The sequence below is a fragment of the Acinetobacter pittii ATCC 19004 = CIP 70.29 genome (genome assembly GCF_000369045.1).
Lineage (GTDB): Bacteria > Pseudomonadota > Gammaproteobacteria > Pseudomonadales > Moraxellaceae > Acinetobacter > Acinetobacter pittii.
In genome coordinates this window covers 729779-787449 of record NZ_KB849790.1, presented here as the reverse complement: position 1 = coordinate 787449, position 57671 = coordinate 729779, and the positions used below count along the sequence as shown (strand labels likewise).

Annotated in this window: 52 protein-coding genes (2 of these 52 running past the window's edge); 25 read left to right on the top strand and 27 right to left on the bottom strand. The window is 39.7% G+C overall.

Annotated features, from left to right (window positions below):
- Positions 1–798, bottom strand: partial view of an aldehyde dehydrogenase gene (gene hcaB, locus F928_RS16230; protein ID WP_005077050.1) — the 5' portion only. It extends 654 nt beyond the left edge of the window; 798 of the gene's 1452 nt are visible here — the first part of the coding sequence; the start codon lies at positions 796–798; the stop codon falls past the left edge of the window.
- A 37-nt stretch (positions 799–835) separates the two neighbouring features.
- Positions 836–1675: a p-hydroxycinnamoyl CoA hydratase/lyase gene (gene hcaA, locus F928_RS16225; RefSeq protein ID WP_171057726.1), complete on the bottom strand. Its 840-nt coding sequence runs from the start codon at positions 1673–1675 to the stop codon at positions 836–838.
- Positions 1676–1923: 248 nt separating this feature from the next.
- Here hcaA and mhpT point away from each other — a divergent pair, with 248 nt between their 5' ends.
- The 3 genes from mhpT (at position 1924) to vanR (ending at position 4497) form a co-directional block, all read left to right on the top strand.
- Positions 1924–3156 carry a 3-(3-hydroxy-phenyl)propionate transporter MhpT gene (gene mhpT / locus F928_RS16220; protein WP_005077049.1) on the top strand — a complete coding sequence of 411 codons (1233 nt, stop codon included), beginning with the start codon at positions 1924–1926 and terminating at the stop codon, positions 3154–3156.
- A gap of 69 nt (positions 3157–3225) precedes the next feature.
- Positions 3226–3681, top strand: coding sequence for a MarR family winged helix-turn-helix transcriptional regulator (locus tag F928_RS16215; protein WP_005077045.1), 456 nt, complete (start codon positions 3226–3228; stop codon positions 3679–3681).
- 123 nt (positions 3682–3804) lie between these two features.
- Positions 3805–4497 carry a GntR family transcriptional regulator gene (vanR, locus tag F928_RS16210; RefSeq protein WP_077162611.1) on the top strand — a complete coding sequence of 231 codons (693 nt, stop codon included), beginning with the start codon at positions 3805–3807 and terminating at the stop codon, positions 4495–4497.
- A 43-nt stretch (positions 4498–4540) separates the two neighbouring features.
- On the opposite strand, the gene F928_RS16205 is transcribed toward vanR, so the two are convergent.
- From F928_RS16205 to atsA, 5 genes are all read right to left on the bottom strand, one after another.
- Complete coding sequence (locus F928_RS16205) at positions 4541–5485, bottom strand: PDR/VanB family oxidoreductase (protein WP_005077039.1); 945 nt, start codon at positions 5483–5485, stop codon at positions 4541–4543.
- 12 nt (positions 5486–5497) lie between these two features.
- Positions 5498–6574 (bottom strand): aromatic ring-hydroxylating dioxygenase subunit alpha, encoded by a 1077-nt coding sequence (locus F928_RS16200; RefSeq protein WP_005077038.1) that lies wholly within the window; start codon positions 6572–6574, stop codon positions 5498–5500.
- A gap of 233 nt (positions 6575–6807) precedes the next feature.
- Positions 6808–7995 carry an OprD family outer membrane porin gene (locus F928_RS16195; RefSeq protein WP_005077037.1) on the bottom strand — a complete coding sequence of 396 codons (1188 nt, stop codon included), beginning with the start codon at positions 7993–7995 and terminating at the stop codon, positions 6808–6810.
- A 12-nt stretch (positions 7996–8007) separates the two neighbouring features.
- Positions 8008–8961 carry a formylglycine-generating enzyme family protein gene (locus F928_RS16190; RefSeq protein WP_080632739.1) on the bottom strand — a complete coding sequence of 318 codons (954 nt, stop codon included), beginning with the start codon at positions 8959–8961 and terminating at the stop codon, positions 8008–8010.
- A 25-nt stretch (positions 8962–8986) separates the two neighbouring features.
- Positions 8987–10672: an arylsulfatase gene (gene atsA / locus F928_RS16185; protein WP_005077035.1), complete on the bottom strand. Its 1686-nt coding sequence runs from the start codon at positions 10670–10672 to the stop codon at positions 8987–8989.
- 372 nt (positions 10673–11044) lie between these two features.
- Here atsA and vanK point away from each other — a divergent pair, with 372 nt between their 5' ends.
- From vanK to F928_RS16170, 3 genes are all read left to right on the top strand, one after another.
- Positions 11045–12391 carry an MFS transporter gene (gene vanK / locus F928_RS16180; protein WP_005077034.1) on the top strand — a complete coding sequence of 449 codons (1347 nt, stop codon included), beginning with the start codon at positions 11045–11047 and terminating at the stop codon, positions 12389–12391.
- Positions 12392–12422: 31 nt separating this feature from the next.
- The gene (gene vanP / locus F928_RS16175) at positions 12423–13703 is read left to right on the top strand and encodes an OprD family outer membrane porin (RefSeq protein WP_005077033.1); all 1281 of its coding nucleotides are present in this window, start codon (positions 12423–12425) and stop codon (positions 13701–13703) included.
- Between the two features lie 251 nt (positions 13704–13954).
- Positions 13955–16153, top strand: coding sequence for an OsmC domain/YcaO domain-containing protein (locus F928_RS16170; RefSeq protein WP_005077032.1), 2199 nt, complete (start codon positions 13955–13957; stop codon positions 16151–16153).
- Positions 16154–16217: 64 nt separating this feature from the next.
- Here F928_RS16170 and choB read toward each other — a convergent pair whose 3' ends face one another.
- The 4 genes from choB to F928_RS16150 form a co-directional block, all read right to left on the bottom strand.
- Positions 16218–17888: a GMC family oxidoreductase gene (gene choB / locus F928_RS16165; protein WP_005077030.1), complete on the bottom strand. Its 1671-nt coding sequence runs from the start codon at positions 17886–17888 to the stop codon at positions 16218–16220.
- 27 nt (positions 17889–17915) lie between these two features.
- Positions 17916–18809, bottom strand: coding sequence for an alpha/beta hydrolase (gene bah, locus F928_RS16160; RefSeq protein ID WP_005077028.1), 894 nt, complete (start codon positions 18807–18809; stop codon positions 17916–17918).
- A gap of 72 nt (positions 18810–18881) precedes the next feature.
- Complete coding sequence (locus tag F928_RS16155; RefSeq protein ID WP_004702834.1) at positions 18882–19736, bottom strand: SDR family NAD(P)-dependent oxidoreductase; 855 nt, start codon at positions 19734–19736, stop codon at positions 18882–18884.
- A gap of 44 nt (positions 19737–19780) precedes the next feature.
- Positions 19781–21268, bottom strand: a complete 1488-nt coding sequence (locus F928_RS16150) for a flavin-containing monooxygenase (protein WP_005077026.1) — start codon at positions 21266–21268, stop codon at positions 19781–19783.
- Between the two features lie 135 nt (positions 21269–21403).
- Here F928_RS16150 and F928_RS16145 point away from each other — a divergent pair, with 135 nt between their 5' ends.
- Positions 21404–22417, top strand: a complete 1014-nt coding sequence (locus F928_RS16145) for an AraC family transcriptional regulator (protein WP_005077023.1) — start codon at positions 21404–21406, stop codon at positions 22415–22417.
- Positions 22418–22460: 43 nt separating this feature from the next.
- Here the strand turns inward: F928_RS16145 and ttdB are convergent, their stop codons facing one another.
- From ttdB to ttuB, 3 genes are read right to left on the bottom strand one after another with little or no spacing between them, the layout of a single operon-like run.
- Positions 22461–23069 (bottom strand): L(+)-tartrate dehydratase subunit beta, encoded by a 609-nt coding sequence (ttdB, locus tag F928_RS16140; RefSeq protein WP_005077020.1) that lies wholly within the window; start codon positions 23067–23069, stop codon positions 22461–22463.
- On the bottom strand, positions 23066–23965 hold the full coding sequence (gene ttdA, locus F928_RS16135) for a L(+)-tartrate dehydratase subunit alpha (RefSeq protein WP_002163154.1): 900 nt from the start codon (positions 23963–23965) through the stop codon (positions 23066–23068). Before ttdA ends, ttdB begins: the two co-directional genes overlap by 4 nt.
- A 49-nt stretch (positions 23966–24014) precedes the next feature.
- Complete coding sequence (ttuB, locus tag F928_RS16130; protein ID WP_005077019.1) at positions 24015–25313, bottom strand: MFS transporter; 1299 nt, start codon at positions 25311–25313, stop codon at positions 24015–24017.
- 237 nt (positions 25314–25550) lie between these two features.
- On the opposite strand from ttuB, the gene F928_RS16125 reads away from it, so the two are divergent.
- Positions 25551–26471 (top strand): LysR family transcriptional regulator, encoded by a 921-nt coding sequence (locus F928_RS16125; RefSeq protein WP_005077017.1) that lies wholly within the window; start codon positions 25551–25553, stop codon positions 26469–26471.
- A gap of 57 nt (positions 26472–26528) precedes the next feature.
- Here the strand turns inward: F928_RS16125 and F928_RS16120 are convergent, their stop codons facing one another.
- The 4 genes from F928_RS16120 to F928_RS16105 form a co-directional block, all read right to left on the bottom strand.
- Positions 26529–27407 (bottom strand): class I SAM-dependent methyltransferase, encoded by an 879-nt coding sequence (locus F928_RS16120; RefSeq protein WP_005077015.1) that lies wholly within the window; start codon positions 27405–27407, stop codon positions 26529–26531.
- Between the two features lie 113 nt (positions 27408–27520).
- Positions 27521–29044, bottom strand: coding sequence for a flavin-containing monooxygenase (locus F928_RS16115; RefSeq protein WP_005077014.1), 1524 nt, complete (start codon positions 29042–29044; stop codon positions 27521–27523).
- A 22-nt stretch (positions 29045–29066) separates the two neighbouring features.
- Complete coding sequence (locus F928_RS16110) at positions 29067–29900, bottom strand: SDR family NAD(P)-dependent oxidoreductase (RefSeq protein WP_005077012.1); 834 nt, start codon at positions 29898–29900, stop codon at positions 29067–29069.
- Between the two features lie 65 nt (positions 29901–29965).
- Positions 29966–30925 carry a metal-dependent hydrolase gene (locus tag F928_RS16105; RefSeq protein ID WP_005070390.1) on the bottom strand — a complete coding sequence of 320 codons (960 nt, stop codon included), beginning with the start codon at positions 30923–30925 and terminating at the stop codon, positions 29966–29968.
- Between the two features lie 524 nt (positions 30926–31449).
- On the opposite strand from F928_RS16105, the gene F928_RS16100 reads away from it, so the two are divergent.
- Complete coding sequence (locus tag F928_RS16100) at positions 31450–32070, top strand: TetR/AcrR family transcriptional regulator (protein ID WP_002163161.1); 621 nt, start codon at positions 31450–31452, stop codon at positions 32068–32070.
- A gap of 77 nt (positions 32071–32147) precedes the next feature.
- Here F928_RS16100 and F928_RS16095 read toward each other — a convergent pair whose 3' ends face one another.
- Positions 32148–32870 carry a pirin family protein gene (locus tag F928_RS16095; RefSeq protein ID WP_005077002.1) on the bottom strand — a complete coding sequence of 241 codons (723 nt, stop codon included), beginning with the start codon at positions 32868–32870 and terminating at the stop codon, positions 32148–32150.
- A gap of 605 nt (positions 32871–33475) precedes the next feature.
- On the opposite strand from F928_RS16095, the gene F928_RS16090 reads away from it, so the two are divergent.
- The 3 genes from F928_RS16090 (at position 33476) to add (ending at position 36460) form a co-directional block, all read left to right on the top strand.
- Complete coding sequence (locus F928_RS16090) at positions 33476–33703, top strand: hypothetical protein (protein ID WP_002163179.1); 228 nt, start codon at positions 33476–33478, stop codon at positions 33701–33703.
- Positions 33704–34025: 322 nt separating this feature from the next.
- Entirely contained in the window at positions 34026–35345 is a 1320-nt protein-coding gene (locus F928_RS16085; protein ID WP_005070381.1) for an NCS2 family permease, read from the top strand.
- Positions 35346–35461: 116 nt separating this feature from the next.
- The gene (gene add, locus F928_RS16080) at positions 35462–36460 is read left to right on the top strand and encodes an adenosine deaminase (protein ID WP_005077001.1); all 999 of its coding nucleotides are present in this window, start codon (positions 35462–35464) and stop codon (positions 36458–36460) included.
- 43 nt (positions 36461–36503) lie between these two features.
- On the opposite strand, the gene yceJ is transcribed toward add, so the two are convergent.
- A complete protein-coding gene (gene yceJ / locus F928_RS16075; RefSeq protein ID WP_005076999.1) occupies positions 36504–37061 on the bottom strand; it encodes a cytochrome b in 558 nt (185 codons plus the stop codon).
- Positions 37062–37300: 239 nt separating this feature from the next.
- Here yceJ and F928_RS16070 point away from each other — a divergent pair, with 239 nt between their 5' ends.
- Positions 37301–37690, top strand: coding sequence for a hypothetical protein (locus tag F928_RS16070; protein WP_005076998.1), 390 nt, complete (start codon positions 37301–37303; stop codon positions 37688–37690).
- Between the two features lie 70 nt (positions 37691–37760).
- Positions 37761–38327 carry a ribonuclease HII gene (gene rnhB / locus F928_RS16065; protein ID WP_002163155.1) on the top strand — a complete coding sequence of 189 codons (567 nt, stop codon included), beginning with the start codon at positions 37761–37763 and terminating at the stop codon, positions 38325–38327.
- A gap of 67 nt (positions 38328–38394) precedes the next feature.
- Here rnhB and csrA read toward each other — a convergent pair whose 3' ends face one another.
- The 3 genes from csrA to alaS form a co-directional block, all read right to left on the bottom strand.
- The gene (csrA, locus tag F928_RS16060; RefSeq protein ID WP_000906487.1) at positions 38395–38649 is read right to left on the bottom strand and encodes a carbon storage regulator CsrA; all 255 of its coding nucleotides are present in this window, start codon (positions 38647–38649) and stop codon (positions 38395–38397) included.
- A gap of 246 nt (positions 38650–38895) precedes the next feature.
- Positions 38896–40176 carry an aspartate kinase gene (gene lysC / locus F928_RS16055; RefSeq protein WP_002115333.1) on the bottom strand — a complete coding sequence of 427 codons (1281 nt, stop codon included), beginning with the start codon at positions 40174–40176 and terminating at the stop codon, positions 38896–38898.
- 65 nt (positions 40177–40241) lie between these two features.
- Positions 40242–42878 carry an alanine--tRNA ligase gene (gene alaS, locus F928_RS16050; RefSeq protein ID WP_005076996.1) on the bottom strand — a complete coding sequence of 879 codons (2637 nt, stop codon included), beginning with the start codon at positions 42876–42878 and terminating at the stop codon, positions 40242–40244.
- Positions 42879–43147: 269 nt separating this feature from the next.
- Here alaS and epD point away from each other — a divergent pair, with 269 nt between their 5' ends.
- The 6 genes from epD (at position 43148) to F928_RS16020 (ending at position 49493) form a co-directional block, all read left to right on the top strand.
- Positions 43148–44167, top strand: coding sequence for a type I glyceraldehyde-3-phosphate dehydrogenase (gene epD, locus F928_RS16045; RefSeq protein ID WP_005076995.1), 1020 nt, complete (start codon positions 43148–43150; stop codon positions 44165–44167).
- Between the two features lie 165 nt (positions 44168–44332).
- Positions 44333–45418, top strand: coding sequence for a hypothetical protein (locus F928_RS16040; RefSeq protein WP_005076993.1), 1086 nt, complete (start codon positions 44333–44335; stop codon positions 45416–45418).
- 189 nt (positions 45419–45607) lie between these two features.
- Complete coding sequence (hisZ, locus tag F928_RS16035) at positions 45608–46774, top strand: ATP phosphoribosyltransferase regulatory subunit (RefSeq protein ID WP_005076991.1); 1167 nt, start codon at positions 45608–45610, stop codon at positions 46772–46774.
- A 64-nt stretch (positions 46775–46838) separates the two neighbouring features.
- Positions 46839–48158: an adenylosuccinate synthase gene (gene purA / locus F928_RS16030; RefSeq protein ID WP_002121613.1), complete on the top strand. Its 1320-nt coding sequence runs from the start codon at positions 46839–46841 to the stop codon at positions 48156–48158.
- A gap of 122 nt (positions 48159–48280) precedes the next feature.
- Entirely contained in the window at positions 48281–48598 is a 318-nt protein-coding gene (locus tag F928_RS16025; RefSeq protein ID WP_002121533.1) for a hypothetical protein, read from the top strand.
- 115 nt (positions 48599–48713) lie between these two features.
- Entirely contained in the window at positions 48714–49493 is a 780-nt protein-coding gene (locus F928_RS16020; protein WP_002121572.1) for a M48 family metallopeptidase, read from the top strand.
- 54 nt (positions 49494–49547) lie between these two features.
- On the opposite strand, the gene tas is transcribed toward F928_RS16020, so the two are convergent.
- Together tas and crp are read right to left on the bottom strand one after the other, a co-directional pair.
- Positions 49548–50597, bottom strand: a complete 1050-nt coding sequence (tas, locus tag F928_RS16015; protein WP_005076988.1) for an NADP(H)-dependent aldo-keto reductase — start codon at positions 50595–50597, stop codon at positions 49548–49550.
- A gap of 159 nt (positions 50598–50756) precedes the next feature.
- Positions 50757–51464, bottom strand: coding sequence for a cAMP-activated global transcriptional regulator CRP (gene crp / locus F928_RS16010; RefSeq protein WP_005070320.1), 708 nt, complete (start codon positions 51462–51464; stop codon positions 50757–50759).
- A 240-nt stretch (positions 51465–51704) separates the two neighbouring features.
- Here crp and F928_RS22165 point away from each other — a divergent pair, with 240 nt between their 5' ends.
- The 3 genes from F928_RS22165 (at position 51705) to phnO (ending at position 52847) form a co-directional block, all read left to right on the top strand.
- Positions 51705–51824 (top strand): hypothetical protein, encoded by a 120-nt coding sequence (locus F928_RS22165; protein WP_002121587.1) that lies wholly within the window; start codon positions 51705–51707, stop codon positions 51822–51824.
- 78 nt (positions 51825–51902) lie between these two features.
- Positions 51903–52325, top strand: a complete 423-nt coding sequence (locus F928_RS16005; RefSeq protein WP_002121528.1) for an OsmC family protein — start codon at positions 51903–51905, stop codon at positions 52323–52325.
- 96 nt (positions 52326–52421) lie between these two features.
- A complete protein-coding gene (phnO, locus tag F928_RS16000; protein ID WP_005076986.1) occupies positions 52422–52847 on the top strand; it encodes a GNAT family N-acetyltransferase in 426 nt (141 codons plus the stop codon).
- Here phnO and F928_RS15995 read toward each other — a convergent pair.
- Positions 52844–53653, bottom strand: coding sequence for a M23 family metallopeptidase (locus F928_RS15995; RefSeq protein ID WP_016806429.1), 810 nt, complete (start codon positions 53651–53653; stop codon positions 52844–52846). The two genes, phnO and F928_RS15995, sit on opposite strands and share 4 nt — an antisense overlap.
- A gap of 299 nt (positions 53654–53952) precedes the next feature.
- On the opposite strand from F928_RS15995, the gene clpB reads away from it, so the two are divergent.
- Positions 53953–56532, top strand: a complete 2580-nt coding sequence (gene clpB, locus F928_RS15990; RefSeq protein ID WP_005070314.1) for an ATP-dependent chaperone ClpB — start codon at positions 53953–53955, stop codon at positions 56530–56532.
- A gap of 51 nt (positions 56533–56583) precedes the next feature.
- On the opposite strand, the gene F928_RS15985 is transcribed toward clpB, so the two are convergent.
- Positions 56584–57078, bottom strand: a complete 495-nt coding sequence (locus tag F928_RS15985) for a CinA family protein (RefSeq protein WP_005076982.1) — start codon at positions 57076–57078, stop codon at positions 56584–56586.
- A gap of 268 nt (positions 57079–57346) precedes the next feature.
- Here F928_RS15985 and F928_RS15980 point away from each other — a divergent pair, with 268 nt between their 5' ends.
- Positions 57347–57671: the 5' portion of a hypothetical protein gene (locus F928_RS15980; RefSeq protein ID WP_005076979.1), read on the top strand. It continues 92 nt past the right edge of the window; the window shows 325 of its 417 coding nt (coding positions 1–325); its start codon is at positions 57347–57349; the stop codon falls past the right edge of the window.

Genomic DNA, 57671 nt, shown 5'->3' with positions numbered 1-57671 from the left:
AATGTCAGCTTCATTTAAAACCACAACAGGGGCTTTACCACCGAGTTCGAGTAAAACTGGTTTTAAATATTTAGCAGCAGTCTCGGCAATAATTTTTCCAACTTTGGTTGAACCGGTAAAATTAATGCGTTTCACAGCTGGATGAGACACTAAACGCTCCACGATTTGTGGTGCATCTTCGGCGGCATGCGTAATCACATTGACCACACCTTCACCTATACCTGCCTCATGTAACACTTCACCAATGAGACGATGTGTTGCTGGGCAGGCTTCTGAGGCTTTTAACACTACCGTGTTACCACAAGCCAAAGGCATGGCAAGTGCACGTGTTGCCAAAATCACAGGCGCATTCCAAGGTGCAATCCCTACAATCACACCACAAGGAACTCGGACACCCATCGCAAGATTGCCCGGCACATCTGACGGAATCAGGCTTCCGTCAATTTGTGTAGTCATTGCTGCTGCTTCACGTAACATGTTGGCAGCAAGGTGAACGTTAAACCCATACCATGTCGCAGTTGAACCTGTTTCTTGCATTCCAGTTTCAATGAATTGCTCGGTTTTTTGGTCCATTAAATCGGCTGCTTTTAATAAACGTAAGCGACGTTCGGTAGGCGAGAGTTTCGACCATACTTTAAAAGCTTGTTGTGCCGAATCGATTGCACGATCAACATCTTCCAACGTTGCAGCAGCAGCTTTAGTTGCTACCGATCCATCAATTGGACTGATACGCTCAAAAGTTGCCTGATTTGATGCATCAACGGATTGACCGTGAATAAGTAACTGTACATTTTGCATGGGTTGTGTCCTTACATTGCCATTAAAGAATCAAAAGTTAACCAGTACGTTTATAGCTCTGTAAACCCGGTTTAATTGATTTTTCATCTAAGAATTGTTTCAAACCTTCTTGGCGACCATTTTCTGTATCGCGGTGGATACATTGATCAAGCTTGGCATATAAGTAGTCTTCGTTTTGGTCCCAAGTGAGTTCACGACAACGCTTAAATCCATTTTTAGCTGTACGAAGAACTACTGGGTTTTTCTCAAGTAAGCAATTTGCAAGCTCAGTCACTTCTGCTTTTAATTGGGCAAGCGGTACGCTTTTATTCACAAGACCCATGGTTTCAGCTTCTTTACCACTAAAGGTTTTACCCGTCATGATGTAGTACAAAGATGCACGATGACCTACGGTATCTGCCATTGCTTTACTTACAAGGTTGCCCGGTGGGATTCCCCAGTTAATTTCAGATAAACCGAAAGTTGCTTCATCTGCTGCAATTGCGAGGTCACAAGCCACTAAAGGTGAGAAACCGCCTCCAAAGCACCAGCCGTTGACCATAGCAATGGTTGGTTTTGAATACATACGAAGAAGTTGCCACTGCCAGCGACAAGAGTCACGGCGAATACGTTCTTGGAAAATTTCAGGCTGAGTGTCGACTTCACGGAAATATTCCTTCAAATCCATACCCGCTGTCCAAGAGTCACCAGCACCCGTCAAAACTAAAACACGCGCATCTTGATCAAGCTCAAGAGTTTCGAGCACATCAATCATTTCGCGATTGAGTGTAGGGCTCATGGCATTTTTCTTTTCCGGACGGTTTAGGGTGACCCATGCAATTCCATCTTCAACTTTAACATCTACTGTTTCCCAGCGGTTTTCATAACTCATCTCCATACTCCTTGAATGATTTTTTGCTGTTCTGGGATTTAATCTAATATCAGTTAAACTTACATTCAAGTCTTTTTTATAAAATTTCATAAATATTTTTTAATTCATTGTATTTTAAATATTAATTATTTTTTTAATTAATTTAATATAAAAATATGTTGATTTTTTAGTAAGTTTAACTGATATTTTTGGTGTGTTTAAACAACAATACACAAAGGGCTAAATGGAACGACTAGTCAATAAAGGACAACACAATGGAAAAAATATCAGGACAGCCTTCAAGGGCAAAAATCACGTTGCTACTGTGCTTTGCCATAGCAATTTTTGAAGGGTTTGATCTTCAATCAATGGGGGTAGCCGCTCCACGAATGCGGGCTGAGTTTATGTTAGACAATGCCCAGATGGCGTGGGCATTTAGTGCTGCAATTTTAGGGACGTTACCAGGTGCGATATTAGGCGGTCGGTTTGCCGATATCGTCGGGCGTAAGAAAATTCTGATTTTTAGTATCTTACTTTTTGGAATTATGTCTTTACTAACAGCTTATGCAGCTAACTTCAGTTTGCTATTACTCATTCGTTTTTGTACAGGTTTAGGAATGGGTGGGGCATTACCAATGATGATTACACTTGCCTCTGAAGCTGTACCTGACCAGCACAAAGGCACCGCAGTGAGCATTATGTATAGCGGCATTCCTTTTGGCGGATTACTCACTTCTGTAGTTGCTATGTCATTGGCCGGCGATGCAGAGTGGCGTCATATTTTCTATATTGGTGGGATTGCACCTATTTTACTCATTCCACTGATTATGCGCTTTTTACCAGAGTCAAATGACTACTTGCAACGAAAAGTTCAAGCGCAAAAAACCACGCCATTTTTGGAAGTTTTATTTGCGAAAGAACGTCGTATGTCAACCATTCAGCTTTGGATAAGTTTTTTCTGTACGCTCGTTGTACTGTATTTCTTGTTGAACTGGTTGCCGTTACTGATGGGCGCGCAAGGCTTATCGAAACTTCAGGCAAACTATGTACAGATGGGCTACAACGTTGGTGGAATTTTAGGTTCAATTCTCATGGGTGTATTGCTTGATAAATTACGCATGAGTTTTGTGATTAAACTGATTTATCTCGGCATTTTATTTTCGCTTTGTTGTTTAGCAATTTCTCCGACCGTGGCTTTACTTGCACTTTCGGCAGTGGGTTGTGGCTTATTCATTGTGGGTGGACAATCGGCGTTGTATGGCCTGGCAGCCATGTATTATCCAACCGAAATGCGTGGAACTGGAGTAGGTGCAGCAGTTGCAATTGGCCGTATTGGTTCTTTTGCAGGGCCTTTAATGGCTGGTTTTTTACTCTCGCTTGGGCAAAGCTCGACCATCGTGATTGGTTCAAGCATTCCAGTGATTTTAATTGCAGCGATCTCTGCATTACTTCTTGTCAAAAAACCTAAACAGCCTGTACATTTAGTACAAAGCTCAGGTGCTCGCTAAGTTTTAACGAAAGTATGGGGTAGATCCTCATACTTTCACTACAGTTTTTCTTATGATGATTGAAAGGTTATGGTACGTTCGAATTTAGTTCCAAAAAAAGTAGAAGATGAGCCTAAGTTAAGTTATATGATTGCTCGTGTTGACCGAATTATTAGTAAATATTTAACAGAACATTTAAAAGAGCTTGAAATTACCTTACCGCAATTTACTGCACTTTCTGTTTTAGCTTCAAAAAATAATTTATCCAATGCCAAGCTTGCTGAGCGCTCTTTCATTAAGCCGCAATCTGCCAACAAAATTTTGCAAGATTTACTGGTGAATGGCTGGATTGAGAAAAAACCTGACCCAACACATGGCCGCCGTATTTTAATTACCCTGACCGAAAGCGGTGTTGAAAAGCTAAATAAATGCAATGAAGTGGTTTTAAAAGTTGAAGAAAAAATGCTTGAAGGTATTGATATTAACTTGGCTTATTTAATCCGTAATAATCTCGATATTATGGTCAATAATCTTAAAAATCTTTAATTGAATGTGGTTTGTAAATTAATTTTTTAAAATCTACAGAAATGCTTAAGCACTGATTCACACAGAAAATTTATTTCATTTTGCAAATGAACTTGCTAGCATCGAAGTGACGTTTTTGGTGATGTGTGGCAGCGAATGTCTTCAGGACAACAAGTTTTACTTAAACTAAGAAAAATGATTATTTCAGGGGAACTTGAAGGCGGTGCTAGAATTGCCGAAATTCCGACTGCCGAGTTACTTGGTGTTTCAAGGCAGCCTGTTCGTATTGCCTTTCGGTTGCTCGAGCAAGAAGGCCTCCTCATTAAAAACCCAACTCGTGGTTACACGGTTCGTGAAATTTCAGAGCAACTTGTTCATGATGCGCTCGAAGTACGCGGTGTGCTGGAAGGGTTGGCTGCGAAAACTTTGGCAGAACAAGGCTTAAGCGAAGAGCAGAAAAAGACGCTGCAACATTGCATTCAAGAAACTGAAAAACTATTTAATGATAAAGACGAGTTTGGCGACGCTGAATTAGAACGTTATCACCATTTCAACGTCATTTTTCATGACACGATTATTGAAGGCGCGCAAAACGTCGCACTCATCCAAGCCTTAGCGAAAAACAATCAATTGCCGATGGCGTCTGCCCAAGCTATTACCTATGACCAGAATCAAGCTTTGTCAGAATATCGCCGTTTGCACTATGCGCATTTACAGCATTGTTCGATTTTTGATGCGTTGGTACATCGTCAAGCAGGGCGTGCTGAAACCTTAATGCGTGAACACAGTAGTGTGGTGATTTTAGGTGAAACGCTCAGAAATGTTCTAAGTGCTTAAGCCGAAATAAGTTCCTTTATTTTCGAATAAAGGAACTTGAGTATTAAAGTTCAATCACAAGATTTTTAGTTTTTGCACGAGAACAGCAAGGCGTAAATTGGTTATTTAGTGCATGTTCCTCATCGGTCATAAATAGATCTCGATGATCTGGAGTGCCTTCTACCACACGGGTAATACAGGTACCACAAATACCTTGTTCACACGAAACAGGAATATCAAAACCATTTGCAATTAATGCTTCAGTAGCAGTCTGCTCTGGTAATACTTCAATTCTGCGGCCTGTACCTTTTACTTCAATGGTAAAAGCTTCATCATTAGACGTATCTACTTTTTGGGCGACAAAATGCTCTTGATGTAACTGTTCGCTATGCCACCCAGCTTGTTCAGCCGAGCTCATGACAAACTGCATAAACCCTGTAGGCCCACACACATATAAGTGTTTATCAGATGAAGCTTGGTCCAAAACCTCTGCCATATTACATTCAGTGTCTGGCTGATCTTGAATATGAAAATGGACTTGGTTACCAAAGTGCTCGGTTAAGTTGCCATAGAAGGCAATCATTTCATGACTACGAACGAAGTAGTGCAATTCAAAAGGAATATTGGCCGACTTAAGCCGATATGCCATCGACAAAATCGGGGTAATACCAATACCCCCCGCAAATAAAACTGCCTGTTTAGTTTGTGGGTGAATCTCAAATAAATTACGCGGTTCACCAATTTTTAAATGATCGCCTTCACGATATTCTGTGTGGATGCAACGTGAGCCACCGCGTGAATTGGCATCATGTAAAACTCCAATTACGTAACGATGTTTTTCAGTGCAGCAGTTTGAAAGTGAATACTGACGGGTGAGGCCATTTTTCAGATGCACATCAATATGTGCACCTGCCTCAAAATTCGGCAGCTCCGTACCATTTGCTGCAACCAATTCAAATGCACGAATAGTCGGGGTAAGCTGGTAAATTTTTTGAATAATAACGTCCATGTTCATGCTCCTTTAAATAATCCGAATGTTTGGAAACTTTTGTGCGGACGTTTCAGGAGGTGTTTTATTTTCTTCGGCAAGCAGTCGCTCAATCACCTTACGAGACTGTACACCGCCTGCGTCGATGTTGAGCATGAGTAACTTGCGATGAGGATTGTTTAAAATATTTTGCTGCTGTTGCTCAAGCATTTCTAAATCTTCAGTAAAGATTTTGCCTTGGCCTTCACGAATTTGATCGGTGAGTTCAGCATTATCTGGTTGGAAGTTACGTGCCATTCCCCAGAAATACCAGTGAGAGGTCTCGGTTTCCGGTGTAATAAAATCGACCACGATTGAGGACACTTTTTTGTCTTTCGGTGCGTGATAACCGCCATGTCCAGCATGCGCTACACCCACTTCAATATGAACATTACTTGGAGCAAAGAAGTGGCAACGTTGCCAACGGTCAACAGGTACATCATCTGCTAAGTGGTTACCACGAAGGGCCATTTGCCAAAATGGAGGTGCGATCACATTTTCCATGTAGCGTTCGGTAATGACATGATCACCATCAACTTTAGTGACTGGTAATGATTCATCAATCTCTTTTTGTCCGATGCTGCTTGAATGAACATAGGTCTCGTGGGTTAAATCCATCAGGTTATCGACCATCAAGCGATAGTCACACTGAATGTGAAACAGGCCTCCGCCATAGCTCCATTCAGGATGATCTGCCCATTCTAAAGTTGGCAGTTTCGCTTCATCTGCTAAAGCTTTCTCGCCTGGCCATACCCAAATAAAACCGAACTTTTCGACAACCGCATATGATTTATTGCAAGGGAAACCATTTACACGTTGGGCTGGCATTGAAACCGTCTTTCCGTCACAACCCATAACTAGTCCATGATAACCACATACAAGGTTGCCATCTTCGACATAGCCAAGTGAAAGTGGGGCACCGCGATGGGGACAAAAATCTTCAACGGCTGCAACTTGGTTTTCTTTACCACGATAAAAAACAATTTTTTCACCACAAATAGTGCGACCTAGTGGTTTGTCTTGGATTTCTTCTGGACGGCAGGCAACATACCAAGCATTTTTAATAAACATTGTGACGACTCCTTATCACTTATTGGATCCAATTTATAACAAATAAAAATATTGGTCAATTGATAAGCAGTATATTTATTCAAAAATATTGTTCTTTAAAGTTGGTTAATTTGTATATTTTTGAATATTGTTAAGGACTTTTGCTATTCTTTGGAATTTTAGAGTGAAATTTTTATTAGTTTTTATTTGGATCCATAATGACTTCAGTTAAGCCATTATGGGAGTGTAGAGATTTAGAAATTAACCGTGTAGTGAAGCATCATGCGCTGTTCATCCAGACTTTTGCCGTGTTTGGTGTCGTAATTTATATTTAAGAAAAGAAACTTAAGATTTTTAACCCAAGCATTTAGATCGTACTGAATCAACACATCACTTTCTTGCTCAAAATCATTTTGATTCATGGTCTGAAATGAATCGCCATAAATATATTTATAGGTGATTTTTAAACCCTTGATATAGTCTTTAAAGTCATACGAGGCAACGAAATGATAAGACTTTTCATCTGCTTTGGTAAATGCGCCTAAGGTCCAGTTCACCATGTGAGGAATGGGCATATTGTCGAGTTTTGGAATACCATCTTTGCCAAAGTTTTCTTGGTAGCCAATTCCGGTTGTAAAGTTGCCATGTTTGATAAAATGCATAGCGCCTACAGATGTATTGTCATATTCACCAAGCTTTGATTTGCCGACATCGTCGTGGCGAAACACACGTAATTTTGTGGTGTGCTGCTTTGTCCATTGATAATCAAAAGCAAAGTAACTTTGATTGATGAGGTCGGTTAAGTAACCATTGTAAAATTTCCAATGATATCTAGGCGTTTTCCCATCCCATTGAAAAAAGTAAAGCCCATCAGAATCATGTTTTGAGATGGCAAGTTTGTGGTAGTCCTCCTCATTTTTTGGCGAATAACGATTAATCAAACCTAGCTCGAAGTTTTGTTTCGGCGTCTTATATTTTAATTCCAAACCTTTATAGTTTACGCGTAATTGATGTGTATCCACTTGTGGCGTAAGTGGTGAATCGGGAGTGATTTCACCGATATTCATGCGAAAGTTTTGATATTCAACTCCAGCACCTAAGCCATATTTAACATAGTCTTGCGCTTGTTTTTTTGTGTTAGGGTCAAAAGGTATGACCATATCATTGGTATGTTGGTCGTTACTTAGGCGATATGCATATTGGATGCTTGGATTGAGGTGGAGCTGAACCTCATTAAGTTTGGTTGACCAGTCACCACGATAGATCACGCCTTGACTCAAGCTATGAGTATCGGGGCTAGTACCATTTTCATATTGTCTGTCGAAGTTGAATGTTTTTAGTGTGAGTGTATTTTGAAAGTTAACATCTACTGCACTGTGAGCTAAACAGCAGGCAAGGGCTGTCCCTGAGAAGAAAATCCCATAAATAAAAATATGCTTCATTTTTAAATCCGTTTAAAAGCGTTTTACTGTTCTAAATCCGACATGGCTAGTTGCAAGGTCGAGCTCCTGTGGATGCCTCGCGGCAGCACGATAACGCGCGCAATAGTTGGTAGCGCATAAATAAGATCCACCTTTAATTGTGTATTGCAAAATCTGTTCGTGACTTTGCCGATATTTCGATGGATCCCCCATATGATGATCTCGTGATCCTGTGTAGGGTGTTTGGGTCCATTCCCATACATTGCCAATCAAGTCATATAAACCAAATGGGTTTTTACTAAAACAACCCACAGGGGCAACATCCTTAAAACCATCTTCCCTAACATTTTTATAAGGAAATTCGCCTTGCCAGAAATTGGCTACAATATGGCCTTCGTGGGTAGGGCCAATATCGGAATTTTGCTGAAAACCTTTGGCTGCATATTCCCACTCAAGCTCAGACGGTAAGTCATGGCCCAACCAGTTCGCATAAGCGTAAGCATCATTCCATGTCACCATGCGAACAGGCTCATGAGGTGCTGGTTGTTTAGGGTTGTTTGGGCCCCATGGGTGTTTCCAATTGGCGCCTTTTTCAAATTTCCACCATTGTAGCTCTTCAATTGGATGCTCAGGTTGTACAAACATAGCCGCACCACCTTGCTTCTCTGCATCGGTGACATAACCCGTTTGTTTAACAAACTCTTGAAATTGAGCATTGGTGACTTCAGTTGCATCAATTAAAAAAGCGGGAACGGAAGTTGTCTGTAAATTTAATGGGCGTTCATCTTCATAACCTTGTGTAGTGCCTAAAACAATTTTTCCTCGCGGAAGCTTGACCATGCCTGCTTCTTTATTTTTAGGCCATCCCGAAGGAAGGCCTGAATAAGAAGTACATTTAGCTTTGCTGCCTAAGTTGGGCAAGGTGGTCTGTTCTAGTTGAGGTGTATTTTTTTGGCATGCACAAAGTAAGAGAAACGATGAAAGCATTATGATCTGTTTCATCTGGTTTTCTCTACTTTTTGTTGTATTGCTCAAAATCCACAACACCATTTTCATCAGCATATCTTAAATATTTGTCATTTAAGACTTTGACAATCTCAGGATGTTCTGCATAAACATTACGTTGCTCATTAAAATCTGTTTTTAAATTGTAGAGTTCCCAACCGTGGCTTTTAAATTTAGAAGGTGAGTTTTCAATAAGTTTCCATTCGTCAGTTTTTGCGTAGCGGCTGCCATGCAATTCTTTAAAGTCATAATAATTAACAGGACGAATACGGGCAGTATTATCTTTAAACGCAGGAATTAGGCTAAAGCCCGACGGTTTAATTTTGGTGCTTGAAGTTGGATAAACCTGATTATTTTGAATACCCGCTAGTTCCATCACAGTTGGGAATATATCTCTGACTGTCGCAAAGTTATTGTTAATTCCACGTTGTTTAGAAATCTGAGTTGGTGATTTAACAATAAATGGAACTCGTACTCCACCTTCTGAAGCAGCTGACTTCCAGTGGGTAAATGGTGTGCTGCTCACTTCGGCCCAGCGTGGACCCATATAAACATATGAACTGGCGTTGCCTATATTTTCATAGCGATTGTCGGCATCACCCATTGGGAAATTGTGATCACCACCTTCAGCGCCGTTATCTGACATAAACACAATTAAAGTGTTGTCATATAAATGATGCTTTTTAAGATATTGAATGACATCACCCACGCGGTCGTCTAACTGGGTAACCATGCCCGCATAAACTTCCATTTTACGTGCTTCGTATTTGCGCTCTTGGGGGGGGAGTTCATTCCAGTTTTTGGTGCCTAAAGCTTGGTTGCCACGCTCGACTGGGTATTCTGCGTTTGCTGGAATTAATCCTAATTGCTTTTGTCTAAGAAAGCGTTGTTTGCGAATCGCATCATAGCCTTGATCGTATTTACCTTTATATAAGTCTCTATAATGAGCGGGCGCTTGTAGTGGCCAGTGTGGAGCGGTATAGGCTAGGTAGGCAAAAAATGGTTTTTGCGCTTTATTTTTGTCTAAGTACTCAAAAGCTTTTTGTGTAAAAAAGTCGGTCGAGTAGTAGTTGTCAGGCAAAGTGGTCTTTTGACCATTTTCTGTGTATTGAGTATTGCGCGGATAGTTTTTAGGTTGGTCTTTAAAGTGTAAATCGAAGCCATCGAGTAGAGCAAAAGATTGATCAAAACCACGGGCTTTAGGGTTTTGGTCGGGAGCATAGCCTAAGTGCCATTTACCGACCATGAAGGTGTAATAATCTTTTGTCTTTAAAATCTCTGCGAGTGTATACGCATTTTGCGTTAAGTGACCTGAATACCCATCAATTTTGAGGAGTGCGCGTGGGCTATCTGCTCCAACCAATTGTTCTTGTCGTTTTGAAGTTTCATACATCGCACCTAAACCTACCAAGTGGTTATCGGCACCTGTCATAAGCTGTGCACGAGTAGGTGAACACATTGATGAAGCATGAAAATTAAAAAGCATTTTTCCTTGCTTTAACAGGCTATCAATATGAGGAGTTTTAATTTCGCCACCATAAGCACCAATATCTGAAAATCCAAGATCATCGGCCAAAATAATCATGATATTAGGTGGTTGTTGATTTTTTGGAGGTGCTGCTTGCGCTGTGTAAAACAATTGGCTGGCAAAAAAAAGTCCCAATGTAAGCTGACTTACTCTTTTGAGTTTCATAACAACAATCCTTTGATGTTTTTAAAATGCATCTTGCATTTCCTAGAAATAAACTGAGCTTTTTTGGCTAAAAAATGCTCTGGAATCGATCATAATGGATTTTTTAATATGGATCCATAAAAATATTCAAGCATTCTAATTTTATGTTTTTAATAATTTTATACTTATATAATTTATGTGTTTATATACTTTTTTATAATCCATTTATAATTTTAGTTGATTTTTTGGATCCAAATATTCAGTATAGAAAAAGAGCAGGATGCTCAAAAAACAAATATTCCTCTAGGTCATTATGGATACGGATGTGCATAACCACCCAATCGCTCATATTAGCAATGTCGTGTGTATGTCTTATCCAAGGGAGATACACAAATGGAAAGAGATGTTCTAAGTGAGATCAATCAAAGCAACATGAGCCGCTACCAATGGTTCGTCATTTTGATCTGTATTTGTCTCAATATTATTGATGGCTTTGACGTGATGGTAATGGCATTTACCGCTCCATCCGTGTCAGCAGAATGGTCACTTTCAGGAGCACAAATTGGTTTATTGCTGAGTTCAGGCCTTTTTGGAATGGCTGCCGGTTCCATTTTTCTCGCGCCTTTAGCCGATAAAATCGGTCGCCGTTTACTCATCTTAGTTTGTCTTGTCATTGCAGGTCTGAGCATGCTGGGCTGTGCTTTTGTACAAAGTCACGGCATGTTAGCAGCACTTCGGTTTATTACTGGAATTGGGGTGGGCGGCATTCTTGCCAGCAGTAATGTACTGGCAAGTGAATATGCCAATGCACGTTGGCGCAGTCTTGCTGTGAGCTTAATGTCTACCGGTTACGGAATTGGCGCGACGCTTGGTGGAGTATTATCACTGGCATTGATTGAGCATTTAGGTTGGCGTTCAATCTTTTTAGCAGGTGGTGTTACAACCATTGCAATGCTACTGATCAGTGCGTGGTTACTACCAGAGTCTTTAGATTACTTACTCGCGAAACGACCAAAACAGGCACTCGAACGCATTAATACAACGGTAAGACGTATGGGGCTTAACCAGCTGCCAGTTATGCCGCGTTATGAAAAAATCAGTACACAAAATGGTAGTGAACTGGGCAAACTATTTGCTGGACAACTTGGATTTCAAACACTTTGTTTGTGGTTTGCATTCTTTTTAGTGATGTTTGGCTTTTACTTCGTGATGAGCTGGACACCAAAAATTCTTATTTCAATGGGGATGTCACCAGAGCAAGGCGTAAGTACCGGCATTTTAATTAGTATTGGCGGGATTTTCGGGGCAGCCATTATCGGTTTATTGGCATCACGTATGAAAATCTTCTATGCCTTAAGCCTGTTTTTAGGTCTAACGTCTGCATGTGTTTTTCTATTTGTTGCCGTTTCATCTCAAGTGAGCATTGCACTCATGGTGGGTTTATTACTTGGCACACTTATTAATGGCTGTGTAGCAGGTTTATATTCGATTTCTCCAACAATTTACGATGCCGAAATTCGTAGTCGTGGCGTGGGGTATGCAATTGGTTTTGGACGAATTGGGGCAATTTTATCGCCAACGGTCGCAGGCATTTTTCTGGATAAAGGTATAGCACCCGCAACGCTATATGCTTATTACGGTGTGGTGTTTATTTTGGCTATTTTCCTGATTTTAAGTTTGGGTAGTGCTTTTTACCGCAGTCAAAAAGAGCAAAACTACTCTCTTAAAACAGCACCTTAATCCATTAAAAATTAAATAGTTGAGATAAAAAATGAAAAAGACACCATTATGGGTGGGGGTATGCTTGTGCCCATTATTTAGTCAAGTTGTGCATGCCGAGTTTATTGCAGATAGTAAAGCTGAGCTGACACTACGTAATTTTTACTTTGACCGAGACTATAAAAAAGACCCATATCCCTATACAGCAGCCAGAGATTGGGCACAGGGTCTCATTTTTAAAGGACAGTCTGGTTATACCGAAGGGACAGTTGGGTTTGGTGTAGATGTACTGGCAATGGCAGGTTTTAACCTGATGGGAAGCCGTGCTGATGACTATGCACGGAGTGGCTTATTACCAGTGAATACCGATAACTCGCGTGATGATTATTATGGAAAAATAGGTATTACAGGAAAGGCTAAATTTAGAAAAAATGAGCTTTTTGTGGGCGATTTAGTTCCACAATTACCGACCATTTTTTCATCGCCAGCGCGTTTGTTCCCTCAGACTTACCGTGGTATCCGTTTTGTTTCAAATGAAATTCCAAATCTTCAATTAGAGGGGTTTTATGTCGACGAAGTACGTCAGCGCGACTCAATTCGTTATACCGACGTTGGAACACACAATATCAATCATCGTTTTGACAAAGCGGCAACTACCGATTCTTTTTATACATTAGGTGGAAGCTATCAGTTAAAGGATTACCGTTTACGTGCTTATCATGCTGAACTCAAAGACATTTACCAGCAACAATTTTTAGGTTTTAACGGCAAACAACCTTTAAATGATCAACTTAATTTTTTAAGCGACGTGCGTTTTTTTAATAGCGAAGAAACTGGAAGTAAAAAAATAGGAGAGGTCGACAACCGACATATTAGTGGCTTATTTGGTTTGAACTATCAAAATCATACGGTTTCTTTGGGCTACATGCAGTCGTTTGGCTCGACTGGTCTGCCATTTTTGTCGGGAACTGAAAGTCCAGTCGTACTTGATTTTATGAGTTCGGACTATTCAAATAAAGATGAAAAAGTCTATTCGATTCGTTATGAATATGACTTTAAAAATGCGCGGGTAGGTGATGTTTCATTAAACGGACTGCGTTTTATGACTCGCTATGCAAAAGGCGAAGACATTGATTTACTGCAGTATGGCGATCAGCGTTTTAAAGAAGAGTCGATGGAATTTGATTTAGGCTATAAAATTCCTGAAGGTAAGTTAAAAGGTTTGGGAGTGCGAGCTCGTTTTTCTCACTATCGCAACGATATGCCAAGTAATATGACATTTCATTCGACAAATGAAACGCGGTTAAATGTCGATTACACCTTTAAGTTTTAACGTTCAATATTTATTAAATTAAAGACAAGTTAAAACATTGTGAGCAGCAATGTTTTAACTTTAGTTATCAACTTCACAAAATCCCTCTATAATACCGCCAATCTTATTAAAGCCACTTGAGTCTCTCATTAAACACATGGCTTTAATCTCTCATTTTTTTAAGTCAATTTCTTCGCTGTGATTCGGCTTATTTTTCAATATTTAGAATTTTATGTGTCTGTGCTGACACATAAAAATATTTAGGTGCCAGCATGGAAATCAAGGTTAATTATCTCGACAATCTTCGACAGGAAGCTAAGTTCGATGACTTTACGGTAATTGCCGATCAACCAATTCGCTACAAGGGTGACGGTTCGGCACCGGGCCCATTTGACTATTTTTTAGCATCGTCAGCATTGTGCGCAGCATACTTTGTAAAAGTGTATTGTGCAGCTCGAGATATCCCAACCGATAATATTCGTTTATCGCAAAATAATATTGTTGATCCTGAAAACCGTTACAAGCAAACCTTTAAAATTCAAATTGAATTACCAGCCGATATTTCAGAGAAAGATCGCCAAGGGATTTTACGTTCGATTGACCGTTGTACTGTTAAAAAAGTGATTCAAACGGGTCCCGAATTTATTATCGAAGAAGTTGAAAGCATCGACGCAGATGCGCAAGCACTGTTATTGCCAAGCTTAACTTCAGAAAGTCATACCTATATTCAAGGTAAAGACCTGCCATTAGAAGAAACCATTGCCAATATGTCAGCTATTTTGGCAAATTTGGGCATGAAGATTGAAATCGCATCTTGGCGTAATATCGTGCCAAATGTATGGTCATTACACATTCGTGATGCCCAGTCTCCAATGTGCTTTACCAATGGTAAAGGTGCAACTAAAGAAAGTGCTTTGGCATCTGCACTGGGCGAGTTTATTGAGCGTTTAAACTGTAACTTCTTCTATAACGACCAGTTCTGGGGTGAAGATATTGCGAATGCTGAATTTGTGCATTATCCAGATGAAAAATGGTTTAAACCGGGCCCAAATGGTGAATTACCTAAAGAAATCTTAGATGAATACTGTCTTGAGATTTACAACCCAGATGATGAGTTACTTGGCACACATTTATATGACACCAACTCAGGCAACGTAGAGCGTGGCATTTGCTCTCTACCTTTTGTGCGCCAGTCTGACGGTGAAGTTGTCTATTTCCCATCAAATTTAATTGAAAACTTGTACTTAAGTAATGGTATGAGTGCAGGCAACACTCTGGCAGAAGCCCAAGTTCAATGTTTGTCTGAAATTTTTGAACGTGCTGTAAAACGTGAAATTTTAGAAGGTGAAATCGCACTTCCAGATGTTCCTGAAGACGTATTAGCAAAATACCCAAGTATTATTGCTGGTATTAAAGGTCTAGAAGAGCAAGGTTTCCCAGTATTAGTTAAAGATGCATCGCTAGGTGGTCAGTTCCCAGTAATGTGTGTGACTTTGATGAACCCGCGTACGGGTGGGGTGTTTGCATCTTTCGGTGCGCATCCAAGTTTTGAAGTTGCGTTGGAACGTAGTCTGACTGAATTACTTCAAGGCCGTAGTTTCGAAGGCTTAAATGATTTACCTCAACCGACTTTCCAAAGTAATGCAGTGACCGAACCGAATAACTTTGTTGAGCACTTTATTGATTCAAGCGGTTTGGTATCTTGGCGCTTCTTTAGCTCTAAATCTGACTATGACTTTGTTGAATGGGATTTTTCTGGCGAAGGCGAAGAGTCGAACGCAGAAGAAGCTGCAACATTGTTCGGCATTCTCGAAGAGATGGGCAAAGAAGTATATATGGCAGTCTATGAGCATTTAGGTGCGACTGCTTGCCGTATTTTAGTACCAGATTATTCAGAAATTTATCTTGTTGAAGATTTGATTTGGGATAATACCAATAAAGCACTTTCATTCCGTGAAGATATTCTAAATCTACATCGTTTGGATGATGAACAGCTTGAGGCATTAGTTGAGCGTTTAGAAGAATGCGAGCTAGACGATTACACTGAAATCACCACGCTGATTGGCATTGAATTTGATGACAATACAGTTTGGGGACAGCTCACCATTTTAGAACTGAAATTGCTAATTTATGTGGCTTTACAACAGTTTGAAGAAGCAAAAGAGCTTGTAGAAACTTACTTGCAATACAACACCAACACCGTTGAGCGTGGCTTGTTCTATCAGTGCATGAACGTGGTGCTTGAAGTGATGTTAGATGAAGAACTAGAGCTTGAAGACTACCTTACGAATTTCCGCCGTATGTTTGGTGACACACGAATGGACGCGGTATTAGGTTCTGTCGATGGTAGCGTTCGTTTCTATGGTTTAACACCAACAAGCATGAAACTAGAAGGGCTTGATCGCCATTTACGTCTGATCGAGAGCTATAAAAAATTGCATGCAGCTCGCGCTAAAGCCGTAGCGATGTAATTTAAAAAGCGAAATAAAAAAGCCTATTTTTAAATAGGCTTTTTTTATAAAACGACTCGCTAGTTTAAGCAGAAGCTTTGGTGGTCTCTATGGTTTCTGCATCTACTCTATGATCTTGCTGCTCATCCAAAGTATGTTTAGCCGGAATATAAGACATTGCGCGTTCTGCAAGTGCTGTAATGGTAAGACTTGGGTTAACGCCCAAATTGGCACCTAACATTGAACCATCCACAACGTATAAGTTTTTATAGTTAAAGACACGGTTTTGTCCATCTACCACGCCACGCTCTGGACTTGAAGCAATTGCACAACCACCCATACAGTGGGCTGTAAAAGGTACGTTAAACAAAATTTCGGTAATGGTCGTCATTGGGTGACCATTAAACATTTTGGCAACTTTTTCGGTAAAAGCATTGGCCTGTGGAATATACACAGGTAGTTTTTTACCTTCGCTCGATAACACCTTGCCAAAAGGCCAGAACCAATTACGTTTCAAGCGCATGTTGATGGAGGCATCTGCTGTTTGCATCACCAAGAAAATTAAAGTCTGACGTGCAAAACTGACCGGATTACTCATGCGAAGAAAAATAAATGGATGGCAAATGAGTGCCCATAACCAAAAGAAGATACGTGTCCAACCCGGTTTACCTTTCGCCATATAAGTACACATAAGACCCATGGCATCTGAACCAGTTTGGTAACGTGTTGCTTCAATGTGGGTGTCATGGTCAATGTAAATACTTGAACCAATGGCCACACCTTTACTCATGTCGACATCTTTACCAAAAAAACGAACACCTAAAATTGACTCAGCATTAGTACGAACCCGATTGCCCAAATCATCAGAAACATTTGGCAGAGAACCAGACTGTTTTAAACGGAATAACATCTCTTGCGTACCCAAAGAAGATGCAGAGAAAATCACATTTCGAACACACCATGTACGGCGCTGCTTGTTAAACCATGAGCTTGAACATTCAGTCGTAACTTCATAGCCATCGCTGCCATCGGCTTTACCATTAAGTGGTTTAACATCAACAACTTTGGTTTCTTCGTAAACCTTGGCACCATTTTTTTCGGCAAAGTACAAATAGTTTTTATCTAAGGTATTTTTTGCGTTGTGTTTACAACCTGTCATACAACCGCCACATGCGGTACAGGTTCCGCGGTCTGGACCTTCGCCGTTAAAATATGGGTCAGGGTAGGTCTTGCCGCCTTGTTCACCTTCGGGTGGAAAGAAAGTGGCAACACGAGTGGGTTTAAATGTATGACCAACACCGACTGCTTCCCCCATTTTTTTTAGCATATGATCGGCAGGACCGAAAATTTTATTATCAGTCACCCCAAGCATGCGTTCTGCTTCAGCATAGTGCTGTGGCATTTCATTTTTCCAGTCCGCTGCATCTGCCCACGTGCCTTCATCCCAAATATGTTCAGGTGGAACCAGTAAGGTATTGGCATAGGTGATTGAACCGCCACCTACAGCATTACCGCAAATAATGGTGACATGGCGAAAAAAACGCATGTTGAAATAACCAAAAAGTTTCATGCCCGGACGCCAAATCCAGCGACGGGTATTCCAGTTATTTTTAGCAAAATCTTTAGCTTCCCAGCGTCGTCCCATTTCCATTACAGCAACAGAGTAGCCTTTTTCGGTTAGACGGCAGGCAGAAACACTACCACCAAAGCCTGAACCAATAATGAGGTAATCATAGTCATAATTGTTTGTTGTCATGCCGAGGACTCCTCTCTGGCGATATTTTTATATTGACTGTGTATGTTTATCAATGAATTGCCCAATGCGCTCAATCGAGTCATTAGATTCGTTTAGTATACCCGCGTGAAACTGAAAAACATGCCCGACTCGGTCATAAACCTTCAAGTTCGTCGGAATACCATACTTTTCGGTTTGTTCAGCGAGACGTTTTGCATCGTCCAATAAGACTTCTTCGGTACCGACATGAATTAGAATAGGAGGTAGACCAGTTAAGTCAGCATAGAGTGGGGAACAGATTGGATCGGTTAGCGATTTTTGTCCGCAATAGTTTTTTGCACACCAAGCTAACCAGTCCTCTGATAGCATCGCATCTTGAGCAGCATGAGTTTTCATCGTGCTTCCAGAGAGGCTTAAGTCAACCCAAGGTGAAAGTAAAACTAATGCCGCTGGTAACGGTAACCCTACATTTCGTATTACAATTGCAGTACTTAAACTCAGTCCACCGCCCGCAGAATCGCCAGCAATCACGAGTTTTTTCGGGTTTTGTCCTTGGGCAAGTAAAGCTTTATAGACTGCAACGACATCTTCAATAGCAGCAGGGCTTGGGTGCTCAGGGGCTAGGCGATATTCAGGTAACCAGACTTGTGCTTGAGCTGCATGTCCGATTTGCGCCGCAAATTTGGTGTGACTTTTTGAGCTACCCACCACATAGCCTCCGCCATGTAAATACAAGATGCCGACGCCTGATTGAGTCGTTTTGGGCTGAATATGGACTGTCGGTACTTGAGCGATGGTTTGCTTTTTTGTTTTATAGCCACGTGGCCCAAGCACAATTGCACTGGCTGCATCGCTACAAAAACGTTGTAGCTTTAGTGGTGTTTTAGGGGATAAAGCTGGACGTAGTGTGGTACGAATAGTCCATGCAAGAAGCTGCTTCATAATAAGGACTCATACTAAGCATTTAATGTCAGTCAGCATCTCTTAAAATGAAGAGTATGCTGACCACTATTTTTATTTTGCTGATTTGTTGAGTAGGCGAGTTTGCAAGGCAGTGGCAGTTGCAAAAATCTTTTGGTAGCCTTGTGGCAGAATACGTTGAATCACATCAACGGCTTTCGCATCGGCTCCAATAAGTAAACGGCGACGATCTTTACGAACAGCTTCTAAAATTTGTTGAGCGGCATCATCAGCAGGGGTGCGAAGTAATTTATCGAAAGCATCCTGACTTTTTAAAGGATCCATTCCTAAAGACTGGACGCTATTATTCATGCGGGCAGCTTTGGCAATATTGGTACGAATACCACCCGGATGCACACAGGTCGCACTCACTCCAGCATTTTGCATATCAAGTTCTTGGCGCAATGATTCAGTAAAGCCACGAACGGCAAATTTACTAGCGTTATAAGCACTTTGAGTTGGTTGAGCTGTTAAGCCGAACATACTGGAAATATTAATAATATGCCCGTCACCACTTTGCTTTAAGTAAGGTAAAAACTCTTTGGTTCCATAAACTACGCCCCAAAAATTAATACCAATCAGCCATTCAAGGTCTTCGTAGCTCACACCTTCAGCCGTACTACCAATTGCGACACCAGCGTTATTAAAAATCAGGTTAACTTGGCCATGTTCATCTACTACTGCCTTTGCCCAAGTTGCAACTTCATCACGCTTAGCCACATCAACTTTTTGAGTGGTGACTTTGACAGAATAGGGTGCCAACAGCTCGACTGTTTTCGCTAATCCAGCTTCACTGATATCGGAAAGTGCCAGATGGCAACCTTGTTTTGCGAGTGCTATGGCAAGTGCTTGTCCAATACCAGAACCCGCACCTGTCACAGCTGCGACTTTATTTTTAAAAGACTTCATAAAATTCTCCGTTTATTTTTCTCATTTCCTATGGTGAAGCTTGTTTAAGAAATAGCCGAAACCTGAGTGTAGTTTTCAATATCGAAGCGACGAGTACGTTGTCGATATTCAAGAGTAAAACCTGGCCAGTTATTGGTATTTTTGCCATCCGCAGTTTGATACCAACTGGTACAACCTTGTGCCCAGACAGTTTTTTTCATTTTTTCTTGAATGCTTTGATTAAACTCATGTTGAACTTCTGCACGAACATTGGTGAACAGAAGTTTGTTTTGTAGGGTTGTTTGAATGGCATCTAAAATATAATTCACTTGGCTTTCAATCATATACACAATTGAGTTGTGCCCAAGATTGGTATTTGGACCATAGAGCATAAAGAAATTTGGAAAGCCGCTCACAGTTAAACCGAGATAAGCTTCTGCACCATCTTTCCATGTGTCTTTTAAGGTGCGGCCATCAAGACCTGTAATCTGCATTGGCGCCATAAATTCCGTTGCGGCAAAGCCCGTACCATAAATAATGGTATCGACTTCACGCAGATTTCCGTCTGTATCTAAAATACCGTTTTCAGTAATTTCTTGAATGCCCGTATTAATCACATCGACATGAGGCTGGGTCAGTGTTTCATACCAATGGTTAGAGATTAAAATACGTTTACAGCCAATTGGGTAATCCGGCATTAGGCGGTGGCGTAACTTCCCATCTTTAACAACTTTACGGATGTGACGCTGGAATAAATATTCCACCAACGGCATTTCATTAAGTGAAGTTGTAAAAGCAAGTAGGCGAATTTCATGGTGACCATATTGCAAGGCACGGTCCAGACTTTGCAAAATAGGTAATTTACGGAAAGCCTTTTTCTCTAAAGTTTGGTAAACCCGATCTGGTTTTGGAATCACGTAAGGTGCTGAACGTTGATAAACATCGAGATGTGCTACCTGTTTAGCAATTTCAGGTACAAATTGAATTGCACTTGCACCTGTGCCAATAACTGCAACACGTTTGCCAGTTAAATCATAGTCGTGATCCCAACGTGCTGAGTGAAATGCCTTACCTTTGAAGTTTTCAATGCCTTTAAGTTTTGGATAGGCAGGGCGGTTAAGTTGGCCTACCGCGCCCACTAAAAATTCAGCTTCAAACTGTTCGCCAGTCGTGCTTTGAATGTGCCATACACCTTGCAGCGCATCAAATTCGGCACTGGCTATTTCAGTGTTAAATTGAACATGTGGACGAATGTCATATTTATCCGCACAGTGGCGTAAATATTGATAAATCTCTTGAGATGTCCCGTAGCGATTTTTCCAGCCTAGCTCTTGTTCAAAAGAAAAAGAATACAGATGAGAAGGCACATCACAGGCAGCGCCCGGATAAGTATTGTCACGCCAGACACCACCTACATCAGCAGCTTTTTCAAAGAGCGTAAATTGTTCAAAACCTGCTTGTTTGAGACGAATGGCAAGTCCTAGACCACCAAAACCAGTGCCAATAATGGCGATGCGTACATTTTTATTTGAATTAGACGACGAATTAAACATGGGCTGCTCTAAATCCTTAAAAACAGTGAGCGAAAAAATCGCAATTTCCTGTATGCAGAATAGACGTTTATTTGCTTGATTTAGAGGATGGATGAGGACAAAATATTGTGATTCGAGGACATTCTGAGCAATACAGTGAAGTATGCATGGGCTTTTGAACGCAGTGTACATAGTGTTCGGTTAATGGCTGATTTTGCGGTGGAATCAGGCATTTCTTATGAGACGATTTTAAAAGGGACTGGGCTTAGCCAACAACAATTACTCGACCCTAATATGGTGGTGACAGGCCATCAGGAATTACAGCTGATTCATAACTTGGTTGAGCAACTGGGAGACAGACCAACATTAGGTTTAGAGGTAGGTACGCGCTATCATTTCACCACATTTGGGCCATTAGGTATGGCTCTGATGAGTAGTGCGAGCATTCGTGAAGCACTAGATTTGGCTTTAACCTATTTTACTTTAACCTTTGCTTTTACCCGCTTTGATGTGTCGGATACACCGCAAGGAATCCGTATCGAAATTGATGAGCAAGATATTCCATCTTCAGTGCGTCAATTCATTATTGAACGCGATGCCGCCGCACTCATTACGGTACAGCGAGATTTGGTGCAGGACAATTTTTGCCAATATTTGGCTTTTTCTTTCCAACCCAAAGGTGATGCCGAGCCTTATCAGAACTTATTTGGTGTGATGCCTGAATTTGGTGCTGCGAAAAGCTTTGTAATTCTTGATCCGCAAAAAGTAGACCAAAAGTTGCTTATGGCAAATGAATTGGTTTTACATACAGCTGAAGAACAGTGCCGACAAATATTAGAGAAACGCCAATCACAAAATAAATTTACAACCTTAGTGCAACAGCAACTTATGAATGTGCGAGGGGAAATGCCTTCTATGGAAATCGTGGCTGAACGTTTGCATTTAAATGTTCGTACTTTACGCCGTCATTTGGCATTAGAGGGAATGACTTTTATTCAGATACGTGAAGAAGTAAGGCAAGTTCTAGCTGAGCAATATTTGGCATTACCAAAAGCTTCGGTTGAACAGATTGCCGAGTGGTTGGGTTATGCAGAACCTACCAGTTTTATTCATGCTTATAAAAGATGGCATGGGAAAACACCTCATGCCATGCGTTTAGTACAAAAATAAAAAAATGAAGGGTGCTTTTGCTTTCCCTTCATTAAAGAGCAGTTTATTTAATAAAGCTTAGTTGCTTACTGATTTTTTCTAAAATCGGTGCTTTCTTGGCTTGAAATTCAACTTTGTTTTGTTGAATCAGGTTGTTGCCTTTGGTGTCGATAGAAATAATGAGAGGACCAAATTCTCTCACACGGTTAATCCAAAGGGTTTCTGGCATACCTAGGTCTTGCCATTCAGCGCCTTCAATCTCTTCAACTAAGGTTGCTGCGAGAACTGCGCACCCACCTGGGAAAATGGCATGAACCGCAACATTTTCCTGACAGCCGGCAGCTGTTTCTGGCCCCATGCCGCCTTTACCCACAATAAGCTTAACTCCAGTTTGTTTGATAAATTCTCGTTCAAATTTTTCCATTCGCATACTGGTTGTTGGACCAATCGAAACCATTTCGAAGTCGTTTTCACCTTTTTTGCGCACAATAGGGCCGGCATGAAAAATCGCTCCGCCTTCAAGGTTAACTGGCAGTTCTCGACCTTGTTCGATCAGTCTGCGATGGGCAACGTCACGACAAGTTACCAAACGGCCAGTCAAATAAACGACATCACCGACTTTAAGGTCTAAAAGATCTTCATCTTTAATAGGAGTTGTCAGAATTTTTTTCATAGTACAACTCCTTCATGAGACAAGATTTCATACGACATATCTGGGTTAATCTTAATTTTGCCACGACGATGTGCCCAGCAACCTGTATTTACTGCAACCCCAATGGTTGATGGGTGGCGTGCAGAAGATTCAATATTGACTCCCATTACGCTGTTATTCCCTGTGAGTCCCTGAGGACCAATACCAATTTCATTAAGACCTTGTTCTAATAGTTGTTCCATTAAGGCAGCGCGTGGGTTATCACTTGTTGAGTCAACCGGACGCATAATCGCGAGTTTAGAAAGACGAGCTGCGGTTTCAACCGAAGTTGATACGCCTACACCAACCAGTAACGGTGGACAGGCATTTACACCACGTTCGGTAATAACATCCATCACAAATTCAGCAACGCCTTCGTAACCTTGACCTGGCATTAAAACTTTTGCCGCACCCGGTAGGGTACAACCGCCACCAGCCATATAGACATCAATGGTACAAGTGTCGAGTTCAGGCACAATACGCCAGTCTAACCATGGAATTTGAGTGCCTGTATTCGTGCCTGTATTTTTTTCATCAAAGGTTTCCACAGCGTTGTGACGTAATGGACCTATGCGTGTTGCTTCAGCAGTTGCTTCGCTCAAAATATCTTGAAGTTCACCAAGCAAAGGGAAGTTGGCACCTGCTTCAACGAAATATTGAATGACACCCGTGTCTTGGCAGCTTGGGCGGTTGAGTTTATCGGCAGCTTGCTGATTTTCTTCCATCGAGTCATAAACTGATTTAGCCAATGGATTGGTTTCTAAAGTACGCAGTTCAATTAACTTGCTTTTCACATCTTTAGGTAGGCGTTTTCCAATATAAGCCGTAAATTTGGCCATGGTGTCCGTAAGGGACTGGACTGCAATATCTTTGTCCATGTTGTGCTCCTTGAAGAAACTTGTTCAGATCTAATTGGTGTAAATAGGGTTAATGGGTGGCTTTGGCAGCGTTTACTTTCACTTTTTGGGAGAAGCTCAGCACTAGTGTTAGTAAGGTCGAGATAATCAGTAAGCCCGCAACAAAATAGAGCCCACCTGTGAAATCCCCAGTTTGATCTTTAATCCAGCCGATCATGGCAGGGCCTGCAAAACCACCTAAATTTCCGATTGAGTTAATCGTGGCGATACCTGCTGCTGCGGCTGATCCTGACAAGAACATGGTTGGCATGCTCCATAGTGGTGGTTTGGCACAGCTAATACCGACATTCACAATGGTAAGTGCTGCAATTAATCCAATGACGTTATGTGTGCCTGCTGCAATTGCGAGACCAACTGCTGCGGTTAAACATGCGAGAGCAACATGCCATGTACGTTCATTGGTGCGGTCAGAGTGTCGAGACCATAAAACCATGGCAATGACAGAAACGATTGGAGGAATAGCATTTAAAAGCCCGACAGTCATAGACGTTACGCCAAGCTGTTTAATAATTTGTGGTGCCCAGATACCGAGGGTATAAAGCCCAGCCGATGTTCCGAAATAAATCAATGCAAGGGCAAGTACTCTTGGGTTTGCAAGACCGCGAAGAATGCTGTGATGCTGATGAGCATTTTTCCCTACATCTTCTTCCTTCATCGTTTTTACAAGCCATTCGCGTTCATCCTGTTTTAACCAAGTGGCTTGTTCAGGGCGATCCGTCATATATTTAAAAACAACAACGCCTAAGATGATTGCTGGTATTGCTTCAATAATGAACATCCACTGCCAACCAGCGAGTCCCCAAATTCCATGCATTTCAAGTAATGCGGCAGAGATTGGTGAACCAACTGCTGTGGCAATTGGGGCGGCTGCCATGAATAAAGCAATCACCCCAGCACGATGTCGTGCAGGAAACCAATAAGTTAAGTACAAAATAATGCCAGGAAAGAAGCCAGCCTCGGCAACACCGAGTAAAAATCGCATAACGTAAAAGCTGGTTGAGCTTTCTACAAACGCCATACCGGCTGCAATCAGACCCCATGTCACCATGACTCGAGCAATCCAGATGCGGGCCCCGACTTTATGCAAAATAATGTTGGACGGGACTTCAAATAAGAAATAGCCCAAAAAGAAAATTCCGGCACCAAACCCGAGAACCGAGGCTGTAAAGCCTAAGTCTTCTTTCATGGTGAGTGCGGCAAAACCAATATTGACGCGGTCGATATAGGCTATAAGGTATAACAACATAATAAACGGTACGATTCTCCAAGTAATTCGACGTAACGTTCGCTTTTCAATATCCATTTCCATGTCATGACTCCATATTCATGACTACCAATCCTGATTGGTAGTTTTCGCTTTCTTTACCGCTATTGATTCGGCTAGATGGCTTTTCCCGTTCATCCACAGCATTCCTTCTGCGGACATTGTTATGCTCTTAAACAAGAGATGGCTTATGTCGGGAAACATTGAGATGGATGTTAAACCCTTTAAAAAACTGATGAATCGATATAAAGTTAAATCACTATTGCAAAAAACTTAATAATCATGAATGCAGATACGGAATTAGCTTTCTTTTGTTTATTGGTCAAACAAGGAAGTCTTGTCGCGACGGCACGAGAGTTAAACTTGACTCCACCTGCGGTTTCTAGACGTTTAACTCAACTTGAAGAGCGTTTAGGAGTAAGGCTTTTAAATAGAACAACACGGCGAATTAGTTTAACCAGTGAAGGTGAGGTCTACTTTGAAAATGCAGTTCGTATTTTAAAAGAGATTGATGAAATGGAGCGTTTGGTTTCAAGTAGTCGGGCAGCACCCAAAGGGGTATTGCGTGTGAATGCTCCTTTAGGCTTTGGTCGTTCTTATATTGCACCAGCGATTTCTACATTTGCCAAAATCTATCCTGATGTCGATGTCCAACTGCATTTAACTGATCGACCGATTAATCTGCCAGATGAAGCCATTGATGTCTCAATCCGCCTTGGCGAAATACCTGATTCACGTCTAATTGCAAAAAAATTGGCAGCCAACCGCCGTTTATTATGTGCATCACCTAGCTATTTAAAAACGGCAGGGCAACCACTCACTCCTCATGATTTAACGCAGCATCAGTGTATTGTGATTCGGCAAAATGATTCTGCTTATGGCAATTGGCGGTTAAGTCATGGCAAACAAGTTGAAACTGTTAAAGTTCATGGGCAACTGAGTACGAATGATGGTGCAGTCGCATTAAATTGGGCCTTAGAAGGTTATGGTATTTTGATGCGAGCAGAGTGGGACGTAGCAAAATATTTAAGAAGTGGTAGATTAGTTCAAGTGCTAGAAGATTATGAAACACCACCCGCAGATGTCTATGCGGTGTATTTAGAGAGACTGAATCTGTCGCCTAAAGTCGCGCACTTTTTAGATCATTTGCGCCAATTTTTAAATCAGCATGTCGATGGGCCAGAGCCTCGTTCAAGTTGGTAACGATGGTATTAACCTCAATTAAAAAAGCCAACTTAAGGTCTAAGTTGGCTTTCAACATCATTTTCTATTTAAACGCAAATGCAATAACCGTGTTGCTGAGGTGTGGCGAATTTCATCGGTCCGTGCATTAAAATATCGTTCAGTAATGGCTTCACCTGAAAGATCTTCGATCACTTCAAATCCCATCTGCTCCACGGCCTGATGTAAATCTATTGGTTTAAATTGACCTAGTAAAGGCTCTTTCAGCAAATGGGTAAATTGTGCAACGCCCATACTTCCAAGTCGCTCAATACCGTTTAATTCCTGAAAATCGGTCGAATAGTCGAGTACCACTTCGCTACCGTTTGCAGCAAATTCAGCAATACTTTTTAAAGTTTGCAAGGTCGTTTGCGGGTTTAAATAGTGCGTTGTGCCTAACCATGAAAAAAATGCAGGAGCAGATTGATCATAGAGACTTCTGGTCAAGGCTTCCGAAATAGACTCTTTTTCAAAGTTAATCGAGACAAACTCAACGGTAGTAGGAATATTTCCTAACTTTTTTAGCTTGGCTTGTTTGGCCGCTTGAGTATCAGGATGATCAACTTCAAAAATTTTCAAAGTAGGGTAATGGTGTGATTCACGTAGTGCAAAAGAGTCTAGGCCAGCACCCACTAATACATATTGTTGAGTATTTTGTTGAACTGCCTGAGCAAGTAAATCTTCGGCATAGCGAGAGCGACCGACCACTTGTCCAGTAAGTAGACCTAAAGTACGGTTTAAAACCGCAGAATTCATCACTTTAACAATCAGTGAATTAGAGAGAAGTTTTTTCCAGCCTTTACTGGTTAGTTCAAAAGCATACGGATCTGAAAATACAGGGTTCTGTGTATTTTGAAAATGATTGGCCCGTAATGCAGCAGCGGCTTCAGCAGTACGGCTTGATTGTCCTTCTTTCATCTTTATCCTGTTTTTTTATTTCTTGAAGATATTCAACGAAGAAGGCAGTGTATTTCATGAAAAACTAAAATACACTGCCTATTTCTTACAACTGATTTGATCGAAAATACAAATTAGTGAGTTTTTGTCGTTTGATACGTCACTTCATAATCTTTCAAATCTACTTTTTTCAAACGTTGTTTAAGTTTTTTCAATGACCAAGGCCATGCAGCAAAGTTACGACCGTTGGCATCAAGATAATAACTCTTACATCCGCCGCTATTAAATACCGTTGTTTGTAAGTGCTTTTGTACTAAATCATTATGCTTTTTAATCACATCAGATTTAACATTTAACTTGCTAATTCCTTTGTTTTTAATTTTCAATAAGCCATCTACGATATAGTCGAGCTGTGCCTCTGCTAAACCAATGAAAGAATCATAAACCAGTACGTTAGGTCCTAAAATTAAAAATGCATTTGGTACATTTTCAATGTTGGTTCCTAAATAAGCCTCTGGTGAACTATCTTTCCAAATATCTTGTAAACATTGACCTTTTTCATTGTGGACACGTTTACCAATTGGTGGGTGAGATACTTCAAAACCTGTACCCCAAATAATCACATCAACTTCGTGGCGTTCACCATTCGCAGCAACCACTGTGTTGCCTTCAACTTTCACTAAACCATGAGGAATGAGTGTGGTGTTCGGTGCTTGTAGTGCAGGGTAGTAGTTGTTAGCGAATAAAATACGTTTACAACCAATGTCAAAGTTCGGCGTTACGTTTTTACGTAGCACTGGGTCATTAATTTGCAATTTAAGTAATTGCTTACCCAATACATTTACTGGTTTGAGCGCAAGAGGGTTACGTAAACCAAAGTTAATTGCATTCAGTGTTAACGCTACACTTTTACGCCAGCTCGCCTGAATAGCCGGATATTTAGCAATCACTGATTTACTAAATTCGCCCAAGTCTGTATCTGGTTTTGGTAATACCCAAGGTGCTGTACGTTGGAACACAAACAGTTCTTTCGCTTTTGGTTGAATTTGTGGCACAAACTGAATAGCAGATGCACCAGTACCAATCACGGCAATGCGTTTACCAGTTAAATCATAATCATGGTTCCATTTTGCTGAATGGAACATTTCGCCTTTAAATGTTTCTAAGCCCTCAAGACGTGGAATTTGAGCTTCAGTAATTGGACCTGTGGCAAAAATAACGGTTTTAGATAAATATTGCCCAGTAGTGGTATCAAGTACCCACACATGACGTGAGTCATCCCATGCTGCGTTAAGCAACTCGTTGTTAAACTCAATTTTAGATGCAATATTAAACTCGTTACTCACATCTTCCAGATAACTTAAGATTTCTGGTTGGCGTGCAAATAAATGGCTCCATTTTGCACTTGGTGCAAATGAGTAAGAATAAAGAGCAGAAGGTACATCGCAACCACAACCCGGATAGGTGTTCTCACGCCATGTTCCACCCACGCGGCTAGCTTTTTCAATAATTTTATAATTGGTATAACCAACTTGATCTAGGCGAATGGCAGCAGCGATCCCTGAAATGCCCGCACCCACAATAAAAGTATCGAAAATATGGCTTGGTGATTTGACAGCTTTTTTTGCTGATGCATTTGTTTTCATTTGCGCAGTCATATGTGTACTACCTATAAATTTCTTATTTAAATAATTTGTACGATGTACCAAGGAACTTGGTATACAAGCTTGGGGATGCACGTTTCATAAGCCAGAATAACTTCGCATCAATTTGAGGAATGGTATACATCTCATCCTGATCAAGGCGATTAAGGGTTAATCTTGCGACATCGTCACTTGTGGTCAGCGCATAGTTCATCAGTGCATGGTCCGCCAGCTTTGAATAGCGTCCGGGAATTCGACCATTTTTAATGATATTGGTGGGTACCAGCGTCGGGCAGAGCACATTCACTTTAATATTAAACTTACGCAGTTCGGCAGAAAGCGTTTCTGAAAGCGCACGCACACCCGCTTTAGTCACGTTATAAGCAGTCATTTCTGGTGCAGCCGTGTAAGATGCCGCAGATGCCACATTAATAATCGCGCCGTAACCTAACTTTTTAAACTTGGGAACAAATGCATGGCAACCGTGAATAACACCCCAAAGGTTAATATTCATGACCCAGTTCCAGTCTTCTAGACTGAGTTCGTCAAATTTACCGCCTAAACCTACTCCAGCATTATTAATGACAAGAGTCACAGGGTGCCCAAGTAAGATTTCAGCAGTTTCAGCGAGATGGTTAACCTGTTCAGCATTACCCACATCACAGCGCATAGCAAAAGCTTTTGCACCTTTTTGTTCAAGAAGTTTTACTGTTTCTTCAGCAGCTCCCAGATTAATATCTGCACAGACTACGCTGCCACCACGTTTCGCAAGTTCAATTGCAAAACTTCTACCAATCCCACTGCCTGCACCCGTCACTACGGCATAAGCTTTTTGGCTTGGTTTGACTTTCTTTTTGCCAAATAAAATCATGATTCATCCATAAATAGCTTGAAGAGATACCAGCTACCTCTTTGATAGCTGGAAATGCAGGACGATTAAGACATGCGTACTGGTGGGGTAAATTCTTTAACAAAGTAAGGAGCAATTGCGCCGCCTTCGGTCAGCAATTTCTTTTTGTAATACTCAAGATATTCAGTTGTATCATGATCATTTGGATGAAAATCTGGGCGTAAGTAGTCAAGAATTTGACCAATCGTACTGCCGAAAACTCCGTCTTTTGGACCAAAGATTAAGCCTACACCACGACGAGCATCTTTCCAGAATTTTAAAGTCAGCATCTCTTGTGGCTTTCTTAACACAGGCACAAATAATGTAGTCGCAGGGATTAAACCTAAAATGGTAAATAGCGCGAGGAAGAAACCAGACGCGCGTAGTGCATAGCTACCATTTAAAAGTTGATATACATCGTAGGCAATATCTTTATGCTCAGATTCTTCAAGCATATGCCACATCCACAATGCACGGCTTTTTTCATCATCTGAATAATAGAAATTCTTTTCATGCTTCATCATGTATTCAGCAAGTACCGCAGTAAAATGCTCAATACCTGCCATCATTGATAATTTGAGTGGCTGGGGAAACTTTAAGAAAACATACTTAAAGAAGTTTGAGCCAAGAAAACGATATAGCGCAACAGGATATTCAGCATCTTGAAGGGCATCGTTATATTCATTGTGCAATTTAGAATGAATTGCTTCTTGGCCAATCAACGACGTTACTCGCTGCTTTAATATTGGATCTTTGATAAATTCACGGTGATGGCGAGCGGTTTCAATAACCAGATCTTCGCCGTAAGTTAAAAACACCGAAAGTGTGGCAAAAAACAAAGTAGCAAATTGATTGTCCATATAGAATCTGACATCAATTTCTTTACCATCAAAACCAATATTTAAATGTCTGATTGGAATTGAGCTTTTGCTAGCAAAATCTGGTAGCTCAATTTCACGCTGAAATTTAAGTTTGTTGAATGATTTTTTAACTGCGGTCGAGATCATGGCGACACCCTGAGGCAAAGTAGTGGTGCATTTTGATGAAAATCAATAAACTCAATGATCAACAAAGCACTGTAAAATTCCATTTTCAAAAACAGATAGTTCTCTGTATTGACTACGGTGTTGTTGCTCCGTTATTTGTTTGATTATTTGGCTGAATAACGGAAGAAGAACCGAGGCAGGCAAGAGCTGCTGAATGACTCTTCTTTAATTTTTTCATATTAATCTGACATTATGTTCGGATTCAATTCGGGTAAATTTTTAAATATATAAAAGTATTTTATAGACATTCTTTGTAATAATAATTTTAAATAAATTGTACTTATCTTTTTGAAAAATAATAAATTAAATTAATTCCTAATCTCTGAAAATAGTAAATAAAAGCATCCATTGATTGATAAGTTGAGATCTGTTTTTCTCAGTTTTTTCACTTAAGTTTGACAACTATTCGGATTTTGTTTTTTTATTTCTACCGAGTCAGATTACATGCTAATCTGACTTTATGTTCGGATTATTGATTAGATCGTATGACTACGCGTAAACCTCGTCAAACTCGAGCCAAAGTCACTGTCGACACGATTATTGAAGCGGGTTTTATTGCGGTGGCACTTCATGGGCCGAGTGGAACCACGACACGTCATATTGCAGAAATTGCAGGAGTGAGTGTCGGGTCTTTATACGAATATTTTAAAAATAAAGAAGAAATTTATGATGCGATGAATCACTTTTTTGTTCGGGAAATTCTGGACATGATTACAGAGCTTACACCGACAATTTTACAGTTGGAGTTAGAGCCTGTTATTGAAATGATTTTTTATACTTTTAGTGATTTATTAAAGAAAAATAATGACCGTTATTTGACTGTTTTACGTTATGCAGGAGAATTGCAGTACGACAAATACATTCCCAAAATTGAACAGGCTTTAATGGAAGTCATCATGAAATATATGATGCATAATCCAAAATACCTAAAAATCAATAATTTGCCTGTAATTACCTATATCTGTATTAATAGTGGAATTTTTAATGTCGCACGGCATCTTATTTTGCCAAACCCTTATATTAGTTTTGATGAAATGGTGCAGGGCCTAACCACGATGATTATGAGCTATATCAATACAGAGATGGCTCGTTCAGAAGAGCACTGAGCAGAGTTAGAATTTTTATAAGTCCAAGTAACGATAAAAAGCCCTCACATAAAGTTTATGTGAGGGCTTAATTGATCTTATGGCATGGTTGGAACTTCTTCAGGACGCATATCGAAAATCAAAATTTCGGCGTTATCACCATTGGTAAACGATAAGCTTCCACCGTCACGAATACGTGCTGCGTCGCCAGTATTAAAAGTTTTACCATTTACATCAACACGACCTTTAGCAACGTGTAGGTACACATAACGACCATCAGGAATCACAAAGTCAGCAGTTTCTTCACCATCAAAAAGACCTGAGTAAATATTAATGTCTTGTTTGATCGATAAAGTTTTCTCGCCACCTTTCGGTGAGATGATCAAATGCAATTTACCGCGTTTGTCTGCTTCATCAATATGAACTTGTTGATAGTCTGGCTCTGTATTCACTTCATTTGGAACAACCCAAATTTGCAAGAAATGAACGCCTTCTTGAGCTGAGTGGTTAAATTCACTATGAGCAACACCACGACCTGCACTCATCAGCTGAATGTCACCCGGCACAATCACAGAGCCTGTACCCATCGAGTCTTTATGCTCTAATGCACCTTCAAGTACATAGGAAATAATTTCCATATTACGGTGAGGGTGAGTACCAAAGCCTTTAGATGGAGCAACGTTATCATCGTTAATTACAAGCAGATCCGAAAAACCGACTTGTTTAGGATCCCAATAGTTAGCAAATGAAAAGCTATGTTTTGATTGTAACCAACCATGATGTGCTGCACCACGCTCGTGAGATAAACGCATATCAAACATGATGTATTCTCCTGATTTAATTTTTTATCTGAGTACAGTTTATCGTAGCGTTTATTGGAATGAAGCTATGAAAATAGAAAGCTTGGTGCGATTTATAGAACGATAAAATTTGGAGGTAATTTTGCTAGTCAACCAATAGAGTCAAAGGAGAAAAATATTTTTTAAATAAGATGAAGATTTCTTTGAGATGAATTTTTACTTTTAAAGCTAAACATGCAATATAGAAATTAGTCGCTAAAGAAACAATTTTAAAGAAAAGTACATTAACGAAAATAGCTCCTTTTTATTTCATTTAAAGCTTAGCAAATAAAAAGAAATTTCAAGCCGTATACACATTTGTCTATGCTCTATCTTTAAAATAACTTAAGAGTTAAAACCGATAAAAAGATAATATTAAAAATAACTAAAATAAGCTCTTATTAAATAAAGTTACTTTTCAATGGAAAAGTTTAGTATTTATTAGGGTTTTTAATGATATTTTTAAAATAACTTTTATTTTCAATAATTTGAATAAGAGTGTGTTATTGTAAATAAATGTGAAAATATTCACAAAGCTATAATTTTTTGTTAAGATCATTAACATTAAAAACATAGAGATAATAATAATGATCAATAAAGTATTAATAGTGTTGTGCGTGGGTATCGTCTTTGTATTAGGGTATTGGGCTTATTTAGATACTCAAAATAAAAGACATCAAGAGCTAATGCAGATCATACAAGAAGCTGAAAAAAACCTGCAAAGTATCGAACGAAATCCGAATCATGCTCATCACAGCAATTTAGCTTCTTTTCATATGCAACAATATATAGGCGAGAAAAAAATTATTTTCTAGCAATAACGAGCTATAAATTTCTAACTTTTTACAGTGTCATTGGTCATATCTTTTCATAAATTTTGATCATGTTTCTGTTGAATCTGTTAAACTTATTGAACGTATAGTAAAAAAGCTGCATAGGGGTTATGCAGCTTTTTTGTGTTTCAAGAGGGGCTGTGGTTGTTTGCTATGTATAAAGCTAGAAATCAAATGAGTGGCATATTTGTTGCTTCTTAAATTTGAGATTCTTGTTTATAGGACTGAACAGAAAAACAATATTGTTCAGCGACCTACATAGACGTAAATATTCCACAGTTCAGATTTTGCATAGAGGCTACTTATGGCGGCGCCCAATTCTTCGGCAGGCTGGTTAGAGCGTTTATTTAAGCTAAGCGACAATAAAACCACTTTCCGAACTGAAGTTCTTGCTGGTGTAACTACATTCTTAACGATGTGTTACATCATTATTGTCAATCCACTCATTTTATCTGAAACCGGCATGGATCATGGTGCCGTATTCGTTGCGACCTGTTTGGCAGCAGCAATCGGATGTTTAGTAATGGGGATCATTGCTAATTACCCAATCGCACTGGCCCCTGGTATGGGTTTAAACGCTTACTTTACCTACTCGGTTTGTATGGGAATGGGCGTGCCATGGCAAACAGCTTTAGCCGCTGTTTTTGTTTCAGGCCTTGTCTTTCTTGCAATTAGCTTCTTTAAAATTCGTGAAGCGATTGTTAATGCGATTCCAATGTCACTTAAGTTTGCAATCGGCGGTGGTATTGGTTTGTTCCTAGCACTGATTGCACTAAAAAATGCTGGAATCATTGTTGATAACCAAGCGACATTAGTCGGTTTGGGCGATATCAAACAGCCTACAGTATTATTAGCGCTATTCGGATTTTTAATGATTGTGGTTTTACACCAATTAAAAGTTCGTGGCGCAATCATTATTAGTATTTTAGTTGTTACGGCCATCGCTACTGCTTTAGGTTTAAATGAATTTAAGGGTGTAGTGGGTCAAATTCCTTCAATTGCACCAACATTCATGCAAATGGACTTTGAAGGTCTATTTACAGCAAGTATGGTCGGCGTCATTTTCGTATTCTTTATTGTCGACTTGTTTGACAGTACAGGTACTTTGGTTGGTGTTTCACACCGTGCAGGTCTTTTACAAGACGGTAAATTACCTCGTTTGAAGAAAGCATTATTTGCAGACTCTACTGCAATCGTTGCAGGTGCAGCATTAGGTACATCTTCAACTACACCATATATTGAATCAGCTTCAGGTGTAGCAGCAGGCGGACGTACTGGTTTAACTGCTGTTGTAGTTGCAGTCTTATTTATCTGCTGTTTATTTTTAGCACCTCTTGCTCAATCTGTACCAGGTTTTGCAACGGCGCCAGCTTTATTGTTTATTGGTGTGTTGATGATCCAAGGGATCACTCACATTGATTGGGATGATATTACTGAAGCTGTTCCAGCATTTTTAACCATTGTATTTATGCCATTCACCTATTCAATTGCTGATGGTATTGCAATGGGCTTTATTAGCTATGCATTAGTTAAATTATTCACGGGTAAGGCAAAAACAGTACCGTACATGGTATGGATTATTGCTGCACTTTGGGTATTTAAATTTATCGCGTTTGGCGGTTAATATGATTTTTTATAATTTTCTTCTTGAGCTATCTTAGAGATAGTTTTCAATAAGAAGAAAATTATAAAAGGGTGTGATTTTGACCACACCCTTTTTTCTTTAGACGTGGAGTTAATATGAATCAAGTCGAGCTGATTCGCGCCTTACCAAAAGCCGAATTGCATGTACATATTGAAGGGACTTTCGAACCTGAATTAATGTTTGCAATTGCCCAGCGCAATCAGATTCAGATTCCTTACAAATCTGTTGAAGAAGTAAAGCAAGCTTATAACTTTCATAATCTTCAATCATTCTTAGATATTTACTATGCTGGTGCAAATGTTCTTATCCATGAACAAGACTTTTATGATTTAGCATGGGCTTATTTTGAGAAATGTGCCGAAGATCATGTTGTTCACACAGAAATGTTCTTTGATCCGCAAACCCACACAGACCGTGGTGTTGCGTTCTCAACTGTGATTAATGGTTTAAAGCGTGCGTGTGCAGATGCCAAAGCTAAGTTTGGTATCAGCTCTCAATTGATTATGTGTTTCTTACGTCATTTGAGTGAAGAAGCTGCTTTTGAAACACTTGAACAGGCTTTGCCATTTAAACAAGATATTATTGCAGTCGGCCTTGATTCAAGTGAAGTAGGGCATCCACCAGCTAAATTTGAACGTGTGTTTGCTAAGGCGCGTGAAGAAGGCTTTTTAATCGTGGCTCATGCTGGTGAAGAAGGTCCACCTGAATATGTATGGGAAGCTTTAGATCTACTTAAAGTGAATCGTATTGATCATGGTGTGCGTTCTGAAGAGGATGAACAATTAATGACGCGTTTAATTAATGAAAAAATGCCATTAACGGTTTGTCCTTTAAGTAATTTAAAGCTATGTGTTGTTAAGGATATGAAAGATCACAATATCCGCCGTCTTTTACAAAAAGGCGTACATGTGACAGTTAACTCAGATGATCCTTCATATTTCGGTGGATATATGAATGATAATTTCTTTGCCATCCAGCAAGCATTAGACTTAAACAATGATGAGTTGAAACAACTCGCAATTAATTCTTTTGAGGCTTCTTTCATTTCAGATGAAGAGAAACAAAAGTGGATTGCAGAAATCCAAAAAATCTAAATAAAAAACCGCCTGTGATAGGCGGTTTTTTTATACATCAGGTTTATTTAGGCTGTTTAGTCATACTATTTAAAATATTGTCTTTATCAATAAAGTGATGTTTCAAAGCTGCAAGTACATGCCCAACAATGAGAAAACCGGCAAACCAAGAAATATAAATATGTAATGGTTTAACAACAGCTAAAAGCTCTGGGTTATCTTGCACTAAACGCGGAATTTCAAATAAATATAAAACAGGGGCAGGGTGACCAGCACTCCAACTAAACAAGCAACCAGTGACAGGTAAAGCCACTAAAATTACATAAAGGAATAGATGACCCACGTGTGCCAGAGTTTTCATCATCGGTGACATGGTGTCAGGTAGTTTTGGAGCTGGATGTGTATAGCGCCATAAAATCCGGATAATGACTAAAAAGATAATGGTGGTTGCAATGTTCTTGTGCAACGTAATCACATCACCTTTAAAGCTGCCATCAACGTCATAGCTTAAAAAATTTCCACTATAAAAGCCAATAACCCATGCGACGATGAAAATAATTGCCATCACCCAATGCAGAATTTGTGCGGTACGGGTGTAATACTGAGAGGAAGCAGCAGGCATAAAAGACCCTTTTTTTGTCGTTTTGATTTGTGATTTTAGGGGAAAGCACAGATTTTAAGAAATGTTTTAAATGTGACAGAGCGTGCTAAAAACAGAACGTTTTACCCCAAAAAAAGTATTTGATGAGCTGAATTTCACTCGGCAAAATAGTTTGCATAAATGCATCAAATTATTTGTTTCTTCTAAAGTTGAGTTTAGGCACAATACGCGCTGCCAACGTTCAATCAAAGGAAAAAATGATGAAAAAATTGATGCTCGCTCTAGCACCAGTTGTTTTAGCTTTAACAGCATGTGCAACAACTACAGGCACTGGTACAGGTGCTGCTTCTGCACAAACCACAACTCAACAATTAGGCGTTGCTGCGTTAAAGGTTGCTGTAAATGCGAAATGTATTACAGAGATTAATAATGTTGCAGCTTGGAAAACAGCAACAAAATATATGACTGCTGAGCAACGTGATAGCATCCAAACGAATGTGTGTGGTTGTGTGAGCGAAAAGGCTCCAAACAGTGTGACAGCAGTAGAATTAGCTGCAGCTGCACTTGATGTAAATACACGTGCTACAATCGTAAACCAAGTGGTTTCTAAAACTGTAAATGCTTGTGTGGCAGAAGCTTTACAAAAGTAATTAATAAATTATGTGTTAAAGAAGGCTGATTACTATTGATCAGCCTCTTTTGTTTAAAGGTAGTGAGTCGATGTTTATTGCTGGTGTAGATGAAGCGGGACGGGGGCCTTTAGTAGGTTCGGTTGTGGCAGCGGCCGTTATTTTAGATCCGAATAATCCAATTTTAGGATTAAATGATTCTAAAAAATTAACTGAAAAGAAGCGTGAAAAGTTGTTTATTGAAATACAAGAAAAAGCCTTAGCTTGGTCAATTGCTGAAGCAACTCATGCTGAAATTGATGAGCTAAATATTTTACAGGCGACTTTTTTGGCTATGCAACGCGCTGTTGATGGCTTGAAAACGCAACCTCAAAAAGTGATTGTCGATGGTAATCAAATTCCGAAAGGAATCATTATTCCTTGTGAAGCCATTGTTGGTGGAGACGCAAGCCATGCTGAAATTAGTGCAGCAAGTATCTTGGCGAAAGTGACACGAGATCGACAAATGGCAGAATTAGATCAGCAATATCCGTTATTTGGTTTTGCCAAACATAAAGGATATCCAACAAAAGCACACTTTGAAGCGATTGCTGTGCATGGTGTGATTGATCAGCATCGTCGTAGTTACGCACCTGTTAAACGTGCTTTAGGTCTATAAATACAAACACTTAAAAAATTTAAAGCGACTATAAAGTCGCTTTAATTAGGGAGAGAACAACTTCATACTAACGATTGAAGTTTTTCTGTGCATAATTATCATCTTCATAAGAAACTTGATAATCTTGATCAAGATGTTGAAGGTGTTCATGCATTGCACGTTCATGTTGAATACGTTGATAAATTTCTTCGCGATGAACAGAAACCTCTTTTGGTGCATTCACACCAATACGAACTTGGTTTCCTTTGACGCCAAGCACAGTAACACTGACTTGATCCCCAATCATTAATGTTTCCCCGACACGGCGGGTCAGAATCAGCATGTTTATCTCCTTGCTAAACGCTTAAAACTGCAATATTGGTACCCAAATAAAAAGCTCAACCTCAGTTTTCAGTCAGATTCTAACAGAAATATGAGAACAAAGTCATATTTTGATAATCTCTGCTAAAAAACTTTCCGTTTAATATAACAGAGCCGCTATAAAAAAAACTATAGCGGCTCTGTGTTTTCTTTGATTATTGTCGGACAAGTAAACATTTTTTAATGAATTCTTGACCGGTTGGTAAAATTAAGCGCGGGCGCTGCTTTCACCATGTTCACGATCCAAACCAAAAGCGGTATGTAAGCAGCGAACAGCAAGTTCAAGGTATTTCTCGTCGATAATCACAGAAACTTTAATTTCAGAAGTTGAAATCATAAGAATGTTGATACCTTCATCAGCAAGGGCAGTGAACATTTTGCTCGCTACACCTGCGTGTGAACGCATACCTACACCAACGATAGACACTTTAACGATGTCATCACGTGTTGAAACTTCACGTGCACCAATATTTTTAGCAGTTTCGTTTAAGATTTTTTCAGCTTTCGCTAAATCAACACGGTTTACAGTGAAAGTGAAATCTGTTGTGCCATCTTCTTCAACATTTTGCACTATCATATCGACTTCGATATTGGCATCACTTACTGGTGATAAGATTTTAGAAGCAATGCCTGGTTCATCAGGTACACCTAAAATCGTTAATTTTGCTTCGTCACGGTTAAAAGCAATACCTGCAATAATTGGCTGTTCCATAGTATCTTCTGCCTCAGTAGTAATGAGTGTACCAACATTTTCTTTAAATTCGTCGTCAAAAACGCCGTCGTCGTCATTATCAAAGCTTGATAATACACGTAAAGGAACTTGATATTTCCCGGCAAACTCTACTGAGCGAATTTGTAAAACTTTAGAACCTAATGATGCCATTTCTAGCATTTCTTCAAAAGAAATACGGTCGATTTTTTTGGCTTTAGGAGCAACGCGAGGGTCAGTGGTGTAAACACCATCTACATCAGTGTAAATCTGGCATTCGTCAGCTTTTAAAGCAGCAGCAAGAGCAACACCAGAAGTATCTGAACCACCTCGACCTAGTGTTGTGGTATTTCCATTAGCATCAAAGCCTTGGAAACCAGCAACCACAATAACACGGCCTGCATCTAGGTCATTGGTCATGACATCTGTATCAATAGACTCGATACGCGCCTTGGTAAATGCACTGTCAGTTTTAATACCGACTTGACGTCCGGTATAGGATTTAGCTTCCACACCAATCGAATTAAGTGCCATAGCTAACATGGAAATCGTCACCTGTTCACCGGTTGAAACCATTTGGTCTAACTCACGTGGGTCAGGTGTTTCGGTAATGGCTTTAGCGAGAGCAAGTAAGCGGTTTGTTTCACCACTCATTGCAGATACGACCACAACAACCTTGTGACCGTGATCATGCCAACGCTTCACACGACGAGCAACATTTAAAATGCGCTCGGGGGTACCCATAGAAGTACCGCCATATTTTTGAACGATTAATGCCATAGTTGTTCCATATAAGCCATGACCCTGAGAGGCTTTTCAGGGTCAGTTACACAAAAAGTGAAGTCTTATTTTTGTTCAAGCCATGCAGGCAATGCTGCGATAACTTGTCCAAACTTCTCGTTAAGTGGCGCGCCACCTTGTGCTAAGTCAGGTTTACCACCACCTTTACCACCTAACTCGGTTGCTAGATGTTTGATGATGTCACCTGCTTTTAGAGTTGTAGTGTATTGTGATGCAACTGAAGCAAGTAGGCTGACTTTGTCACCCTCTACACCAGCTAACACAATAACTGCATTCTCTAATTTCGATTTAACACTGTCGTGTAAGTTGCGAAGTGATTTTGCATCTACACCTTGAACAGTGGTAATAAGCGTTTGACGACCAGCAATGGTTTGTACCTGATCAATCAATTCTGACGCTTGGAAGTTTGCCAATTTCTGGTTGAGCTGTTCAATCTGCTTTTGTAATGCAGAAACCAATTCAACATTGGCTTGTACACGCTCAACAGTTTGGTCTTTCTGTGCTTTGAGTAAGCCATTAATGTGCTGGATATCAGCATCAGTTTTTTGTACTACATCTAGCGCTTTAGTACCTGTAACAGCTTCAATACGACGTACACCAGCAGCTACACCACCTTCAGAAGTGATTTTGAATAAGCCAATATCACCTGTACGTTTAACGTGGATACCACCACAAAGTTCAATTGAGAAATTTTTCTCATCAATAATTGAACCCATAGAAAGTACACGTACTTCATCACCATATTTTTCACCGAACAACATCATGGCACCTTTAGCTTTTGCAGCTTCGATATCAAGAAGTTCGGTTGTTACAGCACTATTTGCAATAATTTCTGCATTCACTAAGCGCTCAACTTGTTGTAACTGTTCAAAAGTTACCGGCTGGTCATTAGCAAAGTCGAAACGTAAGATATCGCTTGCAACTAAAGAACCTTTTTGTTGTACATGTGAACCTAAGATTTGACGAAGGGCAGCATGTAATAGGTGAGTTGCAGAGTGGTTACGTGCTGTTGCTTCACGAATGTCTGCTTTAACAATTGCTTCAACGTTTTGATCGGCTTTAAGACTACCAACGGTCACAATACCTTGATGAACAAAGGCACCCCCTGACTTTTTAGTATCTTGAACTTCAAAAATACCAGTTTCATTTTTGAAGATACCAGTATCACCAATCTGGCCACCACTTTCAGCATAGAAAGGAGTTTGGTTTAAAACGATAAGCGCTTCATCACCTTCAGAAACTTCGTCAACTTGTACGCCATCTTTATAGATCGCTACAATTTGACCTTGACCAGTGGTGTTGATGTAACCATCAAACTGAGTTTCGCCTTCAACTTTTACAATGTTGTTGTAGTCGACTGCAAACTTACCAGCATCACGAGCACGTTGACGCTGTGCTGCCATTTCTACTTCAAAACCAGCTTCATCAATAATAAAGTCACGTTCACGTGCAATATCAGCAGTTAAGTCTGTCGGGAAGCCGTAAGTGTCGTAAAGTTTAAATACAGTGGCACCAGGAATCGTTTTATCTTTTAATTGAGCAAGTTCGCCTTCAAGTAGTTTCAAGCCTTGCTCAAGTGTTTTAGCAAACTGTTCTTCTTCACGAATTAAAGTTGCTTCAATCACATCTTTACGCGCTGCAAGCTCTGGATATGCATCACCCATAACTTCAATTAAAGGTTGCAACATTTTGTAGAAGAAAGTACCAGTTGCACCAAGTTTATTTCCGTGACGAACAGCACGGCGGATAATACGGCGAAGTACATAACCACGACCTTCATTGCTTGGGTTTACACCATCAGCAATGAGGAAACAGCATGAACGCGCATGGTCTGCAACAACACGTAAAGAAGGCTGACCTTGGTCTTCAATACCAATAATGTTGGCAGCAGCTTTTAATAAGTGTTGGAACAGGTCAATATCGTAGTTTGAATTAACATGTTGCAATACAGCAGAGATACGCTCTAAGCCCATACCTGTATCAACAGACGGAGCAGGGAGAGGGTGAAGCACGCCGTCAGCAGTACGGTTAAACTGCATGAAAACGTTGTTCCAGATTTCAATGAAACGGTCACCGTCTTCTTCAGGTGAGCCTGGTAAACCACCCCAAATGTGATCACCATGGTCAAAGAAAATCTCAGAACATGGACCGCATGGGCCAGTATCACCCATTGCCCAGAAGTTATCAGATGCGTATTTTTCGCCTTTATTATCACCAATACGGATAATACGTTCTGGCGCTAAACCGATTTCTTTGTTCCAGATGTCGTAAGCTTCGTCATCGGTGTGGTAAACCGTGGCATAAAGTTTATCTTTTGGTAAAGCAAGCCATTGTTCGCTGGTTAAAAATTCCCATGCGAATTTAAGCGCATCACGTTTGAAATAATCACCGAATGAGAAATTACCTAACATTTCAAAGAATGTATGGTGACGTGCAGTGTAGCCAACGTTGTCTAAGTCATTATGTTTACCGCCAGCGCGTACACATTTTTGAGATGTAGTTGCACGTACATAGTCACGTTTCTCAAGACCTAAAAAGCAGTCTTTAAACTGGTTCATCCCAGCATTTGTAAATAATAAAGTTGGGTCGTTGGCAGGAACAAGAGAACTCGACGCGACACGTGTATGCCCTTGCGTTTCAAAGTAGCGCAAAAATGCTTCACGAATTTCAGCAGATGTCATTAAACGAGTACTCACAACCAAGTCACTCCATATTTTCGAATTTGGCTAAATGTATCAATGCCTGTTTGTTTTATGCCAAACCTTGCATGTGATACGGGGCTTATTTTTTAAAAACGCTAAATTGTAGCGGAAAAACCCCACCGAACCAACGATTTTAAAAGGAATATCTTACAAAACTGTGATTTGGCTAAAAATCTATATTCAATTGGCCTTGACGTGCTTTACTATATGCCTTCTTTAGTTTGTAGTTTTGTTGATAAGGATAGGTCATGCAACGTATCGCCATTAATGGGTTTGGTCGGATTGGACGTAATGTTTTACGCGCCTGGTTCGAAAGCCCAAAACAATTTCATTTTGAAATCGTGGCGATTAACGATATAGCAGATGTCCAGACATTAGTGCATTTATTTAAATATGATTCTACGCACGGCCGCTTCAATGGAAATGTAGATATATTTATTGAAAATGAAAAAGTTTTTTTGAATATTCAGTCAAATCAACGAACGCTAAAAGTTGAGGTTTTAAAGCAGAAACAACCTGAACTTTTACCATGGTCTAGTTTAGATATTGATGTGGTACTTGAGTGTACAGGACTGTTCCGTTCTCATGCGGATGCGACACGTCATCTACAAGCAGGGGCGAAGCGGGTCATTATTGGGGCGGCACCTTTTGATCATGTTGACGCAGCCATTGTTTATGGTGTGAACCATAATGAAGTCAAAGTGACTGATCAGATCATATCAAGCGTTTCATGTACTACGCAGGCTTTAGTTCCATTAGTCAAAATCATTGATGATGCTTTCGGTATTGAAACTGCGCTTATGACAGAAATTCATGCAGTGACAGCAGATCAATCTGTTCTTGACCACGCACATCGTGATTTACGTCGTGCTAGAGCTTCAGGGCAAAATATTATCCCGACCACATCTAGTGCACTCGGCGCATTAAAGCGTGTTATGCCTAAAATGGAAGACCGTATTGATGGTTATTCAATTCGTGTACCAACTATTAATGTGGCGGCAATTGACTTAACTTTTATCGCGCAATCTCCAATTACTGTGCATCACATTAATGAAATACTAATTAAAGCATCTCAAACAGACTATGCAGAAATTATGGCGGTAACAGATGAGCCATTAGTTTCGAGTGATTTCAATCATTCACCTTATTCACTCATCGTTGATTTAACTCAAACTATGGTTGTAGGGCATCAAGCTAAAGTATTTGCTTGGTACGATAATGAATGGGGCTATGCAAATCGTTTATTGGATCTGTGTGATTCTTTCTAAATATGATTTTAAATCATTTAAGAGGGTTAAATTAATACCCTTTTTATGGTTGTTAATTTCTAATATGAAAAGTTCAAATAATTAAAATTCTAAATATTAGTGTTGTGTAAAATTATATCTATTTGTATGATTCGCAAACATTAAAATTTTAATTATAGAGTTCATATGAAATTTAACTCAAAAAGAATAAGTGGTTTTTTAATTTTTACATCTACTATTATTTTAGCTGCTTGTGGTGGTGAAGGCTCAGATCAAAATATCCATGATCAAGCTGAAAATAATTTAGAAAAAGAAGACAAAATTTACCAAGTCTATTATCAACCTTCTGATATTTCTTCAGGTATCTATAGCGATTCTTTTGAAATTACTCAATATTCAATTAAGAATAATGAAATCTTTTTTGTAAAGTCACATAATCAACCGCTAGAAACTGAACTTTTAACTGAACAGAAAGTTTTAAATAAAGGGACCTTACAAACACATACTGTGAAAAGGTTAACACCAAGCAGTTGGACGTATGAATTAACGCCTGATTTGAAAGAAAATTTAAAATTTGAAATTGTGAATTTAGAGGGTGAAAATATCTTTGATCGTGTATTACCGGGCTATAAAGAAAATAAAAATTTAGAAACGGGCCTTCACAATCAACTTGATAAAAATTTAATAGATTTCTACCAAAATTATAAGAATGTTAGGTTTCCAAAAAATAGTTATTGTTATCGTTTAAAAGAAACTCAATGGAATCAATCTTATATTTCTTATATATCTAGTTTTAATTCAAATCCTTCGTTTAGTGAGAAAAAACAGTCAATTGTCGAAAGATATAATAACTTAGGCCAAGATAAAAAGTATTTTAGGCTTCTAAATTCGCAGTGGTATGGTTATAACTTAACTGTTTTAGAAAACTTAGAAACTGGTGATATTCAAAGCGCATTGGGAAATAATAATAACCAGTCTGCTTTTTTTATTAATTTTATATCAAGTAGTCGGTGGGATGCTGATAGAAATTTAGCGTATGAAAAGTCTCATCTGTATTCTATAGAAGATAACCCGCTTAATAATGTGCATTCATTAATTGCTTTCAGACAAAAGCTAAAAATCGCAAATCTTGAAAAAGGTTGCTTTGCTTTTAATACTCAAGCAGCTCAAGCTATTCAAAGATTAAATCTGGTTAACTGGCAACAAGGAGATAGCTCAGATATTGGCCCATTCTTTGGTCGAAGAACTTTTGTCTATGATATGAGTGAATGAGAATAAGGTGTTGAATATTATTGTTAATTCATGAAATCTTCTTTTTGACTTTAGAGTTTATTAAGAAAGATTTATGCAAATTGTCAGGTGCATGGCACAAAGTATCATGCTACACTAAGAGAAATCGGGTGTGTTCCCGATTTTTTTATGTGGGGTCGTTCCACGTTGATCAGATTTTAGGCTTGAAATATGACCATTTCAGAGACATGGTTGCTGCCTGACGGGGTAGCAGATGTATTGCCGGAACAGGCGCAAGTCATTGAAAAACTTCGCCGTGAAGCTTTAGATTTCCTCGCGGTACGAGGTTATCAATTGGTATATACACCATTTATCGAATACATCGAATCGTTGTCTTCATTATCAGAATCAAATCAAGACTTAGATTTAGTAACTTTTAAGGTCATTGATCAGCTCTCAGGCCGTTTACTCGGTGTTCGTGCTGATATGACGCCACAAGTTGCACGTATCGATGCACATGTAAGACCAGTTGAAGGTGTTGCACGTTACTGTTATTCAGGGACTGTATTACATACTAAACCACAAAATTTCAATGCCACACGTGCACCTCTACAATTAGGTGCAGAGTTATACGGGCATGACAGTATCGAAGCTGATGTCGAAATGGTCGATGTTATGCTGGGGTTGATCGAGAATATCTACACTTTACAAGGCGCACATCTAGATTTGGGACATGTAGGGTTGTTCCGCAGTTTAGTAAAATGTGCTGGACTGTCAAAAAATGAAGAGCATGAGCTTTCAGATCTTTATCAAAGAAAAGCGTTACCAGAGTTAGCTGAATTTACTCAAAACCTCAATATGGGTTCTGATTTCTATGCACTTGGCCGCTATTCTAGTGATCTAGAAGCATTGCAGGCGAATTTAAGTGCAAACATCTTACAAGATGCTGAGTTTAAATCAGCATTAGATGCACTTAAAACGACACTTGCGCAAATTAAAGGCCGTTGGCCAAATCTCAATATCGGTATTGATGTTGTAGAGCTACGTAGTTATCACTATCACACTGGCTTAATGTATGCGGTCTATGCACCGAATCGTGCTGCGCCTTTAGCGCAGGGTGGTCGTTATGATGGTATTGGTGAGCACTTTGGCCGCGCACGTCCTGCTACTGGCTTTAGTTGTGATTTATATGCCTTAGGTGCAAATCAGTTCGCGGAAATTGAAACTGTTGTTGCTCCAAAAGGCTCAGAACAGGATTTACTCTCAACAATTTCTAATGCACGTGCTCAAGGTTTACGTGTGGTTCAATTGTTAGGTAATGATGATTTAAGTTCTATTCCATATGCGACCCATCAACTCGTGTCGCAAAATGGACAATGGAATATTGAAAAGATTTAATTGCCAACGGTAAGTTTTTTACTGGTGGTTTCCAATTTTAACAGCATGATGTAATGAGGCTATTATGGGCAAAAATGTTGTGGTACTTGGTACCCAATGGGGCGACGAAGGTAAAGGTAAAATCGTCGACCTGCTCACAGATCAGGCGGCTGCGGTAGTACGTTATCAAGGCGGACATAACGCAGGTCATACTCTTGTCGTAGGTGGTAAAAAGACTGTATTGCACCTCATTCCATCAGGCATTTTACGTGAAAACGTATTGTGCTTAATTGGTAATGGTGTAGTACTTTCACCAGCCGCGTTAATTGAAGAAATGGGAATTTTGGAAGCGGAAGGTGTTCCTGTTAAAGAACGTCTACGTATTTCTCCAAACTGTCCACTCATTTTGCCTAACCACATTGCACTTGATCAGGCACGTGAGAAGAAACGTGGTAATGCTAAAATCGGTACTACAGGTCGTGGTATTGGTCCTGCATACGAAGATAAAGTGGCTCGCCGTGCAGTGCGTGTTGCTGACCTTGTTCGTGGTGGTGCAGCGTTAGAAGAAAAACTTCAAGAAATGCTTGAGTTACATAACTTCCAATTAACTCAGTTCTACGGTGTAGAAGCTGTTAAATTTGAAGATGTATTGGCTCTTTGCAACCAATGGCGTGAAGTGCTTGCTCCATTAGTGATTGACGTTACTAAAGTGTTGCACGACTATCGCAAAGAAGGTAAGGCTGTAATGTTTGAAGGAGCTCAAGGCTCACTTCTAGACATTGACCACGGTACTTATCCGTATGTTACAAGTTCAAATACAACTGCTGGTGGCGTAAGCTCTGGTTCAGGTATGGGACCTTTACATCTTGATTATGTATTAGGTATTACTAAAGCTTATACAACACGTGTAGGTGCTGGTCCATTCCCAACTGAATTGGTTTACGATGCCGCTGCTGATTCTGGTGATCCGATTGGTAAACACCTAGGTACAGTTGGTCATGAATTTGGTGCTTCTACTGGCCGTCAACGTCGTTGTGGTTGGTTTGATGCTGAAATTCTTCGCCGTTCTGTAGATGTAAACTCACTTTCAGGTATTTGCTTAACTAAACTTGACGTTTTAGATGGTTTGGAAGAAGTAAAAATCTGTGTGGGCTATGAAAATACAGATTCAGGTTGTGTAGGTTCTTCAGATGCGGTTTCTTTTGAATGCTTGAAGCCAATCTATGAAACTATGCCTGGTTGGAGCGAGTCGACTGTTGGTTTAACTAGTATCGATCAATTACCAGCAAATGCTTTGGCTTATGTTAAGCGTATTGAACAATTAATCGAATGTCCGATTGATATCGTTTCAACTGGTCCAGATCGTGCAGAAACAATTGTTTTACGTCATCCATTCTCTGCTTAATTAGCAAAGATTAAAAAGGCCTCCTGAAAGGGGGCCTTTTTTATACCCGACTAAAGTGCAGTTTTCGTTTTATTAGATTCAGATTAAAACGTTATATATAGATAAGGAAGGATGGGCTCAGGATGAAGCTGCAACCAACTATTTCAAAAACAATTTTTTATTCTTTTTTATTTGCTATTGGTGGTTCACCCACGCTGGCGATGTTGGTTATTTATGGGCAGGAATATCATGAAGATTTCTTTATGACCGCTTTTATGAGCTTGTCGGTTTTGTTCGCATGTGTGTTAATTCCTGTTGTACTCATACAAAATAGTTATTTACTCTGGAAAAGGGAAAGTCCTAATCTTGAAGAGAAAGTTAAAACCTTAAGTCATGTTTATTTGGGTTTAAATGTAATCTGTTTAATTTTCTGGATTTATTTGATGACTTTATCTACTTGATCGTTACATAAATACTATGATCATGGAGAAATGAGACATTCAAAGCATCAGTGGTATTTCTTATAATAAGTGCAAAAGAATAAACAGCTTTTTATCGATTTAGGTGATCCGTGTTATGAATAAAAAACTCTTTTTAAGCTTGTGTGCTGCAAGTGTGATGACCATTTCTGGCTGTGCAACAGTAGCGGACATGGCTGGTGCAGATACTGCAACCTTAAATGCTCAATCTGCTCAAGGTTTTAATAAGATGGTGCAGGAAGCACGTGGTAAGGGTGCTCTCGATACAAGCTCTAGTACATATAACCGTATTAATGCTGTATTCAACCGTTTAAAACCATATGCTAACCAGATGAATCAGACTGGTCAACCATTTAGCTGGCAGTTAGCGGTGTTGAAATCAGATACGATTAATGCTTACGTTGCACCTGGTGGCAAGGTAGTTTTCTATACAGGTATTGTGAATAAATTGAACCTGACAGATGCTGAAATTGCAGCTGTTATGGGACATGAAATGACACATGCTTTAGAAGAGCATGCAAAAAGTAAAATCGGTGCACAAGCTTTAACTGATTTAGCTCTAGGCATCGGTTTAAGCTATGCGGGTAATAATGTAGGCCAGCTTGGTACTGCTGCCGCTCAGTTAGGTACACAAGTGGGTGTAGGCTTACCATATTCTCGTAGCTTGGAAAGTCGTGCTGACCAAGGTGGTTTAATGTTGATGGCGCGTGCAGGCTATAATCCAAATGCAGCGATTACGCTTTGGGAAAAAATGAATAAACTTGAAGGTGGCGGTGGTTCATCATTCTTGTCTACTCACCCATCTAACTCACAACGTATTGGTGATATGCGTAAAAACTTACCTGCGGCAATGGCAGTTTATAATAGCCGTAAATAAGATGTAAATTTTATATAGATAAAGAAAACGGATGCTTAAGCATCCGTTTTTTATTTAAGGAGCAGGGTTGGGCTGTTGAGTATGGATGGCCTCAATACCTTTTAGAACTTCACTTGGTAATTCAATCTCAAATGCCTGAATATTTTCTTTGAGTTGATCTAAATTAGTGGCACCAATAATTGTGCTGGTCACAAAGAACTGTTGTTTAATAAAAGCTAAGGCCATCTGAGTTAAGCTTAGTCCATGCTTTTCTGCTAGCTGTGCATATTGTTCAGTTGCCCACTCACTTTGAGGATTACTGTAGCGGCTAAAGCGAGGGAATAGTGTCACACGAGCATTAGCGGGACGTGCACCATTTCTAAACTTGCCAGTTAGGTAACCAAAAGCCAGAGGAGAGTAGGCGAGCAATCCGACATCCTCATATTTAGCAATCTCTGACATACCTATTTCATAAGTACGGTTGAGAAGACTATATGGGTTTTGAACACTTACGAATTTACTGACACCTAGCTTTTCGGCCAAATGTAAAAACTTCATGGTGCCCCACGGGGTTTCATTTGATAAACCAATATAGCGAATGCGCCCGCGATTAATCTCTTCTTGTAGAGCGAGTAATGTTTCTTCTAGAGGTGTTGTGTCGTAATCATTTTCAGCTTGCTGATTGCCATAAGCGAGCGTACCAAAAAAGTTGGTATGACGTTCAGGCCAATGCAGTTGATAAAGGTCGATATAGTCCGTTTGGAGACGTTTAAGTGAACCATCTAGAGCTTTGGCAATATGGTCACTGTTAAAGCGTGTATTGCCTTCTCGAATGTGTATTCCTCCAAAGCCCGGACCTGCAATTTTAGATGCAAGAAAGACTTTGTCACGTTGTCCATGCTGGGCAAACCAATTACCAATAATCGTTTCAGTTGCGCCATAAGTTTCAGGTTTTGGTGGAACGGAATACATCTCTGCCGTATCCCAAAAATATAAACCATGTGCCAAGGCGTAATTGAGTTGTTCAAAAGCTTCTTGTTGGGAGTTTTGCTCACCAAATGTCATGGTGCCTAAACAAATTTCTGGAAGTTTAAGGCCTGTGCGACTAAGTGGGTTAAATTGCATACAGCGGAATCCTTGGAAATTTTGAGTTAGCCTAATGGAGAATATGTATTCAACTTAAATCATAAAATTAGAATAGTTTGTAAGTTTTGTGTATTAACTCATTGTTGCATATAAAAAAAGCAAACCGAAGTTTGCTTTTTATTAAAAATTTAATGAATATTATTCTTCATCATCGTAGTCATCATCAGAAACAGTGTTTTCTTCTAATGATGCATCAAAAATAAGAATCGCTTTACCATCAGTTTGGATCATACCTTGATCTTCTAAGGTTTTAAGTACACGGCCAACCATCTCACGCGAACATCCAACAATACGGCCAATTTCTTGACGAGTAATACGAATTTGACGACCATTCGGCAGAATCATTGCTTCAGGTTGAGAAGATAGATCGATTAAACAACGAGCAATACGGCCAGACACATCAATGAACGCAAGATCTGTCATTTTACGAGTCGTATTTTTTAGACGGCGAACTAATTGTGCAAAAACAGCATAGCTTAAGTCTGGGTATTGTTTGCTAAGTTCGTGGAAGTTGTCATAAGAGATCTCTGCAATTTCACAGACATCACGAGTACGAACTTCGGCTGTACGTTGAGGGTTCGGTTCGAAAAGCCCCATTTCCCCAAAGAAATCGCCTGGATTTAAATACGCAACAACAATTTCACGTTCGTCATCTTCACGCAAAATAATTGAAACTGAGCCTTTTAAAATTAAATATAAAGATTTTGACTCTGTTCCGGCATCAACAATTGTGGTTCGTTTTGGATATCTGTTGATGTGAGCACGTTTTAACAATGCTTTAACGGATTCAGGTAGTTGCCCCGGAGATAAAGCATCTGTGCTGAGTTGTGAAAAATTTGAAGTCATGCTTAATATGTTCCGAATAGGGTAAACAATTCACACAAGCTCGAGATGAGCTATTACACAGAAGAGATGAAATTCCTTATCAACTCATTTTATGTTAGTGTACAAAACAAGGGCCTGTTGACATTTCACAGATGGTTGCAACATAAGACAATTCTTTTAGACGTACCAAATAAGAACTATGAAATTTAGCCATTCTAAATAAATAGATCTTAACAACGGAACGTACAAAATAACTTGGTCTTGCGCTATGCCTGCGCTGCTTTAATTGCAACTCAGATTATGGCTGAAATTTCACAAACTTTATTACAAAACTGGACAAAGGATTGCCATTGTCTGGGTTTTGCGTCTTATTTGGATTAATTTTTAGCTATAACGCAATCCATAGATGAAATGTCAACAGACCCTGCTTAAATTTATAATTTTTTTTGGGTAGTTGCAATGCAAACAAGTGTACATTGGCTAGAGAATGTTGCTTTTGAAGCGAAATCGGATAGTGGGCATAGTGTCATCATGGACGGCTCACCTGAGTATGGTGGTGAAAACCGTGGTCCACGTCCTATGGAATTGATATTAATGGGACTTGGTGGGTGTGCTTCGTTTGATATTGTGACTATTTTAAAGAAATCTCGCCAAGATGTGACGAATGTTGTATGTAATTTAAAAGCTGAGCGCGCTGACGCAATTCCGGCTGTGTTTACTAAAATCCACTTACATTTTGTGGTAACTGGTAAAGCTGTGAAAGAAAAGCAGGTTGCAAAAGCAGTTGAATTGTCTGCCGAGAAATATTGTTCAGCAAGTAAAATGCTTTCCGATGGTGGTGTTGAAATTACACATGACTTCGAAATTATTGAAGCGGAATAAGGCATTTTTTTGCTAGCTAGAAATTAAAAAAAGCTGACATTAGAGTTGGCTTTTTTTATTGTCAAAAATAACTAAAAAATAATAGGGAGAAGAAAGGTGAATATTCGTTCTGCTAAATCAAAAGATACTCAAGCTATATGTGATCTACTTAAACAGATGGGATACCCACAGCCTTTTGCTCTTATTCAAGAAAAGTTTGAGATACTCCATAATGACTCTAATTCACAAATTTTGATTGCTGAAGAGAGGGGTAAAATTTATGGTTTTTTATCTCTCTACTTTATTCCGCAAATTGCCTTACAAGGTGACTTTGCCAAAATATGCTATCTGTGTGTTGATGAGAATATGCGTAGCAAAGGTGTAGGGCATTTACTCGTAAAGGAGGCTGAGCAACAAGCCAGACGCCGAGGGTGTGATCGAATGGAACTGCATTCAGGAATGCAAAGACCTTTGGCACATCAATTTTACCTAAGAGAAGGCTATGTCGAAGCGCCAAAGTATTTTCGTAAAGCTTTAAATTAACGAGCTGTATTTAGAAAAAGCTGAGGATCTACCCGAGCATTATTAAGGCTCATGCCCCAATGCAGGTGTGGGCCTGTCACGCGTCCTGTTTTGCCTACTAAACCTAACATTTCTCCTTGACGGATATGTTGGCCTTTCTCTACTTTAATTGCGCTTAAATGGCAGAACATGCTGACTAAGCCTTGGCCATGATCAATCAATACAGTTTGTCCATTAAAAAAATAAGATCCAGTTTGAATAACCACACCATCTGCGGGCGCAATAACTTTTTGCCCTACTGGTGCAGGAATATCTAAACCTGAGTGAGGCGCGCGTTCTTCACCATTGAAAAAGCGCTTTCTTCCAAAAGAGTTGCTAAATTTCCCTGAAGTCGGGCGTATAAATGTGGGTAGGGTTTGCCATGAGCTCTGTGTAAATGAGGTATACACATCATTTTGTTCTTTTGCTTCTTGAGCGTAGCGGTCTAATTGGCTTTGGTTAGGGTTCACATAATCTTGGTTCGTGACTTTAATCCGTTGTTCTGCGTAAGGATAAGACTTAACTTCTATTTGAATCGGGGCTTTATTTGTGTCGAGTTGAATACTGCCGATTGGAGTAGATAATGGAATACCAAGCACAGCATAACGTTGCTGACCTTCTTGACTAATTAAAACAGGCTTTTGTTGAAAAGTGACCTGAGTAATATCAGTAGTTAGAGGAACAACTGCAATTCCACCAGGTCGTCTGGAGTCTTGGGGAAGCTGAGCGATTGCCAGTGCCGAAGTAAAAAGACAAGTTGTTGTTAATATAATGTATTTAAAGTGCATTTTCATTTCAAAACGAGTAGGAAACTAGCAAGATAAACTAAAGCTTAATCACTAAATTCTCAATGAAGACTTTGTGAAAAGCGTAGTAAGAATAAGCATGAATCTAAATATTCAAGCATTTTAATAAAATGTAGCTGAACTGTACTTGAAATATATACAAAACAATCCCATATTATAATGGAGTTTTACTCACTGTTATTTTTATAACATTATGAAAAATATATAAAAATTTATTTGAAATTCGAAGAAGTGTTCCCATCTATTAGACAAGTACAAATTTGTTGTGAGGAATAACAAGAATGCGTTTTGAGAAATTTACAAACCGCTTGCAGCAAGCCCTCTCAGATGCTCAATCTTTAGCGATGGGTAAAGACCATACCGCTATCGCAGGTATTCATATTTTGTCTACCTTGTTAGAAGAGCCATCAAATATTAGTTTGTTGCAACAAGCAGGTGCACGGTTACCTGAACTTAAACAAAAACTTGAACAGGCTATAAAAGATGCGCCGACAATTGCCAACCCAACGGGTGATGTCAACTTAAACCCAGAAGCCGTTAAAGCGCTTAATTTGGCAGACAGATATGCGCAAAAGGCAGGTGATGAATTTTTATCAACTGACTGGGTTTTATTAGGTTTGGCAGAGACAGGCGAAACTAAAAATATTTTAAGTGCGGTAGGTGTAACTCCCGACAGCTTACGCAAAGTAATTGAACATATTCGAGGTAATGACAAAGTCATGAGTAATAATCACGAAGACCAACGTGACTCACTTAATAAATATACGATTGATTTAACAGAGCGGGCTTTATCTGGAAAACTTGATCCTGTCATTGGGCGTGACGATGAAATTCGCCGTACCATTCAGGTTTTATCGCGTCGTACCAAAAACAACCCTGTTCTTATTGGTGAGCCGGGTGTAGGTAAAACTGCTATTGTTGAAGGTTTGGCACAGCGTATTGTGAATGGTGAAGTGCCAGAGGGATTAAAAAATAAACGTGTTTTATCCCTCGACTTAGGTTCATTACTGGCTGGTGCTAAATATCGTGGTGAGTTTGAAGAACGTTTAAAAGCTGTTTTAAAAGACTTGGCAAAACACGAAGGCGAAATCATCCTGTTTATTGATGAGTTACATACACTCGTAGGTGCAGGTAAAGGCGATGGCGCAATGGATGCAGGGAATATGTTAAAACCTGCATTGGCTCGTGGTGAATTGCGCTGTGTGGGTGCGACGACCTTAGATGAATATCGTCAATATATTGAAAAAGATGCAGCTTTAGAACGTCGTTTCCAAAAAGTGCTAGTTGATGAGCCAAGTGTTGAAGATACGATTGCAATTTTACGTGGACTCAAAGAAAAATATGCCACTCACCATGGTGTGCAAATTTTAGACTCTGCGATTATTGCTGCGGCGAAAATGTCTCATCGTTACATCACTGATCGTCAATTACCAGACAAGGCAATTGATTTGATTGATGAGGCAGCTTCTCGTATTAAAATGGAGATTGACTCTAAACCTGAAGCACTTGATAAGCTAGATCGCCGTTTAATCCAATTGAAAATGCAATTGGAAGCAGTGAAAAAAGATGAAGATGTCGGCAGTAAAGCTGAAGTCACTCATCTTGAAAAACAGATTGCTGAAGTCGAGAAAGAATACAACGATCTTGAAGAAATCTGGAAGTCTGAAAAAACTTTAGTAGAAGGTACTAAACAGGCTCAGGTGGAACTTGATAAAGCACGTATTGCTTTTGAGAAAGCACAGCGTGAAGGCGATTTGGCTGAAGCAGCACGTTTACAGTATGGCGTAATTCCAGAGTTACAAAAACAACTGGAGCAAGACGAAGTTGCTGAAGAAAACGAAGAGCCAAAACTCATTCGTACTAAAGTGACTGAAAATGAAATTGCCGAAGTTGTGAGTGCTGCAACAGGAATTCCGGTTGCTAAAATGATGCAAGGCGAGCGTGAAAAACTCCTTAATATGGAAGAGTTTTTACATGACCGTGTTGTAGGTCAAGATGAAGCTGTTGTTGCGGTGTCGAATGCAGTACGCCGTTCACGTGCTGGTTTGTCTGACCCGAATCGTCCTAGTGGATCATTCTTGTTCTTGGGTCCAACAGGTGTTGGTAAAACTGAGTTGACTAAAGCATTGGCTAACTTCTTGTTTGACAGTGATGATGCGATGATTCGTATCGACATGAGTGAATTCATGGAAAAACACTCTGTTAGCCGTTTGGTTGGTGCACCTCCAGGATATGTTGGTTATGAAGAAGGCGGTGTTTTAACCGAAGCTGTTCGCCGTAAGCCATATAGCGTGGTGTTGTTTGATGAAGTCGAAAAAGCGCATCCAGATGTATTCAATATCTTGCTCCAGGTATTGGATGATGGCCGCTTAACCGATTCACAAGGTCGAGTAGTAGACTTTAAAAATACAGTTATTGTGATGACTTCGAACTTAGGTTCACAGGATGTACGTGAGCTAGGTGAGGGCGCAACAGACGATGAAGTGCGTACCATTGTAATGAATGCGGTAAGTCAGCATTTCCGTCCGGAATTTATTAACCGGATTGATGAGCTTGTGATTTTCCATTCACTCAAAAAAGCGCAGATTCGTGGTATTGCCGATATTCAGTTGGATCGATTACGTTCGCGTCTTGTTGATCGTGACATGAGTTTAACTGTAGATGATACCGCTTTTGATTTATTGATTGATGCTGGTTTCGATCCTGTCTATGGCGCGCGTCCATTGAAACGTGCGATTCAACAACAGATTGAAAACACATTAGCACAAAAAATCTTGTCGGGTGATTTTGTCGCAGGTGATACTATTCTAGTTAAAGGCGAAAATGGGCATTTAGTCTTCGATAAAATGAAACTCAGCTAAGCTTTGTCTGCTAAAACCGAAAAGAGAATATGGAAACATATTCTCTTTTTTTTATGGTGAATCAGTTTTTAGGGTTGATGTGAGTAAAGCAATTATGGCATCTGAAACTTTTTGAGTTAATGTCTTTAACTTTTGTTCTGAGTGACCAGATAAAAAATAACGATAATGATAAATATACTGTTGGTAAGAAATGCAAATAAAAAAGGTGCCCACAGGTTTTTCTGGGGTTTCACTGCCGCCAGATTTTAATAGCCCAGTACAACTGACAATAATATCAGCTTGTTGAAATAAGCTTTGACCCAGCCTACACATTTCCTCTGTGACTTGCGGTGACTCTGCTGTGTAAGTCTCTATTAACTTTGGATCGATATTTAAAATACTAATTTTAATACTTGGGTCGTAGCTAACTAAGCCACCTAGTAAAATATCTGCACCACTATTTTTGTGAATAGAAAACTGACTTGTTAAATAACCCGAACTCGCACTCTCAATAAAAGCAATTTTGAGCTGGCGATCTTCTAATAGTTGGCAGCACTGCTGAAGCATTATTTCACCTCGAATGGTGTTTATTTATAAATAAAATCAATTTACAGATAAATTATAAAATTACAGTAAGTGATTTAGCAGTGTCGTACAAGTCTGAGATAAAAATCTATAAAACAACTTGAATATTCACTAAATGCTTGTGAAATATTTCAGGTTTTAAAATGATCAATGTTAATTGTCGGGAAGTCTATTTATAACATTGCGACATGTTTAAAAAATTGTTAATTTTGTTCGATATAACGAACAATAACAATTTAGGATAAATGCAATGAACAATAAACAAGGACCTGCGCTGTGTATTTTAGGTTTTATTTCGCTAATACACATCAATGTATGGGCTGCACAGCCTCTAAGTGAAGGGGCTTTGGCAACACAAACAGGGGCAGTAAATGCAGCTTTACCTGTGATTATTGCGAAAGCTCAAGACGATGCTAAGAAACCAATGATAGAACAACAACAAGCACGTCAGGTGTTAGGGGATAATTATTTACAACAAGTTCGATGGGATGCACTTAGAACAAGTGTACTTTCACCTTATCAAGAACAAAAACAAAACCATGTTATCGATAGTAAGGAAAAGAAGAAACTAGAAA

Coding starts and splice junctions, on each gene's coding strand:
- hcaA (WP_171057726.1), bottom strand. CDS start 1,675: ATGGAGATGAGTTATGAAAACCGCTGGGAAACAGTAGATGTTAAAGTT.
- mhpT (WP_005077049.1), top strand. CDS start 1,924: ATGGAAAAAATATCAGGACAGCCTTCAAGGGCAAAAATCACGTTGCTA.
- F928_RS16215 (WP_005077045.1), top strand. CDS start 3,226: ATGGTACGTTCGAATTTAGTTCCAAAAAAAGTAGAAGATGAGCCTAAG.
- F928_RS16205 (WP_005077039.1), bottom strand. CDS start 5,485: ATGGACGTTATTATTCAAAAAATTTACCAGCTTACCCCGACTATTCGT.
- F928_RS16200 (WP_005077038.1), bottom strand. CDS start 6,574: ATGTTTATTAAAAATGCTTGGTATGTTGCCTGCCGTCCAGAAGAAATC.
- F928_RS16195 (WP_005077037.1), bottom strand. CDS start 7,995: ATGAAGCATATTTTTATTTATGGGATTTTCTTCTCAGGGACAGCCCTT.
- F928_RS16190 (WP_080632739.1), bottom strand. CDS start 8,961: ATGCTTTCATCGTTTCTCTTACTTTGTGCATGCCAAAAAAATACACCT.
- atsA (WP_005077035.1), bottom strand. CDS start 10,672: ATGAAACTCAAAAGAGTAAGTCAGCTTACATTGGGACTTTTTTTTGCC.
- vanK (WP_005077034.1), top strand. CDS start 11,045: ATGGAAAGAGATGTTCTAAGTGAGATCAATCAAAGCAACATGAGCCGC.
- vanP (WP_005077033.1), top strand. CDS start 12,423: ATGAAAAAGACACCATTATGGGTGGGGGTATGCTTGTGCCCATTATTT.
- F928_RS16170 (WP_005077032.1), top strand. CDS start 13,955: ATGGAAATCAAGGTTAATTATCTCGACAATCTTCGACAGGAAGCTAAG.
- choB (WP_005077030.1), bottom strand. CDS start 17,888: ATGACAACAAACAATTATGACTATGATTACCTCATTATTGGTTCAGGC.
- bah (WP_005077028.1), bottom strand. CDS start 18,809: ATGAAGCAGCTTCTTGCATGGACTATTCGTACCACACTACGTCCAGCT.
- F928_RS16155 (WP_004702834.1), bottom strand. CDS start 19,736: ATGAAGTCTTTTAAAAATAAAGTCGCAGCTGTGACAGGTGCGGGTTCT.
- F928_RS16150 (WP_005077026.1), bottom strand. CDS start 21,268: ATGTTTAATTCGTCGTCTAATTCAAATAAAAATGTACGCATCGCCATT.
- ttdB (WP_005077020.1), bottom strand. CDS start 23,069: ATGAAAAAAATTCTGACAACTCCTATTAAAGATGAAGATCTTTTAGAC.
- ttdA (WP_002163154.1), bottom strand. CDS start 23,965: ATGGACAAAGATATTGCAGTCCAGTCCCTTACGGACACCATGGCCAAA.
- ttuB (WP_005077019.1), bottom strand. CDS start 25,313: ATGGAAATGGATATTGAAAAGCGAACGTTACGTCGAATTACTTGGAGA.
- F928_RS16125 (WP_005077017.1), top strand. CDS start 25,551: ATGAATGCAGATACGGAATTAGCTTTCTTTTGTTTATTGGTCAAACAA.
- F928_RS16120 (WP_005077015.1), bottom strand. CDS start 27,407: ATGAAAGAAGGACAATCAAGCCGTACTGCTGAAGCCGCTGCTGCATTA.
- F928_RS16115 (WP_005077014.1), bottom strand. CDS start 29,044: ATGACTGCGCAAATGAAAACAAATGCATCAGCAAAAAAAGCTGTCAAA.
- F928_RS16110 (WP_005077012.1), bottom strand. CDS start 29,900: ATGATTTTATTTGGCAAAAAGAAAGTCAAACCAAGCCAAAAAGCTTAT.
- F928_RS16105 (WP_005070390.1), bottom strand. CDS start 30,925: ATGATCTCGACCGCAGTTAAAAAATCATTCAACAAACTTAAATTTCAG.
- F928_RS16100 (WP_002163161.1), top strand. CDS start 31,450: ATGACTACGCGTAAACCTCGTCAAACTCGAGCCAAAGTCACTGTCGAC.
- F928_RS16095 (WP_005077002.1), bottom strand. CDS start 32,870: ATGTTTGATATGCGTTTATCTCACGAGCGTGGTGCAGCACATCATGGT.
- F928_RS16090 (WP_002163179.1), top strand. CDS start 33,476: ATGATCAATAAAGTATTAATAGTGTTGTGCGTGGGTATCGTCTTTGTA.
- F928_RS16085 (WP_005070381.1), top strand. CDS start 34,026: ATGGCGGCGCCCAATTCTTCGGCAGGCTGGTTAGAGCGTTTATTTAAG.
- add (WP_005077001.1), top strand. CDS start 35,462: ATGAATCAAGTCGAGCTGATTCGCGCCTTACCAAAAGCCGAATTGCAT.
- yceJ (WP_005076999.1), bottom strand. CDS start 37,061: ATGCCTGCTGCTTCCTCTCAGTATTACACCCGTACCGCACAAATTCTG.
- F928_RS16070 (WP_005076998.1), top strand. CDS start 37,301: ATGAAAAAATTGATGCTCGCTCTAGCACCAGTTGTTTTAGCTTTAACA.
- rnhB (WP_002163155.1), top strand. CDS start 37,761: ATGTTTATTGCTGGTGTAGATGAAGCGGGACGGGGGCCTTTAGTAGGT.
- csrA (WP_000906487.1), bottom strand. CDS start 38,649: ATGCTGATTCTGACCCGCCGTGTCGGGGAAACATTAATGATTGGGGAT.
- lysC (WP_002115333.1), bottom strand. CDS start 40,176: ATGGCATTAATCGTTCAAAAATATGGCGGTACTTCTATGGGTACCCCC.
- alaS (WP_005076996.1), bottom strand. CDS start 42,878: ATGACATCTGCTGAAATTCGTGAAGCATTTTTGCGCTACTTTGAAACG.
- epD (WP_005076995.1), top strand. CDS start 43,148: ATGCAACGTATCGCCATTAATGGGTTTGGTCGGATTGGACGTAATGTT.
- F928_RS16040 (WP_005076993.1), top strand. CDS start 44,333: ATGAAATTTAACTCAAAAAGAATAAGTGGTTTTTTAATTTTTACATCT.
- hisZ (WP_005076991.1), top strand. CDS start 45,608: ATGACCATTTCAGAGACATGGTTGCTGCCTGACGGGGTAGCAGATGTA.
- purA (WP_002121613.1), top strand. CDS start 46,839: ATGGGCAAAAATGTTGTGGTACTTGGTACCCAATGGGGCGACGAAGGT.
- F928_RS16025 (WP_002121533.1), top strand. CDS start 48,281: ATGAAGCTGCAACCAACTATTTCAAAAACAATTTTTTATTCTTTTTTA.
- F928_RS16020 (WP_002121572.1), top strand. CDS start 48,714: ATGAATAAAAAACTCTTTTTAAGCTTGTGTGCTGCAAGTGTGATGACC.
- tas (WP_005076988.1), bottom strand. CDS start 50,597: ATGCAATTTAACCCACTTAGTCGCACAGGCCTTAAACTTCCAGAAATT.
- crp (WP_005070320.1), bottom strand. CDS start 51,464: ATGACTTCAAATTTTTCACAACTCAGCACAGATGCTTTATCTCCGGGG.
- F928_RS16005 (WP_002121528.1), top strand. CDS start 51,903: ATGCAAACAAGTGTACATTGGCTAGAGAATGTTGCTTTTGAAGCGAAA.
- F928_RS15995 (WP_016806429.1), bottom strand. CDS start 53,653: ATGCACTTTAAATACATTATATTAACAACAACTTGTCTTTTTACTTCG.
- clpB (WP_005070314.1), top strand. CDS start 53,953: ATGCGTTTTGAGAAATTTACAAACCGCTTGCAGCAAGCCCTCTCAGAT.
- F928_RS15985 (WP_005076982.1), bottom strand. CDS start 57,078: ATGCTTCAGCAGTGCTGCCAACTATTAGAAGATCGCCAGCTCAAAATT.